Raw genomic sequence first — 57671 nt, 5'->3', positions numbered from 1 at the left:
GTGTTTATTCGTAAGAATGTAGCCTTTATCACTCATGATGACGCCAGAACCAAGGGTATGGTTTTCCCGGCCTTGATGAGAAAAACTCCCCATGTTGCTGCTGTAGACATTAACCACGGCAGGCGCTGCTCTACGGACACCTTTATTAAAGCTGAATGGAACTTCGTCATTACTGTTGCTGGTAATTGCAGATATCAGCCCGCTAGGGCGCAGTGATGGAATGGTAATCAGTAAAATTACAGCTACAAGTAATCCTAAAAAAGCGGAACGCAGCAACTTGGCAATCATGGGTATTATTCAATGTGAGTTAATGAGTCATTGCAGGATAACATAGAAATTAACAGACACTGCATTATGCTGTATCTCGGATTGCTGACTTTTAGCGCTTCGATTATCACTATTGAGTTTTCATTAATAATAAAACGAAAAAATTTGTACTGGTGGTTTGCATGGGTATTAAACTCTTTTTTATCGCATTTTGCTACAATCAGAGGGATTTTAACGCTATTTTTACTGTCTTTAACTTTTCGTTTTAATGCTTTTTATTTACTTCGTAACGTTGATATTCACTCAGATTAAATCATGTGGGTTGCCGTTTTTTATGTGGTCTGAAAGCAAGGAATGACAGAAACTTTCATTCATTCAGGTAAGATGAGATACACTTTATCTGCATATGATAAAACAGTAGTTAAAAAACCGTTTATGGTCTGTCAGTGTGGTTTTAAAGTCTGGAAAAAATAGTCAGCATATTATGAAAAAGCAGGTAAAACCTTTAATCATTAAAGGTAAAAATAAGTGATTAAGGCTTTTTAAAAACGGGTGAAAATTCGATGCTATACTGACATTGGAAGAGAAAACATCAGGAAAAACCGGTCTTGAATTGATTAACAAAGTGATAGCGTTAACCCGATAATAAGAATAAAAATATTTAATAGGATTAACCGTACTAAGCTAGTTTTCTTAAATAAGAGATTTTACATGGTCTGTAAGAAGTTTACGAAAAGCCAGAGACAATCATTAAATAGAAACGGTAAACCTTTAGGTTGGCTAGATTAGCAGTATTAAAAATGATTAAATAAGTAGGAATTGATCCTAATATTACTAGCATATCTGTTGTCAGCTCTGGTTTTAAAGTTAAAAAATTAAATACAGTGAAAAGGGAAAACCTAAACATCAGTTTAATGAAAATGGAAAAGTTAAATACGGATCATGAAACGAAAAAACATTAAGTTTATAAAAACTGCTCAGAGAAAACCATCTATTGGATGCATTTTTGCTTTAAAAGATAGGAAAACCATAGGAATGATAATTGTTTTACAGATTCCATCTTTTTAACATGGTTAACTTTCTCTTTTTACTTGTATTTTCTGTTTTTAGCCGTCGCAAACGCTTTTTTATCGGTAATTAACTCAGCTGAGGGTTAAAAAGTAGGTATTCTATTAATGCCAGCTTTTTAAAAAGTAAAGAATGAATAAAGATGGTCTATTCCTTTAATGATCATTTAAAAGTGAGTATATAGAGAAATTAGAGATTTTATATAATAAGGAGAAGGCAGGTTTAACTTAATAGATGCCTTTTTTATAAGTACAGTTAATTATATTTAATAAAATGCTATTAACCATTAACAGAGAGTTGAAAAGAAATCAGCAGGTAAAAGAATATTATTCATCGTGTTGATATTAAAGTGTTTTCTAACCGTTATTTTACTGAGAAAATTATAAATATAACGCAATAAAAAGAGGGGTAAAACGGTTAATGTGGTAGGATTTAACTGCTAAACAGAAAGTTAATTATCGGAAAAAATATAAAGGGATATCTTTAACATTATCAGGTTATTTACTGTCATAATTTATGCGGAAAATAAAGGGTGGCGGCCTATAAAAAGCTCTCAGGATTGAGAGTAAACAGCATCAGCAAAGATAAAAAGCGAGTATGATTAACGTTGGTTAAATGTAAAATACGATATGCCATGATGATTAAACTTAATAAAAAGCAGGTGTTAAGAGTGGTAAAAACAACGGTTAAAACCTTATACCGATTAAAATCAGAGGTTAAAACAATGGTTTATATTTTTTCATAACTTAACGCGTTCTTTTTCCACAATGTCCAGTCGTTCGGTTAAAAAGTCAGAGTCAGCTTTTTCTTGCTGTAAAAAGGAATTCCAACTGGGTTTAATCGGTCGCAGGATAACGATATCGCCTTCACGAATAATCTCCAATTCATTCACTCCCTCCAAATCGAGGTCGTGAGGTAAACGTACAGCTCGGTTATTGCCGTTTTTAAATACTACTACGGTTCTCATATTGAGTCCTCCAGAAAAACTGATTTACAAGACCACCCATAGTGGGGGATATCAGCGAATTTGAGACACAGCATTACGCTGTGTCTCAAATTTAGATCGATTTTTACTAAAAGTATTAATTTCTCAGTAACAGATAGATACTCTCTTCTCCGCGAAGAATGTTCAGCGCTATGACTGGAGGTTTAGAATCAATAACTTTGCGCAGTTCATTAATATTCTGTACCCGTTCATTATTGATCCCGACAATCAGGTCATTTTTCTGTAAGCCAGACATCGCCGCCGGTGAATTTTGGGTGACACTATCGATTTTCACACCGTAAGTCCCTTTCACTTCACCATTGCTCAGGGTTGCACCTTGCAGGGCAAGGGTCAGATTTCCGGCTTTGGTTGTTTGGCCTTCACTGTTTTCTAGCGTAACAGAAACTTCCATTGGCTTACCTTTGCGCAATAAGCCAATTTTAATTTCTTTACCGGGTATCGTTGTGCCGATTTTGGCTTTCAGTTCAGCAAAGCTACTAATTTTTTTACCATCAACGGAAATAAGAATATCGCCGGATTTAATACCTGCTTTCGCTGCTGCGGATTTTGGTAATACTTCACTGACAAATGCTCCGCGTTGGGCATCAATATTGAATGCCTTGGCAATATCGGCGTTCATTTCAGTACCTTTGATACCGAGAATACCGCGTTTGACTTCACCGTGAGCGATAAGCTGCTCACTCAGGGTTTTTGCCATATTACTTGGGATGGCAAAGCCGATACCGATGTTACCGCCGCCTGGAGCCAGAATTGCTGTGTTGATACCAATCAACTCGCCATTCAAATTAACCAGTGCACCACCGGAGTTACCTCGGTTTATAGAGGCATCGGTTTGGATGAAATTTTCCAACCCTTCCAGATTCAGACCGCTGCGTCCTAACGCCGAGATAATTCCCGAGGTTGCAGTTTGACCAAGACCGAATGGATTACCCACCGCGACAGCAAAATCACCAACCCGGAGCTTATCGGAATCGGCTATTGTAATTGCCGTTAAATTCTTGGCATCTTTCAGTTGCAGCAAGGCGATGTCAGTTTGAGCGTCGCGACCTAGCAGTTTAGCTTCATATTCACGTCCATCATTCAATTGGACACGGATTTTATCCGCATTCTCAATAACGTGATTGTTGGTCAATATATAACCTTTGGCGGCGTCAATGATGACACCTGAGCCAAGCCCTTGAAATGGGCGGGTACTTTCACGGCCCATGGGTAGATTTGGACCAAAGAAGAACCTGAACTCTTCCGGTATACTCTGCTCCTGTTGTACCTGAGTACCGGAAACATGCACGCTGACAACCGCTGGCAGGACTTTTTCAAGCATCGGTGCAAGGCTTGGCAACGCCTGACCGGCAATAGCAGCAGGCAGAGCAGCATTGCTAATCATAGGGACAGAAATTGCAGACAACCCGATACTGATTGCTAATGCACTAAGGAATAAGTGTTTTCTTTTCATCTAATTTTGTTCTCTTGTATACCTAAGCCAGAAGGCTAATTAAGTTAATTCCGGCAAGCTGCCATGATTACTCTATGACTGTTAATTATTAAATAAAGTTCATCGGGCAAACAGATTTAGCGTGATTCTTTACAGGTATTTACATGATTGAAAAACAAAAAAACAAAACTTGTAGGTAGATAATGGATTTTACATTTGAATTAATGCTATGGCACAAGATGTGCCATAGCAGGGTATTTACTGGTTTTTTTCGTTCATCGGACGAAACAGGCCGGAAGCACTATCGGAATAATCTCTTGGTGGCATTTTAACCGGAGATTGATCATTATCCGCTTCTGATTCAGTCAATCGATAATTAAATGGATTTTCTTGTGCTGGCATATTCGGCATCAGTTCATGAGAGCTTTTAGCCATATGCTGATATAACTGACGATAATCGCGAGCCATATTGTCGAGTAATTCTGCACTACGGGCAAAATGACCAACTAATTCTTTACGGTACTCTTCCAGTTCTGATTTATTATTCTCCAGTTCAGTTTGTAAGGCTTTCTGTTGGCGCAGCTTAGTGTTACCAAAACGCATAACTAGCGCTCCGATAGCAAAACCAACCACCAATCCAATCAGTGTATACTCCCAAGTCATAGCTACTCCTTCATCGACATCGTTGTTCCGCAGAATGTTTCACTTAATTATCGTCACTATAACCGTTAATCTAGTTAGAGTGGAATATTGATCATGATTTACATTTGCTTGTAGATCTTATTGTGGGCCTTATTGTAGACAATTGATCCGGTAATAAGGTCAATCTGAATCATAAAAACGATAAAAAACGGGCGATTATTTTAAGGATTGTTATTGTCATGCCATCATTGATTACCCCTTCATCATGCTATCAACAAGCCCTTTCTAAGGGTAAATACCAACCAGATGATGTTCAGCGTCAAGTTGTAGCTCAATTGGATACCATTCACAATGCTCTGATTAATGTTTCTCCCGGCAATCCCGCGAGGCGACAAAGCTTGAAAGGGCGTCTGAGTAAACTGTTAGGAAAGCAGGCTTCAATGAGCTGTGCACCTGTGCAAGGGCTTTATATGTGGGGAGGCGTTGGTCGAGGGAAAACGTGGTTAATGGATATGTTTTACCAGAGTTTACCCGGTGAAAGAAAATTACGTTTGCATTTCCATCGTTTTATGCTGCGGGTACATGAAGAATTAAAGGCATTGCAAGGGCATGAAAATCCGCTGGATATTGTGGCGGATGGTTTTAAAGCGGAAACAGATGTGCTTTGCTTTGATGAATTTTTCGTCTCCGATATTACTGATGCCATGATTCTTGGTACATTGTTGGAAGCGCTGTTTGTCAGGAGGATTACCTTGATTGCAACGTCAAATATTCCTCCTGATGAACTCTATCGCAATGGTTTACAGCGAGCTCGCTTTTTGTCTGCTATTGAGCAGATCAAAAAATATTGTGACGTTATGAATGTGGATTCGGGTATTGACTATCGGTTGCGCACGTTGACACAAGCTCATCTCTATTTCACACCGCTGAATGAAGATAATGAACGAGCGATGGATCAAATGTTTATTCTTTTGGCCGGTAACAGTAGTGAACAAGCCTCTGTATTGGAAATTAATCATCGGCGGATGCCGGCAATTCGTCATGCTGATGGTGTATTGGCAATTGGATTTAAAGTCTTGTGTGAAGATGCGCGTAGTCAGATGGATTATATTGTTTTATCAAAACTTTATCACACTGTTTTGTTATATCAGGTTCCAGCGATAATGCCGGGTAATGAAAATGCTGCTCGTCGTTTCCTGGCATTGGTTGATGAATTTTATGAACGCCGGGTAAAATTGATAATTAATGCGGCGGTGCCGATGGAGCAGATTTACCAAGGGGGGTTGTTGGTTTTCGAATACCAGCGTTGCTTATCCCGTTTGCAAGAGATGCAAAGTGAAGAGTACCTGAAATTACCTCATTTACCTTAAGTTTGAGTTCGCTTATATATTTCAGACTGAAAACTGATTTTAAATATTCAAATGGGGGTCGATTTTTATTTTTGACTTCTCTATAATCTTGCGACCCCACGTTACAGCAATGTTTTTTTCCCAAAAACTTGCATATAGTGCCGGCATAGGCTATTCGAAGGGGTAGGTTTGCTGGACAAGAGTCGTGTGAACCTCGGCAAGTTTCTGAACCTTGAGTGTTCACCAACGTGTAACTTATTTATTGGGTAAGCTTTAATGAAAACTTTTACAGCTAAACCAGAAACCGTAAAACGCGACTGGTATGTTGTTGATGCAGATAGTAAAACTTTAGGCCGTCTTGCAACTGAAGTGGCTCGTCGTCTGCGTGGCAAGCATAAAGCGGAATACACTCCGCATGTTGATACCGGTGATTACATCATCATCGTTAATGCAGAAAAAGTTGCAGTCACCGGCAACAAGCGTTCTGATAAAATCTACTATCACCACACCGGTCATATCGGTGGTATTAAGCAAGCGACCTTTGAAGAGATGATTGCCCGCCGTCCTGAGCGTGTAATTGAAATCGCGGTTAAAGGCATGCTGCCAAAAGGGCCACTGGGCCGTGCAATGTACCGTAAACTGAAAGTTTATGCAGGTAACGAGCACAACCATGCGGCACAGCAACCGCAAGTTCTGGACATTTAATCGGGATTATAGGCAATGGCTGAAAATCAATACTACGGCACTGGTCGCCGCAAAAGCTCTTCCGCACGTGTCTTTATTAAGCCAGGTAGCGGTAATATCGTCATCAACAAACGCAGCCTTGAAGTTTACTTCGGCCGTGAAACAGCGCGCATGGTTGTTCGTCAGCCGCTGGAGTTGGTTGATATGTTAGGTAAACTGGACCTGTACATCACCGTTAAAGGTGGTGGTATTTCTGGTCAAGCGGGTGCAATCCGTCACGGTATCACCCGCGCACTGATGGCGTATGACGAAACTCTGCGTTCTGATCTTCGTAAAGCTGGCTTCGTTACCCGCGATGCTCGTGAAGTTGAACGTAAGAAAGTTGGTCTGCGTAAAGCACGTCGTCGTCCACAGTTCTCTAAACGTTAATTTTTTGTCTTTATGGCAATTATTTAATGTACAAACCCGTCTTTGTGGCGGGTTTTTTACTTAATTATCCATACACTTCCCCCAAAATGTACAAAATCTGGTAAACTAGTGCCAATTTTTGCCTCATCCATTTGTCTGCTTACTATCTGAACGGTAATAATTGTGTTGAAACGATAGTAATTGTGTTGAGTAGCGCATTCCGTATTCACCGTTGTGGCGCAGAAACATAAGGGATGAGAATGAATGAGTAAGAATAGTCGTGGTCGTGTGGGGCTATTCATTCCCTTTTTAGATAAACTTGGAGGTTTTCATGGCTGTCGCTGCCAACAAACGTTCGGTAATGACTCTGTTTTCAGGCCCGGCCGACATTTTTAGCCATCAAGTGCGAATTGTATTGGCGGAAAAAGGTGTCAGTGTTGAAGTTGAACAGGTTGAGGCAGGTAACCTGCCACAGGACCTTATCGATCTGAACCCTTATCAGACAGTTCCGACTTTGGTTGATCGTGAGCTGACGCTGTATGATTCCCGCATCATTATGGAATATCTGGATGAGCGCTTTCCTCATCCACCATTAATGCCTGTGTATCCAGTTGCCCGTGGTTCCAGCCGTTTGATGATGCACCGCATCGAAAAAGACTGGTATTCCCTGATGCATACTATTGAGGAAGGCAATTCTCAAGAAGCCAATACGGCCCGTAAACGATTAGCAGAAGAGTTGCTAGCAGTGGCGCCAATATTTAAAGAGATGCCATTCTTTATGAGCGAAGAATTCAGTTTGGTTGATTGTTATCTTGCTCCTTTACTGTGGCGTTTACCGGTATTGGGTATAGAACTACCGAGTTCTGGTACTAAAGATTTACAAATTTACATGCAGCGTGTCTTTGAGCGTGATGCATTCTTGGCTTCATTAACCGAAGCTGAACGTGAAATGCGCTTGCAATCCAGGAGCTGATTTATGGAGCTGTCTCAAATGTCTCCCCGTCGTCCTTATTTGTTGCGTGCTCACTACGAGTGGTTACTCGATAATGATATGACTCCGCATCTGGTTATAGATGTGACTTTACGCGGAGTTAATGTACCAATGGAATATGCCCGTGATGGGCAAATTGTGTTGAATATAGCGCCGAGAGCTGTTGGTAATCTTGAGTTAACCAATGATGAAGTACGCTTCAATGCCCGCTTTGGCGGTGTTCCCCGTCGGGTTAATGTACCGATGGCGGCAGTTATGGCGATTTATGGCCGTGAAAATGGAGCGGGAATGATGTTTGAGCCTGAAGCAGTTTATAAAGATGAATATCTTTTTAAATCCGCTTCAGATCCGGATAAGGTTGATATCTCCGCATCCGCGGCAGATAATCTGGTATTAGTTACGGATACATTGCCCGATGCTGAAGATGATAGTGGAACTTCACCTGATGATGAGCCACCAAAACCGACAAGAGGGCGCCCTGCTTTACGGGTAGTAAAATAAGCGTTAAAAGAGGGGGCGATTTGCCTCCTTATTTTTTTCAAATTCATTGATTAGAATTCTGTATTGTAGGCTTTTTCTAATTCCCATAAACAGTCTTCAATTCTGTCTTTAACTTTGTAATCTGTGATAGCGCCTAAGCTCTTTTTAACTTTATCTACAAATTCTATTTTATTCTCCCTGGTCCCCAGTTCTGGTGGGATTGTGCAGATATCAGCCAATGATATATTGTTTTCTTTATCTGCGTTAGCAAGGACTTCAACGGGATTATTAATTAATGCAAGGGATAATGCATAACGCATCCCTTTGGCAAAATCCAGATGCATACTTTGCGTTAATTTAAAAGCCAGTTTTATCCAGTTACTGTCACCAGTAGAAATTTTGTGAGTGATTTCTTGCTTGGCGCCCATTTCACCTAATTCTGCCACCACGGAATTGGTACCTCTATTTACAATTTCTTTGGTAATATTTTCAGGTGTCAGTGGGCGTGATAAGGCAAGTGCCGTATGACTGATAAACAGCATTGGAGACAATAAAATTAGAGTTTTTATTAGTCGCATTAATATTTCCAGTATTTATAGTTGAATAAGCATAGTGATACTTGTGCTGGTTAGTTGGAATATTTTATTTAAAACTCATATTAACGAGAGGGAATATTCCAAAATATCATGTATGACAGTAATAAGTGTGGAATGTTCATTAAATCCACTTATTTTTTTGTGTAAGAGTAATCCAATTAATATAAGTTATCGAACTGATAATAGAAATAGGTGGGAGCTGAAAAGCTCCCTTGGTTGATTAGATGTTGAGATAATCAAGAATGCCTTGTGCGGCTTTACGCCCTTCGGCAATTGCGGTTACAACCAGATCTGAGCCACGAACGGCATCTCCACCAGCAAATATTTGCGGATTGCTGGTTTGAAAGGGAATATCTGAGCACTCTGGTGCAACAATGCGTCCCTGTTTATCTAAGGCTACTTGATGATCACTGAGCCAGTTCATTGTATGTGGTTTAAAGCCAAATGCCATGATCACTGCGTTAGCTTCGAACAGCCGTTCCGAGCCTGCGATAATTTCAGCTTGGCGACGTCCATTCTCATCAGGTTGACCTAGTTGAGTCTGTACCATTTTTATGCCACAAACTTGACCTGAATGATTGATTTCAATACTGACAGGTTGCAGATTAAACAGAAATTCTACGCCTTCTTCTTTAGCATTTTTTACTTCGCGCTGGGAGCCTGGCATGTTGATTTCGTCACGACGATAAGCACAGGTAACTGAGGCCGCTTTTTGGCGAATAGCCGTTCTGACACAATCCATTGCAGTATCTCCGCCACCGAGAACCACGACTCTTTTACCTTGCATATTGATGAAAGGTTGCGATTGTAGGGCGGGATAACCCATCAAATTCCGGGTATTGGCAGTCAGAAATGGCAGAGCGTCATAAACACCATCAGCATCTTCATTTGCTAGTCCCCCACGCATTGACTGATAGGTTCCTACACCCAGGAACACCGCATCAAACTGCTCAGTCAGTTCAGATAAGGCAACATCTTTGCCTATTTCAGTATTAAGCCGGAATTCAATACCCATCTCAGAGAACATTTCACGGCGACGTATCATGACCTCTTTTTCCAGTTTAAATGCCGGTATGCCAAAGGTGAGTAATCCACCGATTTCAGGATGGCGATCAAAAACAACGGCTTGTACGCCATTACGGGTCAATACATCAGCACAAGCTAGCCCAGCGGGGCCTGCACCAATAATCGCAACCTGTTTGCCCGTTGGCTGAACTTGTGACATATCGGGCTTCCAGCCCATGGCAATAGCTTTATCATTGATGTAGCGTTCAATATTACCAATAGTCACTGCCCCGAACTCATCATTCAGAGTGCAAGCGCCTTCACAAAGGCGATCCTGTGGACAAACACGACCACAAACTTCCGGCAGGCTGTTTGTTTGATGGGATAAATCAGCCGCTTCCATAATACGTCCTTCATTGGCAAGTTTAAGCCAATTGGGAATGTAGTTATGAACGGGACATTTCCATTCGCAATAAGGGTTACCGCAAGAAAGGCAGCGATCGGCCTGTGTCTGTGCCTGAATTGCTGAAAATGGCTCATAGATTTCCACAAATTCTATTTTGCGGATTTTCAGCGGCTTTTTAGGCGGATCGACGCGTTGTAAGTCGATAAACTGATATACATTCTGGCTCATCTTGGCTCCTTATTGCGCTTGAATTCGCAACTCTGCGGAAGAACGACTGCGATGTCCCAGTAGGGCTTTCACATCACTGGATTTTGGTTTCACAAGCACAAATTTGCTCAGCCACTGTTGCCAGTTAGCAAGAATATCTTCACCGCGTTGGGAGCCTGTCAAGAGGACGTGTTCAGTGATAAGCCCTCTCAAGTGCTCTTCGTGGATAGCTAAGGCATCTACTGCCAGTACTTCGACCAACTCTGGGTTAACCCGTTTGCGGAAATCATCATTTTCATCCAGGACATAAGCAAAGCCGCCGGTCATTCCTGCACCAAAATTTATGCCAGTGCGTCCGAGAATACAGACGATACCGCCTGTCATATATTCACAGCCATTATCTCCGATGCCTTCTACAACTGTAATCGCTCCTGAATTACGAACGGCGAAGCGTTCTCCTGCTCGCCCGGCAGCCAACAGTTTGCCTCCGGTTGCGCCGTAGAGACATGTGTTGCCAATGATGGTTGCTTGATGGCTTTTGAAGGCAGAACCTACAGGAGGGTGTATAACAATGCGGCCGCCAGCCATACCTTTACCGACATAATCATTGGCATCACCGATGAGGGTCAGCTCCAGACCGCCGGCATTCCAGACGCCAAAACTTTGACCGGCAGTACCATTGAAATGAATTTTTATTGGTGCCGCGGCGATCCCCTGATTACCATATCGAGCAGCGATAAAACCGGAAAGAGAAGCGCCCACTGAACGATCCGTATTACGGATATCGAAATAGAACGTTTTACTTTGTTGGCTCTCAATATAGCTAGAGGCTTGAGCCAGTAAGTTTTTATTCAGTGCCCCATTATCAAATGGTGGATTGTTTTCGGTGCAATATAATTTTTTGCCCTGATGGGGCTCTGCGGTTGCTAATAGCGGATCGAGATTTAGTTTGCTCTGTTTTGCTGAGATACCTTCCAGTACTTCCAACAGGTCGGTTCGGCCTATTAAATCAGTTAGATTTTTGACACCCAATGTAGCCATGATTTCTCTGGTTTCACGGGCGATAAAGCGGAAATAATTCATTACCCGTTCAGGTAATCCGTGGTAGTGGTCGCGACGTAATTTCTCATCCTGAGTGGCAACCCCGGTTGCACAATTATTGAGATGGCAAATACGCAGATATTTGCATCCAAGGGCAACCATTGGCCCAGTACCGAAACCGAAACTTTCAGCGCCAAGAATGGCCGCTTTAATAATATCTACGCCCGTTTTCAACCCGCCGTCAACTTGTAAGCGGATCTTATGACGTAATCCGTTAGCAACTAGTGCTTGTTGGGTTTCCACCAGCCCCAATTCCCACGGGCATCCGGCATACTTCACCGATGACAGTGGACTGGCGCCGGTACCGCCGTCATAACCTGCGATAGTAATTAAATCGGCATAAGCTTTGGCAACGCCAGTGGCAACAGTACCAACGCCCGGTTCTGAAACCAGTTTTACTGAGATTAGCGCATTAGGGTTGATCTGTTTTAGATCGAAAATCAATTGAGCCAAATCTTCAATAGAGTAAATATCGTGATGTGGTGGTGGAGAAATAAGGGTTACGCCGGGTACGGAATAACGCAGTTTTGCAATATATGGTGTTACCTTATCACCCGGTAATTGCCCACCTTCTCCGGGTTTAGCACCTTGCGCGACTTTAATCTGAATCACATCAGCGTTGACCAGATAAGCAGGTGTCACACCAAACCGACCGGAAGCAACTTGTTTGATACGGGAAACCTTTTTTGTTCCATAACGTGCGGGATCTTCTCCACCTTCGCCGGAGTTGGAAAAACCACCTAGCGTATTCATCGCTTCAGCCAGAGCTTCGTGTGCTTCCGGGCTTAATGCGCCAATCGACATCGCTGCGGTATCAAAGCGCTTAAACAGCTCTTCGGCAGGTTCTACTTCTTTAATAGGTAGAGGTTCATCTTTTGTTTTTATCGCCAGTAAATCACGGATTGTGGTAATTGGACGCTGATTAACCAGACGAGAATATTTCAAGTAATCGTTATATTCGCCACTGTGAACCGCAGACTGTAAAGTGCTGACAACATCCGGGTTATAAGCGTGGTATTCGCCGTTATGAACATATTTCAGCAAGCCGCCCTGATCGAGTGGTTGACGAGCAAGCCATGCACGTTTAGATAAGTTTCGCAGATCCTGCTCAAAATCGTTGAAATTAGCACCGCCAATTCGGCTAACGACGCCATTGAAGCAGAATTCAGTTAATTCGGAATGTAAGCCGACAGCTTCAAATAGTTTAGAACAGCGATAGGAGGCGATAGTCGAGATGCCCATTTTCGACATGATTTTATATAACCCTTTATTGATACCATTGCGGTAGTTAAGCATGACATCAGCATAAGGTTTATTAATTGTGCCATTATCGACCATTTTGGCGAGGGATTCATAAGCCAGGTAGGGATAAATCGCTGTTGCACCAAATCCCAGTAGTACAGTGAAATGGTGTGGATCACGGGCACTTGCTGTTTCTACTATCAAGTTGGTATCACAGCGTAGGTTTTTTTCTACCAAACGGTGTTGAATAGCGCCAACAGCCATGGGAGCAGGTATAGGTAACTTTTCCGGCGTAATGTTGCGGTCAGATAATACCAACAATACCGCACCATCTCTGGCGAGTTGTTCAGCCTGGTCACACAATGCAAATAGGGCATTTTGCAGATTGGTTTCTTGTGGATTGAAAGTTAAGTCTAATTGTTCTGCGCGATAGTGTGGACTTTGCTGCGTTATTAATTGGTGAAAGTCAGAGTAGAGCAGAATAGGAGATTTAAAACTTAATCGGTGTGCTTGCCCCTCTGCTTCACAAAATACGTTCATCTCCCGCCCGATGCAGGTGGTGAGAGACATAACATGTGCTTCGCGTAGTGGATCGATTGGCGGATTAGTGACTTGAGCAAATTGCTGGCGGAAATAGTCATAAATAATCCGTGGGCGGCTGGAAAGGACGGCAAACGGCGTATCATCTCCCATTGAACCGGTTGCTTCCTGACCATTTTCTCCCAGGACACGGATGATTTGATCTAGCTCTTCGTTGCTGTAGGCAAATTGTTTGTGATAAACCGCTAAGGATTGATCGTTCAGATCTCGGTGACCGGCTTGATCTTCCAGTAATTCTTCAAATGGGGTCAGGCGCTTGACATTTTTATCCATCCATTCTTTATAGGGATGGCGGCTTTTCAAGTCATTGTCTGTTTCTTCTGCATGGAGGATACGGCCTTGGCGGGTATCAATCACGATAAGTTCACCGGGACCAACTCGCCCTTTTTCCACCACTTCATCCGGTTGATAATCCCAGATGCCGACTTCGGAAGCACAGGTGATCAACTTATCTTTGGTGATGACATAACGTGCCGGGCGCAAGCCATTACGATCCAGATTACAGGCAGCGTAGCGTCCATCTGACATGACGATACCCGCAGGGCCATCCCACGGCTCCATGTGCATAGAGTTGAAATCAAAAAAAGCCCGCAGATCTTCATCCATATCAGGATTGTTTTGCCATGCGGGAGGAACCAGCAATCGCATCGCACGGATTAAATCCATTCCGCCGTTGAGAAACAGTTCCAGCATATTATCCAGCGAGCTGGAATCTGATCCTGTTTCGTTTACAAAAGGGGCAGCAGTGTGCAGATCAGGAATAAGCGGGGTTTTGAATTTATAGGCTCTTGCTCGTGCCCACTGGCGGTTACCGGTGATGGTGTTTATTTCACCGTTATGGGCGAGATAGCGGAAAGGTTGTGCCAATGGCCAGCGTGGGACGGTATTGGTTGAGAAGCGCTGGTGGAATAGGCAAATTGCCGATTCCAAACGTAAATCAGCCAGATCGGGATAGAAACGGGGCAAATCTGCCGCCATGCACAGCCCTTTATAGATAGTCACCAGATTGGACAAACTACAAACATAAAAGTCGCTGTCGCTGATGCGTTTTTCTATCCGGCGGCGGGCAACGAATAAACGGCGTTCTAAATCACGGGCACGCCAGCCAGCAGGAGCATTAACAAAAATCTGTTCGATACGGGGGAGGCTGGAAAGGGCGATTTCTCCCAGAATATCACTGTTGGTCGGTACTTCACGCCAGCCAACGACTGACAGCGTTTCATTTTGCAGCTCCTGTTCGACTATTTCCCGGCAGTTTTGGGCAATCTGAGGATCCTGGCTGAGAAATAGCATACCGACTGCATAATTGCGGGCTAAACGCCATTCGTGCTCTTGTGCGACCATCCGAAAAAAACGGTCGGGTTTTTGCAGCAATAAACCGCACCCATCGCCGGTTTTACCATCTGCCAGAATTGCGCCACGATGTTGCATTCGTGCCAGTGCATGGATAGCGGTACGGACTACTTTGTGGCTTGGCTCCCCTTCAATATGGGCTATCAGTCCAAAGCCACAGTTATCTTTTTCTTGAGATTTGTTATATAGCATAGTGTGAACCTCCCAAGGTTCTGTCCGACTCTCACAGAAACTCACAGACATTTGTGAGATTAATATTTTTTACTGGCGTCTGAATTGCGCCCTCAATCAACCACCACTTGTTTATTTGTGATAAACAGGTGGTGACTTAAATGATATTGTGTCACTGCATAATTATGGTTCAGATGAGAATCTGACAGATGATTTCCAGTGACTTTCCAAGTTAACTAGAAATATAAATCAGGTCAAATATCACCGGGATAAGATAAGGACAGGTGATGATTAAAGTTAATATTATGATTTATAAGTGGAAAAATTAACATTAGTGTTGTGTGATATAGATCATGTTAGGATTTTAATGTGATTTATATCACTAATATTAGTGTAATATCTGTTTTGTATATGCTGTTAAACTTTTATTTATTAGATTTAAAATCTGACTAATATTAACTTTTAAGAATTAATATGTATTTTTGTTTCTTTATAAGAATAAAGTTTTATCTTTTTGGGGGATATTAAAAGAGTAAAAAGCATTTTATGCTTATTTTATCAATGTATTTGATTATTTATTCATGTTTGGATTGTGCGAAAAGACCGGCCGGAGTAGAAAGCCAGAATAATGTTTGGGAAGTCATAACTAAAACTATTAAATAATACTATTGTTTTACCAGGTCAACAATTTCTGTTATTCCTTCAACGAAGTGGCCGGTTTTTTACGGTATGATCCGGAGTGGTCATATTTAACGGGAGTCTTTATGAAATGAAGCTGCTCAGGGGCCTGGCCCAATATTATGTTGATTTAATGATGAAATTGGGGTTAGTGCGCTTCTCATTACTGCTTGCATCCGCACTGGTCGTTCTTGCCATGGGTGTACAGATGGTAGTCACTTTTCTGCTTCAGGGAGGAGTGCAAAGTATTGATTTAGTTCGCTCAATCTTTTTTGGTTTGTTGATTACGCCTTGGGCTGTCTATTTTCTTTCGGTTGTTGTTGAACAGCTCGAAGAGTCCCGCCAGAGATTATCCAAATTAGTTGAAAAGTTGGAAGTTATGCGTCAGCGTGATCGGGAACTTAATCAGCAATTAAAAGACAACATTATTAAGCTTAATCAGGAGATCTCTGAAAGAGAAAAAGCTGAGCAGGCTCATCTAATATTGTTGGATAAACTCAAAGAAGAGATGAAACACCGTGAGCAGACGCAGATTGAATTGGAACAGCAATCTGTATTGTTGAAATCTTTTCTCGATGCCTCTCCTGATTTGGTCTATTACCGTAATGAAAATAATGAGTTTTCTGGTTGTAACCGGGCGATGGAATTGCTGACGGGTAAAAGCCAGAAACAACTTGTCGGGCTGACACCAAACGACGTTTATGACAAAGAAGTTGCTCGCAAAGTAATGAAAACCGATGAAAAAGTGTTCCGTCATAATGTTGCACTCACTTATGAACAATGGCTGGTTTATCCCGATGGTCGAAAAGCCTGTTTTGAGCTTCGGAAAGTCCCTTTTTATGATCGGGTAGGCAAAAGGCATGGGCTTATGGGATTTGGGCGCGATATAACGGAACGTAAGCGTTATCAGGACGCTTTGGAGAATGCAAGTAGGGATAAGACGACTTTTATCTCAACGATTAGCCATGAGCTTCGTACGCCTTTAAATGGCATTGTTGGTTTGAGCCGTATTCTGCTCGATACTGAGTTGACGTCTGAGCAAAATAACTATCTGAAAACGATTCATGTCAGTGCTATCACGCTGGGTAATATTTTCAATGACATTATTGAAATGGATAAAATTGAACGGCGTAAAGTGCAAATTGATAATCAGCCGATTGATTTTACCGGTTTTATGTCCGATCTGGAAAACCTCTCTGGGCTGCTGGTCCAACCGAAAGATATTAAATTTGTAATGAACCCAGAACTGCCACTGCCTGCCAGAATCATCACGGATGGTACTCGCTTGCGCCAAATTCTGTGGAACTTGATTGGCAATGCGGTGAAATTTACGCAAAAAGGTGAGATTAATGTTCGAATCTGGTACGAAGAGGGAGAACGTTTGCTGTTTGAAGTCACAGATACGGGGATTGGTATCCCACATGATGAGCTAGAGAAGATCTTTGCGATGTATTATCAAGTAAAAGGCAGTCATGGTGGTTGTCCAGCAACGGGAACCGGTATTGGATTGGCGGTATCCAAACGTTTGGCTCAAAGTATGGGAGGGGATATTGTGGTGGAAAGTGAGCCGGGACAAGGTTCTCGATTTACACTGTCTATCATTGCACCTGCTATGGAAGAGAGTCTTTTATGCAGAGAAGATACAGAAGATTGCCCACTTCCGGCTTTGCATATCTTATTGGTAGAAGATATTGAGCTGAATGTGATTGTTGCTCGCTCTGTATTGGAGAAGTTGGGTAACAGTGTAGAAGTCGCTATGAATGGTAAAGATGCGCTAGAGGTGTTTAAGCCAGGAGAGTTCGATCTGGTACTGCTTGATATTCAGCTACCCGATATGACTGGGTTAGATATCTCCCGGGAATTAAGTCAGCGATATGCCAAAAAGGATCTGCCCCCACTGATTGCACTGACAGCAAATGTCTTAAAAGACAAAAAAGAGTATCTGGATGCAGGTATGAATGGTGTGTTGAGTAAGCCGCTTTCTGTGAATGCGTTAACCGCCATTATTGAACAATATTGGGGGGAACAGTCCGTGCATCATATGCAGCCGGAAGAAGAGGAGTCAGGATTGATGAAAAAAGATGAAGATTTACTTGATACAGAAATGCTTAACCAATACATCGAGCTCGTTGGGCCTCAATTGATTCGCAATAGTCTGAGTGTGTTTGAAAAGATGATGCCGGGTTACTTATCTGTTCTGGACTCAAATATGACAGCTAAAGACCAGAAAGGCATTACGGAGGAAGCGCATAAGATAAAAGGTGCTGCGGGATCGGTTGGATTGCGTCATTTACAGCAACTGGCCCAGCAGATTCAATCACCTGATTTACCTGCATGGTGGGATAATGTTCAGGAATGGGTTGATGAGTTAAAGCAAGAATGGAGAAACGATACGGAAATTTTAGGGGAATGGTTGGCAGGCGCTGAAAAAAAATAACCCCAACCGAGGTTGGGGTGCGCGAATACTGCGCCAACACCAGGGAAAACTTTTTACCCGCCTATCTAATGCATCTTTGTTGCGGCGAGTAAATGGGGAATTCTCCGTACATCATACAAGTACCAACATAGCAAAGATAAGATTTTTTGTTACAAGATTCATTAAAATCTGTGATGAAGATTGGTGTTTAACCCCCTAAAGGGTTAAGCAATAATCTACTACAAATGGAGTGAGGTATGAAATCAGTTGCAGTTGTCTTAAGTGGATGTGGTGTCTTCGATGGTAGCGAAATTCATGAGTCAGTATTAACTCTGCTTTCTTTAGACCGTTTAGATGTTAAAACGAGCTTTTTTGCTCCTGACGAACCACAACTTCATGTTATTAATCATATTAGCGGCGAAGAAACGGGCGAAGAACGTAACGTCCTACAGGAATCTGCCCGTATTTCAAGGGGAAAAATTAAGCCTTTATCACAAGCAAATGCCGATGAATTTGATGCCCTGATAATTCCTGGGGGATTTGGTGTTGCAAAGAATTTATGTGACTTTGCCGTTAAGACAGTTGATTGCGAAATAAATAAGGAATTATTAAGTTTGGTGAGGGCTATGCATAAGCAACATAAACCAATGGGATTTATGTGCATTGCGCCTGTTATGTTGCCAAAATTACTTAATAAACCGGTGAAACTAACTGTCGGCAATGATCCTGAAACGATTGCGCAAGTAGAGGCAATGGGAGGAGTCCATATAATTTGCAAGGTAAATGATGTTGTTGTTGATTTAGAAAACAAAATTGTGACGACACCAGCCTACATGCTTGCTGAATCTATTTCTCAGGCGGAAGAGGGAATTGATAAACTTGTCAGAAAAGTATTGGAAATGACTGAGTAACTGGATGCGAAATCCTTTTCAATTTTTATGGTACTGGCTTAAAAAAATCGTAATCTCAGTTATTATCTTATGGATAGTTTCTGTTGTTGCATTTTCATTTTTGCCAGTACCGTTTTCTATGGTTATGGTTGAGCGCCAGATTAGCGCTTGGTTATCAGTTAATTTTTCTTATGTGTCTCGTTCTGGCTGGGTAGGGCAAGGGCAAATATCGCCAAATATCGCATTGGCTGTTATTGCCGCGGAAGATCAGAAATTCCCACAGCATTGGGGATTTGACTTTGATGCTATCGAAAGTGTACTTGAGCGTAATCAAAATAACTCAGGAAGACTTCGAGGGGCTTCAACGATTTCTCAGCAAACGGCCAAAAATTTATTTTTGTGGAATGGGCGTAGCTGGTTAAGAAAAGGGTTGGAAGCCGGGATGACCTTTGCCATTGAACTGGGATGGTCAAAAAGTAGAATTTTGACTGTTTATCTTAACGTAGCAGAATTTGGTGATGGCATTTTTGGTGTTGAAGAGGCATCCAGACACTATTTTCATAAATCAGCCACTAAATTGACGGCATCAGAAGCGGCTTTACTTGCTGCTGTATTGCCTAATCCACACCGCTATAAAGTTAACTCACCTTCGGCTTATGTCTTACAGCGTCAGCAATGGATTTTGCGGCAAATGCGGTTGTTGGGTGGGGTGAGTTATCTTGAGAAAAATGGGTTAATGAAAAATGATTGAAGGAAGAATGAGAGGTTATTTAGTTTGACGTGGGATGATGAAACGGGTAAAACGCCAGCGCCAAAAAATGACGCGGGCTGATACCTGAATGTTTGACAGATTTATCTTGTCATCACCTTCAATCAATATGTTTAATTTAAATAAGTAAATGCGGTTGTTACCCGCTTAACACCGTTAGTTTCGCTGGCAATTTTCGCTGCGGCGTTACCCTCTTGTTTGGTCAGAATGCCCAGTAAAAAGACTTCGCCATTTTCCGTAACGACTTTTATGTTAGAAGACTTAACCGAGTCACTAGCCAGGATTTTTGAGCGTACTTTAGTTGTAACCCAGGTATCTTTAGACGCAGTACCTAATTCAACAGGTTTCCCCTGACGAATTTCATTGTAAACGGTGTGTGCTCCATCAACACGTGATGCTATCTGTTTAGCACGGTCTAAAAGGCTTGAGTCTGGGCTTTGACCTGTCAGTAAAACTTTTCCTTGATAGGCAGTAGTAATAATACGGCTTTGCCCTTTGAGCTGCTTATCTTTGTTAAGCGCATTACTGACACGGGCTTCGAGAGTACTATCGTCAACCTGTTGACCAATAGTGCGTGGATCGGTTGCGGTTTTAGTCGCTACGGCAGCAGAACTGACCACGACCGCACCAATACATCCTTGTAACATTACAGCAGCACAAATCGTAGCTAATAGGGAGAAAAATCGCATTATTGGCTCCTTAGTCATCCTGATGGGGAAAGAGTGTATTATCGATTAAGTCACACAGGCAGTTAACTGTTAGCATATGAACTTCCTGAATTCTGGTGCTGCGATGAGATGGAATTCGAATCTCCACATCTTGTGGCCCAAGTAAGCCGGCAAGCTCACCACCATCATAGCCAGTAAGGGCGACAATTGTCATATCGCGGGTTACGGCGGCTTCAACGGCTTTAACAATATCACGGCTATTACCATGCGTGGAAATTGCTAATAACACATCTCCTGGCTGACCTAATGCCCGTACCTGTTTAGCATAAATTTCATCATGCTGTTTATTGCTTGAAATCGCGGTAATGACCACATTGTCTGCGTTAAGTGACAATGCAGGCAGGCTTGGGCGCTCAGTTTCAAACCGGTTAATCATATTGGCGGCAAACCGTTGGGCAGTCGCTGCCGAGCCTCCATTACCACAGCAAAGGATTTTGTTACCATTCAGTAATGACTGAACCATCATCATTGCCGCTCGCGAGATAGCATCAGGTAATGCTTCCGCGGCTGCAATCTGAGTTTGAATACTTTCTGTAAAACAGACTTTAATTCTATCCAGCACGTTTATAACCTACTCAGTATCATTTTAACGAGTGAACTCATTTTGATTGAAGGCATTTTGCAACCATTCAAATTGTTGACCAGTAATAGCACAAATATCAAAGCGACAAGAAGAGGTTTCAAAACATTCACCTCGTTGAAACAGCCATACTGCGGCAGCGTGTAGTAATTTTTTACGCTTGCTACGGGTGATTGTCACCAATGCATCTCCATATTGTCCTGATTTGCGAAAACGGACTTCAATAAAGACCCAAGTTTGCTTGTCTTTCATAATCAGGTCAATTTCACCGCCGTGAACTTTCACATTTGCGGCGATAAAAGATAATCCTTGTTTTTGTAAAAACAACTTTGCTTGCGCTTCATAGTTGCGTCCTAGCAAATAACTTGTCGGCTTTTTTATTTTCTTTTCATCCTGAAATGTGTCATTTGAATTGAAAGGCCGCTTGGTGACAAGCGGCAAATGACTTAACTTAATTAAATAGCCGTGATTTGGCCTTGATGATATTGCATCCATGAGAGCTGTCGGAAAATGGTGCAGTTTTCCTGAACAGATAGCACCCCGGAAGCACCATTGAAATGGAAATCACGTTGAAGCTGAACCTGGCTGAACTGATTTGCTAATGACCAGGCATCAATACCCATAGCGTAAAGGCGCATCAAAGAGTAATCATTTGTAAATTTACTGGCTGCTTGCTGCATCAGTGGCAAGTTAGCACCGGCGATTAAGGGAATATCACTGAATTGCATTCCTTCCATTTCCAGGCGGAAATCGGGACCGACGCCAGCCTGATTACTGCGGGAACTTGCGTAAAGGGCGGGCTTATCGCGGGAACTGATTGCCATATCAATCATTGTCTTAATTAGCGTCAGTTCATCCAGGGTAGAAACAATATAAACCGCATCCACTGAGCCGCCAGTAGAAGTAGGAACAACATCGGTGTTTATCAGGGGGATTTCCAGATCACCAATAGCGATGGATGTAGATTGATTGCTTGTGACATTGACAGTTGTTCCGGTTAAGCGAATACCGGTACCTCTATTAATCAATTGTTTCAGTTCGGCGGAAGAGCCAAAAGTTTGTTGCAGAACAGTATGTCCCCCTTGTTTTTGCCATTCCTGTGCAAAGGCTTTGGCAATGCGGTAGCCAAAAGTCCCTCTGGGGACCAAAATCAGAGGATTCTGTTTCTGTTGCCGCCAAATATGTTCTGCGGCATTTTTCGCTTCATCTTCTGGTGACAAAGAAAAATAGCAGATATTAGAGTGTGGTTGAGCATTGTCTAACTCATTGAGTACTAGCATGTTTAATGCAGTATTTATCTGAACGAGTTTAACCACATCTGGCTTAAGTAACGGCCCGACAACTAAATTCACGCCGTCCTGCTTAGCCTGAATAAATAAGTTTTCCAATGGCTGGCTTGCTGTGTCATAGATTTTGACCTGTTGTGTGTTAATCGGCGCATTGGCTATGACAGGTGTTGTCTGAGTGGTGGGTGTCGCTGAGTCTATGGGCGCCACTTCACTGGGGGACATATCGGAAGAAACCACGCCATCTGACGCACTATCGCTGTCAGCTATAGATAAATTTTCCGGGTTTTCTGTTGGCAATGATGGATTTGGTAAACCGGCCTGAGCATCAAGAAAACCTTGGCGAATGGCTTCACCGAATACTTTTGCTTGACCACTTAATGGCAGGAACAGAGCAATACGGATATTCGTATCTTGCTGTTGGATGTCTGACTGTTGTAACTGAGTTGGGAGTGACTGTGCGGCAGGGTTTTGTGGATAACGAATTTTCCAGTCACGGATAGCTGCCTGTAGTTTGTCAGAGTCCTGTTTGTTATCCTGATAGGTACTGAGTAAGTCCAGCCAGCCTTGCAGAACATTTTCATCAGCGTTGATGACCAACCCACGGCGCTCTTGTGGTGAAAGACGGGTCAGCATTTGCCAGGTATCATCAATATTTTTTTGATGAGCCGCACTCTCTTCCAGAAGTGGTTCCTGAGCGATATAAGCACGGATGACATCAAGAGAAGGTTCTCCATGAGCGGCATCAATGATGGATTGATAACGGGCGATTTCTATACTGATTTTGTCCTGAATTTGCGAAGGTTGTTGCCCCTGTTGGTCAGGTATGGTGCATCCTGCGATGATCATGACTGCCAGCATGGCTGAACAGACTAAACCAGTTTTGATACGCACAAAAATTGAGGAAAGCATACTGTATCCAGCGATGTTTTTTTCAAAGATGCTCAATTTTAAATCGGCCATTCGGATGAAACAATGAATCAACCTAATCGAGCAGTGGTTACGACATCCACGCTATATGTTGTGCCAACCCCCATTGGAAACCTGGGTGATATCACTCAGCGTGCGCTTGAAGTTCTTGAGCATGTCGATCTGATTGCAGCCGAAGATACGCGACATACTGGCTTGTTGCTTCAACATTTTGCCATTAATGCACGCATGTTCGCACTTCATGATCATAATGAACAGCAGAAAGCAGATCAATTAATTACAAAACTCCAACAAGGGCAAAGTATTGCATTAGTTTCTGATGCAGGAACGCCCCTGATTAATGATCCTGGTTATCATGTGGTTCGCCGTTGCCGTGAAGCCGGTATTCGTGTTGTCCCACTTCCAGGGCCTTGTGCGGCGATAACCGCCTTGTCTGCGGCTGGTTTGCCATCAGATCGTTTCTGTTACGAAGGATTTCTGCCCGCAAAGCGTAAAAGTCGGACAGATACTTTACGGGATTTGCAACAGGAGCCACGCACATTAATTTTTTATGAATCCACTCATCGTCTGATCGAAAGTTTAGAAGATATGGTTGAGGTGTGGGGAACTGAACGTTATGTCGTTCTGGCGCGGGAATTAACAAAAACTTGGGAATCCATTCAAGGGATGCCAGTGGATGAACTTTTGGCGTGGGTTAAGGAAGATGAAACCCGTCGTCGTGGTGAAATGGTATTGATCGTTGAAGGCTATAAAAAACCGGATGCCGATGTTTTGCCTCCAGAGGCATTAAGAACGCTGGCGCTTCTTCAACAAGAACTGCCATTGAAAAAAGCGGCTGCATTGGCAGCAGAGATTCATGGTGTGAAGAAAAATGCACTTTATCGTCATGGGTTGGGACAGAACGAAGAATAATGGCAATTGTTGATAAACAGGGCAGATAATCAGTAAACGCCTATACATCGTTAGGTAAACCCCTTATAATCCGCCGCGAAGTTGACTAGACAGTCGCTGCTTTATCATTGTCCTTTTGGTCGATAGGTAGAGGAGAGGAAAGTCCGGGCTCCACAGGGCAGGGTGCCAGATAACGTCTGGGGGGTGAAAGCCCACGACCAGTGCAACAGAGAGCAAACCGCCGATGGCCTACTTACGTAGGATCAGGTAAGGGTGAAAGGGTGCGGTAAGAGCGCACCGCGCGGCTGGTAACAGTCCGTGGCACGGTAAACTCCACCCGGAGCAAGGCCAAATAGGGGTTCATTAGGTACGGCCCGTATCGAACCCGGGTAGGCTGCTTGAGCCAGTGCGTAAGTGCTGGCCTAGATGAATGATTGTCCACGACAGAACCCGGCTTATCGGTCAACTTCACAAATTTAGCCCCATCAGGTTAACCTTGATGGGGCTTTCACTTTTTTAAGCAGCCAGCTCAATTAACAGCCCCTGGAATTCAGTATCTGCTTTTAAAACCAGACGACTTTCTTCATGGATAAAAGCGCCATCTCCGCATTTAATCAAATTGTTATCCTTAGAATTGCCTCTTATTTTTATATTTCCATTTAGGGATTGCAGATAGGCATTTTTTCCCTTCAATTGCAGATGATGAGATTGATTTTTATTAAGGAAAATATGATTTACCCACACTTGCTGACGTAATTGCATACTGCCATCTTCCGCGGTTGGAGAAGCTAGCATAGCCAATGGTTGTTCTGGTAACTCCATTCGTTGCAATGGTAAGCTTTCCTGCTGAGGAAAGGCATTCAGCCAAAGTTGCAAGCGCGTCAGTGGCTTATTAGTACTGGCATTATGTTCACTGTAGCTGATGCCTTGACGAGTAGAAAATAGTAAACATTCTCCTCTGCGGGCTCTGATGTAGTTGCCTTCGCTGTCACGGTATTCTGCTTCACCTTGTAGAATAATATTCAATATATCCACATGTGGATAGGATTTAGGTTGGAAAGCGGCTTTGGGGGCGATGACTTCCTGATTGAGTACACGTAGCGCACCATAACCTAAGAACTTAGGGTCAAAATAGTGACCAAATGAAAATGTATAACGAGCCTGTAGCCAACCATAGTCAGCTTTCCCACATTGTTTTGCTGTTCTATTTATAATCATGATGGTGGTTACCTTAAAAAAACACACACTAAGAATAGTAATTATCTGGACGGCGAAATGTTAGCCAGTTAATCTGGTCAGCATATTCAAATTTCCTGATTGAGAAAAATATGAGCAAAGAACGAGCGCTTACACTGGAATCTCTCCGGGTCATGGATGCGATTGACCGGCGGGGAAGTTTTGCTGCGGCCGCTGATGAGCTTGGCCGTGTTCCTTCCGCACTTAGCTATACGATGCAAAAACTGGAAGAGGAGCTAGATGTGGTGCTGTTTGACCGTTCGGGTCACAGAACTAAATTCACCAATGTTGGTCGTATGTTGCTTGAGCGTGGACGTCAATTGCTTGAAGCTGCTGATAAATTAACGGCTGATGCAGAAGCATTAGCGCGAGGTTGGGAAACTCACCTGACAATTGTTTGTGAAGCATTAGTTCCGGCTTCTTCATTATTCCCGTTAGTAGGTAAGCTTGCTCAAAAATCGAATACTCAGTTCTCTTTATTGACTGAGGTTTTGGCGGGTGCATGGGAGAGGTTGGAAACTGGTCGAGCGGATATTGTTATTGCACCAGATATGCATTTTCGCGCATCGGCAGAAATTAATTCACGTCAGCTTTACAGCATTACCAATGTTTATGTCGCTAGCCCTGATCATCCTATACATCAAGAGCCGGAGCCTTTGTCTGATGTCACGAGGGTGAAGTATCGTGGTATTGCCGTGGCAGATACAGCGAGGGAGCGCCCGGTATTAACGGTTCAGTTGTTAGATAAGCAACAGCGTTTGACAGTAAGTTCTCTGGAAGATAAACGCCGTGCTCTCTTGGCCGGGTTGGGCGTCGCTACCATGCCTTATCCTATGGTGGAACAAGATATTACTGAGGGGCGTTTGCGGGTGATTGGCTCTGAATACAGCCATGATACAAATGTCATTATGGCATGGCGACGAGACAATATGGGGGAAGCTAAATCCTGGTGCTTGCGGGAAATTCCTAAATTGTTTGTTAGTCGGTAAGTAGAAGCATGTAAAGTAATCAAATTACGAAGCCTTCTTATAATAAAGTCAGGTGTACTGAAAAGCATGGTTCGTTGATTACTTAAAAAAATATGAAGTTATGGCATAAAGAGTGCGAAGTCGAATAAAACTTTTGTGATGAAAAAGCTAATAATTTGGTTTTGGCCTTATGGGTAGTTGGTCAATAAGACAATGCTGTATCAGGGCCAGTATTATTTATAATTAGGTATTGTTTAATAAAATTGCACAATTCTCCCCCTAAATTCTCGTTGCCTAAATTCTCATTGATAGTGTAGAGAAATTTTAGGATTAGGGGGAGATGGATAGCAAACAGTTCATGGAGCTGCTATTTCTCAGGTTGTTCTTGCTTTTGTATATACCTGTTATCTTTCAAGTTGCTTCTTTGTTGGCTGCATTCGTTCACCCCAGTCACATAGTTAGCTATGCTCCCGGGGATTCACTCCCTTGCCGTCGCGATGCATCTTGAAATCCATAGGGTATAGACTCTTTTCGTTACAGTCGGTTTGGTACGGTTTTGAGATTATTCACAAATCGACTGGGTATAATATTCGGGTGCATATTGAGTAAAAGAAGCTTTTTGAGCAGGACTTCGAGCATGTTCGTCATGTGTACAACTGGGTATTAGCCGAGAAGAAAAAACATGACAATGCTTTTTCCTTTGGCGAGAAAGATGCTTACTATAGCAACTGCTCGCCCTTCTGAAAAATTGTACTTATTAGTCGAATCCGTCTCTATTTATTATTTTTAGCTAGATGCATTTTTTACTTTATGATAGTCACTGATAAGAGTATCAGTATTATCATATGTGACAGACCAGCTCTTTAGGTCAATAATTGTATCATGTTTAACGTTTTGTTTCTTCTTCTTATAATCACTTATTCGTAGTCTCCAGTCTATTCCTAATACCCCAATTCCGTCACCCATATTTCTTTCTGGATCATAATTCTCTATTAATAAGAATAATTTTGTTCTATGCCCGGAGTCATAGTTTTTGACATTGTCATTGTTAACTGAGCTCAGGAGATTAGTTAGAGCAGACTCCATATCTTTTTTGTCCAGAGGGTTTACTAGGGTCTCAGAAGCTCCCTCTGCAACTTTGATAAAGGCTTTTTTCACTGCGTCTACGTCATCGTATCTTTCTTGTGTAGAGGGGGGATTATCTTCATCCCCCCCAAATTCTGCTTTACAATTTTCACGTAACCATTGGAAGTTTTCCCATGCGCCGATATAAATTAATTGCTCTTTGTATCCTAAGGCACCTTCTTCAGGTGACCAATTAGCGTTGGATGTGTGTACTAAATTGCCATTATTATATTCCCCAATTGTAAATGCTTGTGTACTTCCTGTAATCATCTGTTTTCTTACGTCCTCAATATATTGTTCGAGTAAGCGTTCATCCGTAAGTTCACATGTCAACCCAATAGCAGTTAATTGTGCCTTTAAGTCACTTACAGATAGTTGGTCTGGAGAGTTTTTTATTAACTGCACATTTATTTTTTTACCATGAATAGTCATAAATTTTCCGTTATTATTCTATGGGGATTAAATGTTGATTTAACAATGCACTATAAGTGCATTGATTAATGTGAGCTCTCTTTTTCTAGCTTGGCATTTTAGGGTTTATAAATTAATTCAATGCCTCTTAAATTGCCAAGTCTTACGCAAATGTTAACTTCTAATGCATTGAGATAAGCATTATGACTTATATCATAGAGCCCATAAGTACCGTTGCCCTCTATAATATCGGGGGTTAGATATGTATCATACCATTGCCCTTCTACTAATACATTCATGGCAGGTCCATTTCCATTTTGGTTGCTTGTAATATTTATACTGCTTATAGATGTATTAGTAATTAATTTACCGTCGCAAATATCTTTTAGTTTTCCTGCTCCGGTAGCATAAAATGGCATTAAACAAATAATGGTATAAGCAATTGAACTATATTTCATTTGTCTTCCTTATTCGTTTACTGTATGAAGAATTCTGTGAATTATCTAGTATACCCTTCATCTTTCAAGCTGCTGCTTTCACTCACCCCAGTCACATCGTTATCTATGCTCTTGGGGATTCGTTCACTTGCCGCCGCGCTGTAACTCGAAATCTATTAGGTATATAAGTATTTTTTGTGAAATGAAAACACAATTATTTAATCTTCAATACTAATTATTGGCCTACGTTACTACCAATATTTTTAATGAATTTCCTATTGCTTAAATGATTTTCTAATGTATATAGTTATGTGTCAAGTTGTTTCTTTTTGTTTTTTGTGTCGATTGATAATATTCCTGATTTATCCCTCTAAACACGTCTTGTTATTTTTTTATCCAATAATTATAGGCTTTTTTAATTCTATGCTGTGATTTAAAAAACAACCGTTTTTTTAAACCGATCATCTTAATATTATTTTGCAGGGGAAGTGTTTTTAATTTAAGGTGATAATGTTAATTTTTTATTATTTCATTGGCTGGAATATAAAGAAGGGTAATTATGTGAAGAAAATGTATTAATCATGGAATTAAATAATAAAAATGTGTGAGTTTTAATTTTAATCTTTATATAAATAAACATTCGACATTGTAATAGTGATGATTTTTTATGGAATAATAAATTAATTTAATTGTAATAAGATAATTAGAGTATAAAGGTTATTTTTTAAATGTGATAATATCTGATTCATGTTAAACTATATTAATGCCTATTTGCGCATGTGATTTCATTAATATATATTTATTTTCCAATTTTATGTAAGTAAATAAAGTTAATTTAAATGATTATATTGTGATGGAATTTAATAGAGTCAATGAACATAGTATTGCCGCTATTAATTTATGGTGTGATGATAATGCGTTTTTACATTTTTAACTATATTTTACATGATTTGATTATTGTGATTAAAAAATTGCATTGGATTAAATAACCTTTAAATATATTTTGGTTAATTGTTATTTATTTAAATTATTATTGTGGATATTAATTATATTTATATTGATGATCCTATACTCTTTATATTAATTTCTTAAGGGTATTTTTAATATATTAATTTATTATCGAGCATGGATTTAACTATTTCCCACTGAAAAGTGAGGTGGTTATTTATTTTGATAAAATAACTATCTTACAAAAGTGACTGTGATTCAATAAAGGTTGGGTCTATTGACTAAAGTAAGCCGAAAGATCTTCCAGATCCTCCGGATTACTATTTATCTTTAGGCTCAATATTGGATAGTTTGCTGATAAAATCCTTGAGCAAGAATGGAATTTTGATCGTTTCGCCTTTTACCTGAGAGCTGTTATTGCTTAGATTCAGAACAGCCACGGCAGGGTATTACCAGTTTCTCTTCATCAGGCGATCAATACTGAATTTACCTGGGCCTGTGATAGCCAGTAACAGATAACCTCCTCCGATAGTCAGGTTCTTAAGAAACATAGTCTGGTTCATCCCTTCAGCAAAATTGCTGTGGAAAAGTACGGCGGTCAGAATACAGAAACCAAAGGTAAATAACGCGGTGGTACGGGTTAACAAACCAAACAGAACTGCCAGACCACCACCTAATTCAAGTAAGATCGTCAGTGGTAATAGAAAGCCAGGGACGCCCATGGCATTCATATATTGTTGAGTACCCGCGTAGGAATCACCTAATTTTCCATAACCTGCAACGATAAACAGAATTGGCATCAAAATGCGAGCCAGTAGCAGGGCACTATCTTCAAATTTTTTCATTAACAACCCCTAAAACTCAGAGAAATAATAATAGTTTGTTTGATGATTAACTTGTATCAACTCGAAACAGCACAATTTGTTAATCATTAACGGATGGAATGTATATTAAAGGTAGGTGAGCTTAGTTGTAAGCAAGGATTATTAACAATTTTATACAAAGTTTTTGAATGTAGGTAGCTAAAGTTATCATCAATGAAATATATTATGAAGAATTATTTCTATTTCAATATTCGAATGATGTGGCGCGACAAACGATAAAATTTCATAGGATGACGCAGGCCATATAAAGAGATAGTACGGATTGCGAGCCGCAGATAAGGTTCTAATGACAAAAGCTTTTTCCAGCTTTTGTCATAAGGTTCAGTGAGGCTCTTCCAGAGCTGTGTATTGTTGGTGAGTTCGAGGCGTTGTAGTTGGATATTTCTCATTATTTGCTGTTTTTTTAGCTTTTTTTTCTGACGTTGTTTACTCATTACTGTGATCCTCCAACATTTCTCTGTCTATCTTTAATTGCTCACGAGTTGCACTAAGTAATGTTGAATTTCGCGCTTTCCTGATGGTCCATATCAGGCCGATAAGCGCCAGAATGAGTAGTGTGCCAGTGGTACTAGCCAATACAATAAAGCGCCAACTAGGATCGATAGCCCAAAAAATCATAACAAGCAGACACATAAGGCCGAAAGCGGTAAGCAGTAGTGTCAGACTGGCTATGACGATTATCTGTATCAAAGTGGCTTTTTCTTTTTCCAATTCAAGAACGATCAATTGCAAACGAGTTTCTATTATCTCGATAACTACAGCGGCAATGCGTTGGAGAATGTCAAGGACCCCTTTACCGGGGCCTTGAGATTTGGATGAGTTGATCATATTAGCGTTTAGCTAACACTACACCTAATATGGCACCGACAACAGTACCAATACCGATGCTTACCCAGGGTTTATCGTGAACGTAGACATCAGCACGGCCCGCCATATCTTTTGTTTTCTTGACAACCATATCACTGGCATTACTGAGTTTAAAACGAGTATCTTTGATGACTTCCTCTACTTTGCCGCGAAGTTCTTCCAGCTCGACTTTGGATTTATCACCAGAGCTTTGGATCACTTCTTCCAGTGTATCTGCGAGAGATTTTAGTTCAACGTGTAGATCTTCAGTAGTTTTGATCTTTGACATGTAGATTACTCCTTAATGTAAGGTGTGTGTATTTGACTTAGTCAGTTGCTTTTCCTGATGCCGGAAAAGACTATCATTAAATATAGCTTATATTTGGGAAGGTGAATAAAAAACATTAGCATTATTTCACTATTCTGCTGCAAACGATACTTTTATCTGCAGCAGGGAGGGATATTAGATTTTATCGGAATTAATTACTTTTTTTGAGGGGATTGGCAAGTTTTTTTACGCCATACAACTAACAAACTGCCGCTAAAACCAATAATGAGTAAAGCAAGTGGTAGTAATATCAGGAAATTCATTACCAAGTCTTCATATTGACGGAAAATGGGGGTCTTACCAAATGCGTAACCCAAAGAGGTAAGGATAATGACCCACAGGAAGCCACTGAGCCAGTTAAAAAACTGGAAACGACTGTTTTGTAGACCTGTCAGCCCTGCAAGTGTTGGCAGGAGGGTTCTGACAAATGCGAGGAAGCGGCCAAGAAGTAAAGCTGACAGGCCGTGGCGGTGAAAAAGATTGTAAGCTCTTTGGTGATAATAAGCTGGAAGGTGAGAGAGCCAGCCTTGTACTGTCTTGGTATTTCCTAACCATTTTCCTTGGAGATAACCAATCCAACAACCTAAGCTTGCTCCGGCAGTTAATACTACAATCGTTAGAGGGAAACTCATTGCATCTTTGGCAATCAATACGCCAACTAGTATAAGCAGGCTGTCTCCTGGTAAAAATGCAGCGGGAAGGAGGCCATTTTCAAGGAAGAGAATTAAGAATAGCATGATGTAAATGGCCCATAATAGGGATGGGTTGGCCAGAGTTTCATAATCCTGGTACCAAAGTGCATATATAAGTTCTTTTACTATTTCCATCAGGTGTTCCTAAAATGCCTTTGTTCGTTCATCCTGAAAGCATGAGGCTAAACCGATTAAATTACATCCTATTTTATGTTATTTGGTTGGTTTTAATGCCTTTTCACTATTGAAAAAGGCAAATGACGCAGCCTGTGCCACTGTAACAAAATCAGGGGTGACTAAACAGAAAATTTTGGTGATCAATTGAACGTTCATTAAAATAGGATAAGAAATGGGTCTATACCTAATAGATTTCGAGTTGCAGCGCGGCGGCAAGTGAACGAATCCCCAGGAGCATAGATAACGATGTGACTGGGGTGAGTGAAAGTAGCCAACAAAGCAGCAGCTTGAAAGATGAAGGGTATATGAGGCTGGCTTATTAGGTTTCTTGCATTTACTAACTACTGACTATGAGTCAATATTTTTTCGGTGATAGATTGATTCTTGTCTGAATTTGATTTATTTTTCACCGCAGCAAAGGGGAGTAACTTCCTTGTCGGTTTATCGTCATTACGATGCAACAGCATCCGGTAGCCGGGCAACCTTGAACTTATACCTGATGGTACATTTTCTGTGTTGTAAGTGAGACCTTGCCAGAAGGCGAGGGTTGCTTGCAATACATCCATATCCACGATGTGGGGAAGAAATATAGCAGCGGCTGGCGTCTTCTGAGACTTCAGCCGTTTTTGTTTATGAGAGAAAGAAAATGAACTCTGTGGGTAGTCCTATCTTATGGGGAAGTTTCGCTGTTTTAATGACGATTATGTTGCTGCTGGATCTATCCTTACAGGGGCGTAAGAAAGAGCAAGCAATGTCATTTTGTCAAGCTGCTGTCTGGAGTGTAATTTGGGTAAGTTTGTCGCTCTTATTTGCATTAGGATTATGGTGGTATTGCAGAGAAACTGTGGGGGGCGCTGTTGCTAATAGTCAGGTAATGGCTTTTCTTACCGGGTATTTACTTGAGAAAGCACTTGCTGTTGATAACGTGTTTGTTTGGCTGATGTTATTCAGCTATTTTGCCATTCCGGCAAATTTACAACGTCGGGTGCTTATTTACGGTGTCTTAGGTGCAATTGTGCTGCGTACCGTGATGATCTTTGCAGGGAGTTGGCTGGTTTCTCAATTCAGTTGGATACTCTATCTGTTTGGCATCTTTTTGTTGGTTACCGGCGTTAAGATGGCGTTGGCAAAAGAGGATGATTCCCCGATAGGCGATAAACCTTTTATCCGTTGGCTAAGAGCGCATATTCGTATCACTGATAATCTTCACGGAGAACGTTTCTTTGTGAAAGAAAAGGGTTTGTTATATGCGACTCCACTAATCTTGGTCCTGATTCTGGTTGAAATTAGTGACGTTATTTTTGCGGTAGACAGTATTCCTGCTATTTTTGCAGTAACTACAGATCCTTTTATTGTTTTGACCTCTAATCTTTTCGCTATCTTAGGATTACGTGCGATGTATTTTCTGCTGGCAGGGGTGGCAGAGAAATTTACAATGCTGAAATATGGTTTATCAGTCATTCTGGTATTTATCGGTATTAAAATGCTAATAATGGATTTTTATCATATTCCTATGGGGATTTCTCTGGGAACTGTGGCGAGTATTTTGACAATAACAATGATTATTAATGTTTGGGTAAATAAGTACAAAATTAAAGAGATCCAGTAATTAGGTAACTATTTTTTAACAGATAACCATATCTTTCTTGAATGGGAAGATATGGTTTCTTCTTGTCTTAAATTGCTGCGAAATGGTTAAACATAAAAACAAATAATTGTGCTTTGTAAATGTATAAATTGCCGTTTTGATCACACAAATGTGAATGTATTGTTAATAAGTGCTGGTGAGGTTGTATATTTTAACTATCACAGCTTTTCACTACTCTTGGTTTCCCTATACTGAGGAAGCAAACACAAAAAAATATATACCCGTTATCTTTCAAGTTGCCTCTTTGTTGGCTGCGCTCACTCACCCCGGTCACATAGTTCGCTATGCTCCCGGGGATTCTCTCCCTTGCCGTCGCGATGCACCTTGAAATCCATAGGGTATAGGTTTAATAAAACTGTTAATAAAATGGATCAGCTATGGAAAAACAAAAACGTGGCTTCGTACATTACATTGTGCAAGGGAGCCTGGTTAAACAAATTTTGGTAGGTTTAATTGCCGGGATACTGTTAGCGTGGTTGGCGCCTTCGGTTGCCAAATCAGTCAGTTTGCTTGGGACGTTGTTTGTTGGTGCCCTGAAAGCAGTCGCCCCGGTATTGGTATGGGTTCTGGTCATGTCTTCTATTGCTAACCATAAAAAGGGCCAAAAAACCAATATTCGTCCAATCCTTATCCTCTATATCTTGGGGACATTTTTTGCTGCGCTGGTTGCCGTGGCCGGTAGCTTTATGTTCCCGTTACAACTAGTGCTGACTGTCAATGATGCTCAGATGTCTCCGCCTGAAAACATTATGGAAGTGATTAAAGGGGTACTGGTTAATGTTGTTGCTAATCCAGTGAACGCGTTACTGAATGGTAACTATATCGGTATCCTTGCCTGGGCTATTGGTTTGGGTATCGCCCTGCGTCATGCGACGGATTCAACTAAGTCTCTCATTCATGATATGTCTGAGGCGGTTACTCAGGTTGTTCGGGTGGTCATTCGTTTTGCACCGGTTGGTATTTTCGGTCTGGTGTCTGCAACCATTGCAGAAACGGGGTTTAATGCCTTACTGGGATATGTCCAATTGCTGGTGGTATTACTGGGTTGTATGTTGGTTATGGCACTTGTTGTAAACCCGTTGATTGTTTACTGGAAAATTCGTCGTAATCCTTATCCACTGGTATTTGCTTGCCTGCGTGAAAGTGGCGTAACGGCATTTTTCACTCGCAGTTCGGCTGCAAATATTCCGGTGAATATGACGATGTGCCGCCGTATGAATCTGCATGAAGATACTTATTCAGTTTCTATTCCATTAGGAGCGACGATCAATATGGAAGGCGCTGCGGTGACCATCACGGTATTGACTCTGGCTGCGGTCAGTACACTTGGTATGCCGGTTGATCTGCCTACAGCATTGTTACTGAGTGTGGTTGCTGCAATTTGTGCTTGTGGTGCTTCTGGTATAGCTGGAGGCTCCTTACTGTTGATCCCTCTGGCCTGTAGCATGTTTGGGATTTCCAATGAGATTGCTATGCAAGTTGTAGCAGTTGGTTTGATTATTGGTGTATTACAGGATTCTGCGGAAACGAGTCTGAACTCTTCTACCGATGTATTGTTCACTGCCGCTGTTTGTCAGGCTGAGGATGACCGTCTGGCATCGGATCAGCTAACTCAGCGTAATTAATTGATTAAAATATTTCGGTTTAAAAAAAGGTTTAGGTAAGAAAGCGTAAAATATCCGCGCCAGGAATGGCGCGGTTTGAGGATTCGCTCTGTTTTTACGGTCTGTCTATGACCGTCATTATTTATCATCAAATTTTAAAGCCTAACCGAGTACCTTGATCGATAGCCCGTCGGGCATCCAATTCCGTTGCAACATCTGCCCCACCAATAAGATGCACTGTTTTTCCCGCTTGCTGTAGCGGTTGATATAATTCTCTCAGTGGTTCTTGTCCGGCACAAATAACGATATTATCTACGGCAAGACAGCGCTGTTCCCCATTGCTGCTAATATGTAATCCTTGATCATCTATTTTCAAATATTGCATATTGTTGAGCATTTTCACGCCGCGCATGTGCAGATTGGTTCTGTGTACCCAACCTGTTGTTTTACCTAATCCTTCACCAACTTTTGTCGGTTTACGTTGTAATAGATAAATTTTTCGGGGAGAAGGTTTTGGTTTAGGGCCTTCAGGAGATAAACCACCACGATGTGTCAGAGTATGGTCAATGCCCCATTTTTCGCTGAAAGTGGTGCTATCAAGGCTAGTACTTTTTCCTGGTTGACTCAGATATTCTGCGGTATCAAAACCGATACCACCTGCGCCAATGATAGCGACACGTTGACCGACATTTTTCTTATCCTTTAATACATCTAAGTAGCTCAGTACCTTTTCGTGATGGATACCATCGATCATGAGTTGGCGAGGTACGATGCCGCTGGCGATAATCACCTCATCAAAATCAGAAAGTGCTTCTATTGTGGCGGTCTGGTTCAACCTGACATCAACATGATGGATTGCTAACTGACGTTGAAAATAGCGTAATGTTTCATGGAATTCTTCTTTACCTGGGATCTGTTTGGCAATATTAAATTGTCCGCCAATCTGTCCGTCACGTTCAAACAGAGTGACATGATGACCACGACTGGCAGCGGTCACTGCAAATGACAATCCGGCAGGTCCGGCACCGACAACCGCCAATTTTTTAGGCATGGTAACCGGTTCAGCAGTCATTTCTGTTTCGTGGCAGGCGCGGGGATTAACTAAACAAGAGGCTATTTCACCGACAAAAATCTGATCCAGACATGCCTGATTACAGCCAATACAAGTGTTAATCTCATCAGTCCGCCCCTGCTGGGCTTTCATAACGAACTCAGCATCAGCCAGAAAAGGTCGTGCCATAGAAACCATATCGGCACAACCTTGAGCCAGCACTTGTTCTGCAATGTTGGGATCATTAATTCTGTTTGTTGTGATCAATGGGATAGAAACTTTTCCCATCAACTTTTGTGTTACCCAACTGAATCCGGCGCGGGGAACCATAGTGGCAATCGTTGGGATCCGGGCTTCATGCCAGCCGATACCGGTATTAATGATAGATGCTCCCGCTTTCTCAATAGCAACGGCGAGTTGCTCGATTTCCTGCCAATTAGAACCATCCTCGACTAAATCCAACATCGAAAGCCGGTAGATTAGAATAAATTCTCGCCCTGTTACCTGACGGACTGCTTTAACAACTTCCACCGCAAAACGCATTCGATTTTCGAAACTTCCGCCCCATTTATCCTGGCGGTGATTGGTTCGGGTAGTCAGAAACTGGTTAATCAGATAGCCCTCGGAACCCATGATTTCTACGCCATCATAACCTGCTTGCTGTGCCAGTTGAGCACAATGAGCGAAGTCAGCAATGGTTTGCTGAATGTCTTCTTCTGTCATTTCACGAGGCATGAATGGATTAATTGGTGCTTGAATGGCAGTAGGGGCGACAAGGTGTGGTTGATAGCTATAACGGCCAGTATGTAGGATTTGCATTGCAATTTTTCCACCAGCCTGATGAACTGAGTCTGTAATAACTTTATGGTGAATGAGATCTTTTTCATCTACCAGAAATGCAGTGCCTTTCCCTATAACACCTTGTTTATTTGGCGAAATTCCGCCTGTGACAATCAATGCCACGCCTCCGGCTGCCCGTTCAGCGTAAAAGAGGGCAAGTCTCTGGGGATCGGGATGTTCCTCTAGTCCAGTGTGCATTGATCCCATCAAAATGCGGTTTTTTAGTGTGGTGAACCCCAGGTCTAGAGGGGCGAACAGGTGAGGATAATGGCTCATTGCAATCTCCATCGGGTGTTTGTCAATCATAACCAGATTATTATTATGTCCTAAACCACGGGACAAAACGCCAAGTGGTCGGATGAGTAATGATTCAAATTTAGATGGAATAAGGTTAATTGGGAAAAAAATGTTAAATGAATGTGATGAAGGTCATGAAATCAGATTCTGCTATAGAGTTAGTGAAGAGAAATTGGAACACAAAAGTTGTTGGTGTACGCTTTGTTGATTGATTCTAGAAAGGTTAATCATTGATTTCAGTCGTTCACTTTTTCCGGATAGTTCGTGGCATAGCTTTGCATTCTTACATAGAGAGAATATGACTCATTCAGTCAGGCGATTTGTTTACCCAGTTTTAGTATTTTTTTCTGAATAATGTGAGAGCCACCTAAGATGTTAAAAGTGCGGGTTTTGCTTTAATGTGGGATTGATTTTCCATATATTAACTTGACTCCGGAATAGGGTAATCTCTTCTATTCTGACTTAATTTATAACTTCAGTGGTTATTATGAAAAAACAGATGACTGAATGGGTAACTTTGGCAGGAAAAGGGGTGACTTTAGAGCCTCTAACTCATCAACGGCATGATGAATTTTTACAGGTAATTGAAGAGGGTGAGTTGCATAAATTGTGGTACACCCGTGTTCCTTCGCCGGCTGAGTTGAGTAATGAGATTGAGCGTCGTTTATTCCTACATGAAAAGGGTACTATGTTGCCTTTTGCGATTATTGATCATCGAACAAGTAAAGCGGTTGGAATGACTACGTATATGAATATTGATTCTGATGCCCGCCGGGTGGAAATAGGTTATACTTGGTATGCTCGTTCTGTTCAGCGGACACATATTAATACGGAAGCAAAATATCTCTTATTGAAATACGCGTTTGAAGAATTAGGATGCATCGCCGTGGAGTTTCGCACTCATTTTTTTAATCATCAGAGTCGGAAAGCGATAGAGCGACTGGGTGCAAAACTTGATGGAATTCTGCGTAGTCATGGTGTATCTAAAGATGGCAGTATCAGGGATACTTGTGTTTACAGCATTATCAGTGGTGAATGGCCTGCGGTTAAAATACATCTTGAATGGCAGATGGTTAAACCGAGGTAAGAGTCATCTCAAAAATTAGGCCGTCCTGTGAGAGGTAGCGGCCTGATTCTGATTTAATTTGAAGGCAGAGAATGCTGCATTCCATTATCCAGTTCATCTAGTAATTGATAGCGGCGGCGATATTCTGCCCGTTTCTTACTGGCTATATCTTCAAGTGGTTTTCTTTCAATGGATAAGGGGAGATGGAAATCCTTATTTTTTCCTTTTGCTCCACCTAATGATTCCCAGAAAGAGTCGTAATCAGCGACTAATTTGTCTTTCTTTTTATGCCAATAGCGTAGGCTCTTATAGATGTGAGTATCATTGCTGGCTGCCAGAATTTGCTGGCATTCAAAGTGGGCAGCGAGACGGCAAATGGATTCAATCAGTAAGCGTTTTGGAAATAATCCATAACAATCTTTCGTTGCATCGCGGATAATTTCAAGAGTTGCGTCTCCTTTGGAACCTTGTAGTCCACCAATGAACAGTGTTTTTTTACCGGCAATAGTGAGTAGTGTGAAAGCGCATCTTGCTAAAGTTTTATTATCTTCTGTCATAATAAATAGAGTAAGCTCACCTTCTTTATTAAAACAGTCCATAGAATCTAAAGAGATAGTATAAGTTCCACTCTTACCATTGATAACTGCTAATGGATATGCATTGGAACGGAATATTTTATTAACAATAGACTGATTTAACCCAGTAAATAATAGCTGGTAGTGTTCATTTATTGCACGTAACGTCTGCCCTCTATTGAAGTTAATGCTCAGATAAGGGCGATGTAATTTAGAAGGTAAACAAGGTTGTTTCTTCAAAATATCCAGATAAAACGGCGTATTAACTATCTGGTTTAATAGTTTTAGTGTCGATATTGGCATCAGAGCGCTACGTAAGGCAAATTTAGTGCGATTCTGGGCAGAATACCAATGAGGGCTAGGGCTAATTTTTTTTCCGACTAAATCTGTGAACAGTCGAATTCCTGAACTGGCAGGTTGATACATATATTCCATTTCTTTATCTAGTTCTAAAAAATACTGGAGGGAAGAAGACTTGCAAACACTGAGTATACTCCTTTGGTATTAAACAAAACTTCAACGGATGTTTATTTGTGTTTTTTTAAGATGAAAAATCGACAGTTGTTTAATAAATGTTTAGTTATTAAGGAGATTTTCTCTTATTTGTTTATTATTCGTTTAATTTTCTGTGATGTTTTTTTGTTGTAAAAGTACATCCAAAAGGATGAGAGAAACGGCTATAACTTGGTGTGATACCCGAGGTCATGATCTGTAGGGCCTGTAATTTAACAGGTGAGTCTTGGTGATAAATGATTAATGTTGGATATATTCTTTTTTTGAATCTGTTTAATTAAAACATTAATGATTATTCTATTAATTTATTTTATTTTTATATTAATGTCAGAGTGGAATGGATGAAATACTTGTTCTTGTTGATAAACATGACAATCCCATTGGTTCAGCGGGAAAAGCTGATATTCATCAGAAAGGTACGTTACATCGGGCCTTTTCTATCTTTATTGAAGCCGCTGCGCATCGGCGTCTTGGCGAAGAGATGGGTTTTGACTGTCCATTGAAAAAGGTTTCGTCATTTATTTATCATGCGATACCTCCTAATGATTTGATTGAATACGAGTATAATCATGTTTTTATTGGACGCTTTGATAAAGAACCGATAATTAACCTTGACGAAGTGTCCGATTACAAATGGGTTAATCCTCTGAAATTGAGGGAGTTAATTAATAATGCTCCTGATGTGTATACGGTTTGGTTCAAAAAAATCATTAATGGCTTTTCGTATCAAGATATTGAGGAGTGGCAAGGGCTGATCTGATAACAATGCAATTTATCGGTAGCCATAGCATTGGATTAATTAGATATGAATATCTCATTGAAATTTACCAATACGCCGCAAATCCTGACAAATTAAGGGTGCGACGCGTTTAAAAACCGTTTAATAAGGAAAAGCTCATGAGTAGCTTTGATAATGTGTTTTGCACTGATGTTGAGCCTGACTCGCCCTATCACATCATCCAGGGGGAAACCACCAACGACTACGAAAGTAAAGTGGTACAAACTTATTGCGAAGATCCAGAACGCTGGCGTAAGGCGATTGGCGATACACTGTTATTCCAGTTTGGTGTTTTGGCCTTACACACCTGTAGTTTGGGGGGAATCCAGCAAATCAATGTCATGTAATTGATGTTAGATACGCTTGTGGTAAAGGAGTTGACTGAACTGACAGCCAGTCATACACACCATAATACGGGTAAACCGGAGAACGCCAGCGCAATAAGGAATACGGCCTATAAATCGGATGGGCTGAAACAGAAGTATTCGTCTGTAATTGGTTGAATATCGTCCATTTGTATGAGGTTCTTTACGCTGTACACTAGGTTGATATTTTATGCTATAGGTATTAGACTGGTTGTGTCAGTTAAGGAATATCGCGCTAGGACTGAGGCTACCAATCTCGGTAATAGCACAAAAGATACCCCTGTCCTGTATGGGGAAAAATAGAAAAGCCAACCTCACCAGTTGGCTTTTTTGTTTTTACCAACTCATCATTTTAATTGATTGAATCATCTGAAAATAAACCTATAATCAACGGCTGTTAGTTTGGGTTAGCGTTCTGGCCTGTGTATCTCTGACGCAAGTTTTCGTAAGTCCTGGCTGAAGAACAGGTGGTGCTGCTTCAGTGCCTCGGTCAGAGCGCGATATTCCTTAACTGACTTGATGGAAGCCAGCCGGACAGGCAGCGTAAAGGCAATGGCTGGTTAAGTCGTGCTCCTAACTGGAGCAAACGGGTGAAAGCATTTATTGATATTGCTATCATCGTTCTCAAAGCATTAGTTGCGCTTTTAGAGCTGATCCGTGCATTGCTGAAATAGATAACGGAAACGTAGCTAAGGCCATCGGGGTAACCTCCCGGTGGCCTTTAACATTTACCGCTTTTGATCAAGCCACTGTGTTTTATAATCTTTACCCTTCACCAAACGCAACCAGATGCACATAGAGTCATTCACTCATCAACCTATTAAGCCACTCTTGTTTAAGTGGCCTAATATACTGATCTAACAGCTTAAATTTGGCAATCCCTACTGGATTTGAACCAGTAATCAGGCGATTATTGTTCCGGTAGTATGGGGGGAGTCAACAGATTAGTGTAATGAAATTAATGAGTTAATCGCTTGATATGGTTAAGGAATTAGCTGAACTGACTGCCGCGCATACGCACCACAACACAGTCACGCCGGAGAACGCCAGCGCGATAAGGAACAACACGGCCTATAAATCGGATGGGTTGAAACAAAAATATTCTCCAGTGATTGGCTAGATTAATTGATCTCTCTTCGGTAGAGGTTATTTTTACTCTTTCTAGATGGTAAACAAAAGCGTTGACGTGGTAAGCATAAATGTTTACTGTATTGGTATGTTCAACAGAATGGAGGAGTGGTGAAGCAAAGCGAGTTTAGACGGTGGCTGGAAGCTCAAGGAGTCGAAGTTTCAAACGGGACAAACCATCTGAAACTGAGATATCGGGGGAAACGAAGCATTATGCCGAGACACCCTAGCCAAGAGATCAAAGAGCCACTGAGGAAAGCAATCATTAAGCAATTAGGATTGTGATAAAAACCAGCCTCGCAAGGGGCTGGTTCTCGCGCAACAGGTTCACCATTAAAAATATGCGATATCCAGTCACACTAAAGCCAGTAGAAGAGGGCGGTTATTTCATCTCGTTCCCGGATATTCCCGAAGCTTTAACCCAGGGGGATACACGGGAAGAGGCGCTAGAGATGGCACTTGATGCGCTAATAACCGCCTTTGAATTTTACTTCGAAGATAGTGAAAAAATCCCGCTTCCTAGCCCTGTAGGGCAGGATGATGATTATGTCGATGTGCCTTTAAGCGTGGCCTCTAAGGTGCTTATGCTCAATGCGTTTCTTGATTCCAAGTTAACGCAAATTGAGTTAGCTAGCCGTATGGGGGTGAAAAAGCAGGAAGTGACCCGTATCTTTGATTTACGGCACTCAACCAAAATTGATACGGTGGGTAAGGTCGCATTGGCTATCGGACATCAGTTAACGTTGTCCATTGAATGAAAATCACCATTAATTAACAGGCTGCGTTAATACGTGGCCTTCTTTCATATCCTCATAAAACGCAACCAGACGCACACAGCACGGTTATTAATCAAACTAATACGTACCCAGGTTAATAATGCGATATCAATCAGCGCTACGGGTTTGTGTTCTGATGGTCTGAAACACAATTATCTTGCCTGCAACATGCGGGCTTTCTTACACCTTCATAGAGCTTGAATACAATTCTGATATTAAAGAATGGTCAATGAGTGTAATAAAAAACTGATAATTCAGAGTGTTATATTAGTTTAGTGGTTTAAAAGTTGTCGTTACTTTTTCGGGTATAGAAATAACTGATGTGATATCAGAATTGTTTGGTAAATCATTTCGAACGGTTCGTTTGATGGGCTGCTTATTTTCGTCAAAATACCGACTGGGCCAGATCTCAGCAGGGGTTACACCAATTTCCTGAGCGATCAACAATTCCCCTTTGGGCCAGGGCCGCGTTAAAGCATTTGCTAATGTTGAAGAGCTTAAGCCGTGCTCTCTGGACAATGATGCCAGCATTTTATTCTTCTTACGTATCGCAGCGATAATATCGGCGGTATGCCAGTCTTTTTTCATATTCCTGCTTACCATCTTTGATGGTGGCGGTTCAAACAGGGTTCGCAGTACCAGAGAACATCCAATCCGGCGAGGCATAGCCTCCCCTGCCTGAACCGCCATAGAAAGAGCGATAACAGGCACACTGGTAAGAAAATAACCTTACCAGTGGGATGTTCATTCAAGGCTGCGACCCCCTGACCATCGGATTTTGCCGATGGCGACACTACCTTAACTGATTGTATTATCTGGCTCAAGAATCAGATGTCTTGCCCTATTACGCTTATGACACGAAATAAACGAACTTATGACGAAAACGGCACTACACCGCACCCGCCTGCATGTTTTGGATCAAAAGAGGATCACGGAAAAAACCCAATGCATTGATATTAAATAAAAAATTATATTTTACGTAAAAAATAAAATCACGAAGGAAAGCCGTGCTTTATCATAGAAATCAGATAGAGCGCGGCTTTACAGGATATACAGAACTGAAATTATTTTCTCCTTTTGCATTACGACAAGGAGAAAGTGAAAGTATTAAAGTGTGCTTAATTCATTAATAAGCGCAGGATTACGTTCAAGCATCTTAAGTAGTTTCAGTGATGAACCAGAAGGAATGCGGCGGTGCTGTTCCCAGCTTTGAATTAGAGATGCAGAAACGCCAACAGCTTCGGCAAATTCACTTTGTTTTAAGCCAAAGGTTTCACGTAAGTTTTTTACATCAGGCAGGCGATGGTAATGGATATTTTCATCAGAAACAGAAAGTTCGCCTTTTTCAATTGCTACCATCTGATTCATGCTTTCAACCAGATCGTTAAAAAGTTTTTTGTCCATAGTCTCTCCTGTTGTATGAACATTGCCGCGTATCTGCGCGGTGCTGATTACTGTAATTTGCTACTGATGGCTTTAAGTATCTCTTTTTCTTTTGGAGTTAAGTCATCTTTTTTATTTTTAGGGTAAATCAAAAGGAGATAGAGCCTTCCAGTTTTGGTTATGGCATAGTAGATAATTCTTACTCCGCCACGTTTTCCCATTCTTTCTCGCTGCCAACGAATCTTTTTACATCCTCCAGTAGCGCTGATGGTACTACCCTGTTCGTGATTCTTTAGTAAGTACTCCTGTAATAGCCTAAATTCATCATCGGTTAACAGTTCTGCTCGTTCCCTACTAAATACGGGAGTTTCGATAAAAACCAGATATTCCATAAAAAACATCCTTGCCTATATATGGAAACATAATACTCGTACATGGTACGACAGTCAAGATCAAATCGTACTGGAGACTAGATCTTAATGCATATGGAAAATTGTAGTTGACCTTCTGAAAACCGTTTTATGCATGAGGACTCAAAACCTCTTACAAGCGGATACAGCCAACCCCGTCAGTGTTGGGTTTTTTATGCCTAAATTTTAATGGTAGCTATTTGGCTATCATCTTGCCCCGATTCAATGTCGGGAGGGCGACTAATATAACACCCGTAAGGGGAATACGTCTGCGGTGCTTGTAGCCGTTTTGGGCCTCCCGACGCCATATACTTACATGGCGCGTCAAACTCTCAAAGAAAATACAAGGAGTCAGAAACCCGCCAATGTTCTAAGTACAGAAAAATTGAATAGACACAGAATTGAGGTCTTAGCAATTTGCAATTCTATTCGGTGTCTAGAATAAGCTTTTAAAATTGAGATATATTTCTCACATTATCTTCAAGAGGAAGCAGGGATAAGAGTAGGAAGAGTGATGATGTTAAGAGGTTGATAAATAGCCTAACTCCCGTTCAGAAATTGAAGCTGGCTAGTGTGTTTTCATCCAGGCAATAGCTTTATGAAAAAATCTCTGTCGCCACTGACTAAAAGACATAAAAAAACCACTCTTACTTGAGTGGCCTATCTATCTGTTTTTACAGCTAAAATCTGGTGGCCCCTACTGGACTTGAACCAGTGACCAAGCGATTATGAGAACCATGATAGGGGTTTTAAAATCAATAAGTTACAATAAAATCAAAAAGTTATGTAGCGATAGTTGCTATTGGTTATTGATGGTTTGAGTTCTCAGGGGACACAAAAGGGGCAAGACACCCCTTATATCATGCAGCTAAGGGATTAAGTCTAACTGCATCATCAAGATGGTCTGGGGCAAAGTGAGCATAGCGCATAGTCATCTTAATATCTGTATGGCCTAGTATTCGTTGTAATACCAAAATGTTTCCCCCTTTCATCATGAAATGGCTAGCAAATGTATGCCTTAACACATGGGATAACTGACCGTCAGGAAGCTCTATACCTGTCCTTCTTATAGCTGTTCTAAACGCTGAATAGCATGATGAAAATAAACTACCGCGTTTTTTAGGAAAAGTATTATACAACTCTTCACTGATTGGTACTGTTCGGTTTCGATTACCTTTGGTTTTGGTAAAGGTGATGCGATATTGGCTAACCTGAGAAGCCCTTAATTTTTCAGCTTCCGACCAACGCGCACCAGTAGAAAGGCAAATTTTAACTACGGTTAGTAAATGCTTGGATCTACTTTTTTCACATTCTTCTAATAGTTTTTTAGTCTCCTCGTTAGTCAGAAAAGCCATTTCGCTTTCTTCGGTTTTAAACGGGCGGATATTTTTTAAGGGATTATCATATGTCCAGATACCAAGCCTATTAAGTTCATTGAACATAGCACGGAAATAAGAAAGTTCAAGGTTTACCGTTCTTGGTGCGACCTTAGAAACACGAGATGTTCTGGCTAGTTTTCCAGAAAGACGTTTTTCTCGATAGGATGAAAATAACTGTGCAGTGAATTCAACAGCTTTAGGATCGCCCATACATTCACAAGCATATAGCATTGCGTTCTGGCGCTTCTCTCCATCATCCAAAGTGATGCCGTGTGACTCATACCAAGTCACAACTAATTCAGAAACTTTACGGCGGTCTTCTTTACTGTCTAGCCAAGGTTGATTATCAACCGACTCTAAAATATAACGCTCATAGGCTAATGCTTCACCTTTAGTCGTAAAGCTTTTTCTAATCCGTTTCCCAATACCGTTTTTTTTACCCTCTGGGTAAAAATCTAAGCGCCATTTTCCATCAGCTTGTTTGGTCAGTGCCATTTTTCGAGATTCCGACTATTTAGTTAACCGATCATGAAAATAATATTTTTTATGATCCTTTGATGAAATCATTGTTTGTATTTTTCCAACAGAAAAGGTTTTATATTCATTTCTTAAATGGCAGTAACCAGAGATTGTGAATATTCCAAATAGCTTGTTAGTTTTTCCCAAAATCCTTAGTGGTTAGGGCTCATTAATATCTTCCCAGATGAGCGCTTTACCTTCTGACATTTCGCTGTGGTTCTACCGGCTACAGGGTTATTACTTTCTCCTTCTGATTTTTTACGGGATAGCAAAATCCAGTGATAAGATAAGGGGGAGAAAGCAATTTTTAGTAAAGGTAGATAAATAACAACTGCAAGAGTTGACACACCATGATCAACGTTTGTAGAAATAATAACAAAGATCACTAGCAAAAAAGCAAGAGTGGCTATTTTTAAAGAAGTTAGCATTGTATTTGATATCTTCATGGTGCTACTGATGGCAAGCCATTACAACACGACCTAGTACTTTGATATCGTCTAGGTCACAATCAAACGCCATACTTACACCAGAAACGCGAACGCGCTTAACAGGAATTCGAATTAATTCACGAATGCTGATTTTTTCCTCAATTTCAACTAGCCACTTGCCGTCATAAACATCGGCAAATTTATGGTCAATGATGTAGTGAGTTTTGTTATCCAAAACGCAAAAAGAGTCAGAAGAGAGAGAAACGCCTGTAGTGAACATTATCTTGTCGAACATAACATAACCAGACTGATACAGTTTCCCGTCTACCAGCTTATGGTTCTGTAATTTTATGATGTTCAGCTCGTCACCAGCAAATTTTTTTCCTTGACCAGTTGCTAACCACTCAAGAGTTGCTCCTGTCTCTGCCATACAGCGGACGACCATATCAGAAGGAAAAATGTTCCGCTTGTACCTTCCAGCTAAACTACTTGATGCCATATCAAAGTGATGGGCGAGCATAAGCTTAGAAGTAAATCCATAAGCTTCGATTATGCGATCTAGTACTGGAGTGCTTTCTCCAGCCATATCAATGTTTAGTACTGTCATAGTAAATTAACGATTTGACGTAAAAAGCGATAGCGTCTGTTGACGTGTAGCTAAATACGATACAATCTTAGCCTTAATTTGTAGTTTTTTACGATAGCTGACGAATGTAAACTGATAAAAACGAGATAAAAATATAGAGGATTTTGCCTTATGCGCCCTAACATTACAATCACCATAACTACTCCATACCTCCCATTAAAGGAATACTGCCGCATTCACAACATGCCAATGAGTACGGCTCGTGACATGATCCGTGATGGTCGCTTACCTATCCGTAAGAAAAATCGTGCAAATGAAAAAGTTGAAATTAATATGGCCGCATTGACTGTTGAGGCATTAACGGTTTGCAATGTTTCATTTTCTCTTAACGCGTAATACGAGCAAAGCATTTCGCTTTTGGAGAAAAACAGCAATGTTTGATTATCAAGTTTCCAAACATACACACTTTGATCATGCTTGCCGGGCATTTGCCAACACTCATAGGGGCAATTTAGCCCAGATTGCGGAAGCTATCGGAATGAATCCGCAAATGCTGCGCAACAAGCTGAACCCTGAACAGCCCCATATGCTGACTTGTGTTGACTTGATGAAGTTAACCGATGCAACGCAAGACGCATCTATTTTGGATGGATTACTGGAGCAATTGCAATGCCAACCATCAGTACCGGTGAATGAGATTTGTGATTCCAGCATGTCGAGTTATTTGTTAGGTGTAACGGCTGAAGTGGGAAAACTGGTAAGTGCCGTTGTTTCGGGAGATCATTTCAACCATACCCGTGTAGCTGAGTTTAAGAGGACGGTTAATAATGCGATCAGATTATTAACTTTAGCGGGTATCACCATTTCATCAAGATGGCATTCTAATCCTGCATCTAGTTCGGCTGTTGATGTTGTTGCAGGTATTGGTAGCATTGTTAGTATGAGGTCAGCATGAATGCATTAGAGCAGCAAGAACACCAATATAAATTGACTGGTGAGTCATTTAAACCCAAAAAAGATAGATTTATCTATCCAATCGTTTTATTTGCTTTTGCTTATTTTATTCTGTTCCTGATTCGATGAGGTTTACGTGAACACGGAATATCAATTTGAATCAAGCGAACAACGCGCGTTTTTAGTATCCTTTGAAGCGCGGGTTAATGGATTAAATAAAGTCGCTCAAGTCAGGGCACAATATTTCAAATCTGATAATAAAGAGTTAAGTGTCTTTATTAATGAGATGAGAGATAAACGTAGCGAAAATTATGTGGATAATAAACGCGTGTTAGCAGCCATTTTTTATATAGCACGGATACCAACTGATAGGCATGAACTGGCATTGAATGAATTAACCAGTGAAGAAATGACTAATTTGATACGAGCAATAAATCTTATCAAGGTAACGAGTGCATTATTACCGAATAATCTATCACTGCCTAATTAAATGATGAAATACTAGAACGTAGAATATTAAGGCATATAAATCGCCCTGTTAGTGTTTCTGCGTTTGAATGTGAAGATTATGGGGAATTAATCCCAGCAGAGCGACGGATGAAAGTTATGGGTGTTACCCGTTGTGTTTCCTGTCAGGAGGTTTTCGAGATGGAACAGAAACATTATCGGAGTGTATGGGATGACTAGATATCATGATCTAACAACTAGAAATTTTGATTGCATTGTGTCAAATCATCAACTTTGTATTGATATATCGGTATTTATGCCCGTGATTGAGGAAAACGATATTGTTATTTTGCGTGAATATAAAGGCGTTAGGGTTAGAACCTTTATCGTTAATTCTGTCATAAGAGATGATGTTAGCTGTGATTATTCATATGGAAATATCAGATATGAACTTACATCGCTATCACCGAATTTTTTCTTTCGTGAGGGTGAATAATCATGAAAGTGAAAAACAAAACTCATCATTTAAAAAAGAGTTTATTTTATAGCTATCGATAACGGAGAGAAAAAAGCAGAATTTAGAGTAAATGATCGAGAATATAAAACAGGTGATTTTCTTGCATTGAATAAAATTGATGATAATGGAAATTTCATAGGAAGATTGATTTCAGGAAAAATAACCCATGTAACGGTAATTAATAAAGATTTGTATCCGCAGATAGCGGAAGAATTTGTTTTGTTTTTATTTTAATTAATTCCCGTTAATTGTTTGTAACATGAATATTGAAAGAAAAGAAGAAAATAACGGCGATGCACTGCGTTCAATGTATCGCCAGAGTATAGAATTTCAGCCAGGGTTGCCGAATGACGCAACTCTGGCTGAACGTATTATGTGGGAGGCAAATCCCAACGATTATGCATGGCGGCATCAATATCTTGAGAATGTGCCGCATTCACTGGCGATCTACCTTGCAACACGTTATGCCAACATTTTCAATCAATCTGGTCGCCGCCGGGCTAATACGTTTTTACGTCAGTTCTGCGAGAACGTATTACCACGGTTAAAATTGGTCAATGAACAATACGAGTTCCAGCATATCGTATCTGGTGTTATGCCGTTCCCGTTTATCGAATCACTGGAACAATTGCCAACATTAGGACGTAAAGAGATAAAACAGCTTGCGCATGAGATTGCGCGGTTTATGGCTGAGAGTTACGACCAATATGTTGAACAGGCCCTACAGAATGAGCAGGACGCTTACCGTAGATTAATTCACGTCTATACCCGTTTGGCTAAATTGACACAGCAAGCGGGAACGATAGCCCCATATTGGCAGCAGTTTGTAAAAGGTCGAATTAAACCGACAGAAGACCAATTATGTGCCGGATTGCTGCGCATGATGTCAGATCAATGGTGGTACATCCGTTTAAAGCGGATACGTGATATTCGTGCCGAGCATATTGCAATTGCTGTCGGACAAGTGCAAAAAGCTGTTTCATCCTATGTTTCACGTCAGACTTTACATGAATGGACAGAGCAGAAGCGGCTAAATTGGGAGTTTCTGCAATCGTTCGATTTAGAGAATGAAGATGGAGAACGAGTTTCGTTAAGCGATAAGGTCTTGGGCAGCATTGCAAACCCTGCTGTCCGCCGTTGTGAACTCATGATCCGTATGCGCGGATTTGAGGACTTGGCTAACGAAATGGGCTGTGTAGGAGATTTTTATACTATTACAGCACCTTCTAAATATCACTCTGTACATAGTGGTGGCGGTTTTGTGAAAAACTGGAACGGTGCGACCCCAAGGGATACACAGCGGTATTTGTGTAAGGTTTGGGCGAAAATTCGCGCTGCTTATTCTCGTGCGGGGATTAGTGTTTTTGGTTTCCGTGTTGTTGAGCCACATCATGACGGTACACCGCATTGGCATCTGTTGTTATTTATGCTGCCTGAGCACGTCGAAGGAATGCGGGAAATTGTGCAGAAGTACGCAACCCAAGAAGATGCGCACGAGTTGAAAAGCGAAGAAGCACAGAACGCTCGATTTTTTGTTAAGCGGATAGATCCAGAAAAGGGCAGTGCAACGGGCTATATCGCCAAATATATTTCAAAGAACATCGACGGGTACGCACTCGACGGTGAAATTGACCGTGAGACAGGACACAACCTCAAGGATATGTCCCGCTCTGTTTCTGCCTGGGCGAGCCGTTGGCGCATCCGTCAGTTTCAGCAGATTGGCGGTGCTCCGGTTTCTGTCTGGCGCGAACTGCGTCGTCTGCGTGGTGATGAGCAAATTTTGCCTGATCAGGATATGGATAACGTGCGATTTGCCGCAGATGTTGGCAACTGGTCAGCCTATACCGAGTTTCAGGGCGGTGCACTGGTTGCACGGAAGGATTTAACCGTGCGTCTCTCGTATGAGATCACAGAACAAGGTAATGCCTACGGTGAGGATGTCCAGCGTATTTTAGGGGTTTACTCGCCCAGCTTGGGCGAGTCCTCTTCTTTTGTTACCCGTACTGTGAAATGGAAGATTGTCCCTAAATCCAGCCCGGTATCTGCGGGAGAGGGTTTGGTTTTTTCTTCCTCTTGGAGTTCTGTCAATAACTGTACGGAGGCACGAAGTATGGTCAGAAAAGGGAATGATCCGTGTTTAGAAAAGGTTCATCATAGTTGGTATCAGATGAGTGATGACGAAAAAATACGGCGGGTCTATGAATCAGCTAACTTGCACGGTTTAGAGATGAGCCATGCTCTGGCCCGTTCATTACTGAGGGGGAGTAGCATAGTCGTAGATGGCCAACGTTATTGTTTATCTATGTTCGGTCATCTACATAAAGTTAAAAAACGCATACTGAAATAACAAAAATGATAATGAGTAGGTTAAGTGAAAATTTGGGTATCAAGATTGATACTAATGAAATAGTTCGTGACCCCAAAGGCCATTATCTGAACATGTTGAAGAAAATGGAATCAGAAACGATAGAAATCACATAACACACTATTTCATAACAGAATTGCTTCACTTGTTAATTATATTTATATATGCTGTATAAAAAAACAGTATTATAGGGTTAAGAGGATAGTATGGTAGATTTTTTTGCTGAGTCAATTTCACTGGAACGCGTTGATTTGCTGTTACGCTTGGCTATTAATGGAGGTTGCAGTAATGATGAGCGTTATCAAGCTCTTATTTGGTGTTCAGAATTGACTACTCAATTAATTAAGCAATTTGATGAAAATGAAAAAAGCCACTAAATAGTGGCTTGGCTCAAAGTTTGAATTAGGCAGCTCTGGTTTGCAACAAATCCAATGCCATTTGACGCTGTTGCGGGTTGAGGTTGTTAATCACAGTCTGCAACAGTTTATCACCCGTTTTTGCGCTGGGACTCAGCGTGTGTGAAAACGTCAAATTCATCACAAATGTATAACCACATTCAACATTGGAACACGCGCAATACAGATCAGCAATTTCACGGTGTTTTCGATTCGTTTTGCGAATAACCGCCTTAGCGCCACATTCAGGGCAGATTATTTTTAATACGCGCATGTTCCTTATTCCCAAAGTATCCATTTTCGGTAATTTTACCTGTTTTTTGCACATTTTGCACCCGAACTTACGCGATCTTGTTTAAAACGGATATGTAATATTTCAGGTATATCATGCGTGTTTATCGCATTCATGAACATATTTTGGACGGGGATAACTTCATCCTGGCGATAGACCTCACGGGCTTTTTCAGGATCACCCAACCCGCCGACATTGGTCGGGATAATGCCAGCCAGTCCCGCCGGGAATCGGTGAGCGGTCAGCACATCTTGCGAGCTGATATTTTTGACGTTGGCAAATTCATCGTTGGCTGAAATATCACCCACCGGAATAAATTTAATGCCGTCAGGGTCGCCGTTGGGAATATTTACGAACAGAGTTTCAAAGTTGCCAATGCCTTTGCTTTGGTGAAGCTTGCGTATGATCTCCTCTTCGGTCTCATCAGAGATATTCGGGTCATTGGTGTAAATGATACCGCCAGTGTGGGCGCCATTGTGGTAATAACGACGACGGAAAATGGTGGCTTCAGCGTTGAGCAGGGCAGCATGAATACCGCCAATATAATCCGGCAATCCGTAAACTTGCTGTTGTGGGTCATATTGCTTGATGAAAATCGCTTCTTCCGGTGAGTAAACCAAGGGTTCATCCTCCTGTAATACCACAAAATCACCGTCCTTGCGGCGGCGCAGGTATAGCGAGGGCAAGACCTCCAGTGCGACCACATCACCCCAGAAGTTACGGACTTTCAGAATGGCTACATCACCGAAAATTAGGAAATTAATCACAGCGGACTTGAATTGTTCATGACTCACTCCGCCGCGAACGCCGAGATAGTCCGAGGCAATCATATTGTGGCGGGCATAGAGTACACCGCCATGTTGACCGTTCATGTTAGCCAGTTGTGCCAGGGCTAAACGATCAATCGGTAGTGTGTAGTGGTCATAATCATTGTTATACCAGATTTCTTGGTAATCCGTCCTGGTGGTGAGTATAGGCTCTGGTTTGCCCAGTGTGATTAAACTCATTTTCCGTTGACAGTCGTTTGTACGTGGGGAATGTGCGTGGATTTTCCTTAACGTTTTCTTCATTATGCAGCCTTGGCAAATGTGTATTTAGAGGTGCGTTTCTTGTCGTAATTTAACGGCTCATTCATTAGGGCATGAGCGATTGCCCAGAACACGTCAGCGTGTCCGGTTTCCCGCGAGCGGTCAGCGACAAAGGTCATGCTGCCGCCTTTTTTCGTCGTGGTGTGTCGAATAGCCAGAAATGAGGCCAGAATTTCTTTTTGTTCCACATCCCATTCGATACGTTCCTCACTGACCACATCAATCATTTTCATGACCAGTTGGTTTTTGCTTTGCGGATTGTAGTGGATAGCGTAGGTTTGTCGGGGGGCGAAGTCTTGCACCATTTCATAGACACCATGACCAATCCCCGTGGTATCAATGCCGATATGGGTGAATCTGTAGCGCTTGAAGAGATCTTCAATCAGTTTCGCCTGATGTTTCCAGTTCATGCCTTGCCAATAGAACGTTGCCAATACCCGAAAAACTTCGGGTGCCATCATGGGCGGGGCAATAATGACAAAGGTTGAAGTATCGCCAGAACGGGCCGGGTCGAAGCCGCCCCAGACTTCGCGATCCCCGAAGGGACGCAGTGCGTTGGGATCATGGTCTTCCCAGAGATGGATATCAGCACCGCATTTTTCCAGTTGGTGATATTTGAAAACAGCGGCGCCACTATCAACAAACACACACATATACAGCATGTTAAAGGTGTCTGGGTTATAGCGGTTGCGCAGTTTTTCAATGGATGCCAGGTTGAATCCGCCCTTAATGGCATCTTCTAGCGTGATGACGTAGCGCCATTGACCATCCGGGCAATCACGACCCCCGTCACGCAGTTCATTAAAAGAGGGAAATTCAATGTTCTTACGTTTGGGATCATTGCCGCGCCATTCGTCACCCATCCAAAATGGATAGGCGGGATGGGTTTTGGCGCTGGGGGTTGAAAAATAGGTGGTACGCCATTTGTCATGGGTTGCCATTGCTGACGCCACTTCATTGAGGCGTTTAAAATCAGGCACCCAAAAATATTCGTCACAATACAAATGACCGGAATAGGATTGTGCCGTGTTTTTATTGGTTGATAAAAAACGCAGTTCGGCGCCGTTGCTGAGTCGAATAGGGTTGCCTGTCAGCGTTACACCGAAGAAGTGTTCAGCGATATTGACGATATACGAGCGAAAAACTTCTGCTTGTGGTTTTGAGGCGGATAAGAATATTTGAGGATCGCCGGTTAACACGGCATTTTCGAATGCCTCAAAGGCGAAATACCAGGTCGCGCCAATTTGCCGACTCTTGAGGATATTTCTAATCTGTTTTGCCAGATTATTGCGCAAATGTTTTTGATAGCCGAAAAGCGTCTCATCGACAAATTTCTGGAAATCTTCTTTAGTCAGTGTCGAAATATCATTTTTACGATAGCGTTTCTTTTTCTTGGGTTCACCGTCACCGGATAGTATATATTCACCACTTGATTGTGTTTGCGCCTTAATTTCGGCCAGCTTTTCTTTATGCTTATTTTCCTGCGCCATCAATTTCACATGATGGGCTATTAGTCGATCAAGTTCGTCCAATTCCAACGTGGTTTTATTATTGCGTTCACTGAGCACGGCAATCCGACGGTTAATGGCTTCGACAACACTTTCATGGCTGAGCATATCCGCCCAATGCCATTTTTCCGCCCAATAATAAATGATCCGCCGATTCGGCAGATTTAATTCATGGGCAATTTCTGCCGGAGTATATCGCCGCAGGTATAAAGAACGGGCGACACTTATGAGTTCATCAGAGTATTTAGCCATAGTAATCATATTATGCAGGGCTAGATTTATCCTGACGCTAATTCAATTTCGACCTGAATCGGTTATGGCGTTATATCCGAATTCATCAGAATTAAACCATTCGCAGCATTTTATTGAATCCGCAATACTGTATTTGATTCAAATGGAAGGAATTAAATATGTCTCAGTTAATGACTAACTGGATATGTATTGCCACGGAGGGCGACACGGTCGATGGCCGAGTGATGGAACCTCAATGGATTTTAGATGCTGCCGAACTCTATAACCCGGCGTTGTACACCGCCCGCATTTGGCCGGAACATGAGCGTGGGTTCGGGGCAATGGGCGAAGTGTTAGCCGTTAAAGCCGAACGAGATGATGCTGGGGTTTTACGCTTATATGCGCAACTGCGACCCAATCATCATTTGTTACAGGCCAATCGAGAGGGACAATTACTGTTTACCTCTGTTGAACTTACGCCTGATGGTGATTTTCGCGGAACCGGCAAAACCTATCTGGAAGGACTGGCAGTGACTGACTCACCCGCCAGCGTGGGCACAACGCGTCTGCAATTTAAAAAAAGGAACAAACATCGTCGATTCAGTGCGTATAAGCCACGGGTTATTGATGAGGTTAAACACATTAAGGATAACGACATGACAAGGTCCAAAAAAGGATGGAAAAGCTTTTTTAACATTGAAGAACCAGAAGAAACTGAGCCAGCACCATCAAGCGATGATGCGTTGCAGGCGCTGGCCCAGGCTGTAGCAGATTTGGAAGCGCGAATTACCGCGCTTGAAGATAAACAGGAGTCCACTGAGCGAGAAGTCGCTGACGTTCAGGAAGATGTCGAGACAATGAAAGCGGTTGTCGATACCGAAGAATTTGCGCGTTTATGTGACAGTTTGCCCGATATTCTAAAAAAATTTAACAAATTGGAAGGTATTGCTACCCGCTTGCCCTCGCGTAACCCAAAAGGCGACAAAAACGAGCCTTTTAAATTTCTGTAATTCCATGATGGAAAAAGGCAAAGGGAAGAGCTATGCAACTGAATCATCGGGCACGGGCATTTTTGCAGAAATATGCGGCGGGATTAGCCCAAGCCTATGGAATAGAAGATATATCGCGTTACTTTGCGCTGACTGACCCAAAAGAAACCCTCTTGCGCAGTGCGTTGTTGGAATCCGTGGAATTTCTCAGCATGATCACCTGTGCGGATGTGGATCACCTTTCCGGCCAGGTAGTGCCAGTTGGCAATCCTGGGTTATTCACCGGGCGTAAAAAAGATGGCCGTTTTATGCGTAAAACCGGTGTTGACGGCAATAAATACCACTTGGTTGAAACTGATTCCGGCGCAGCCTTGCCTTGGGATTTGTTATCTGTCTGGGCGAACTCTGGTTCAGAAAATGAATTTTTCCAACGTATGCAGGAATTCACCCATGAATCCTTTGTACTGGACATGATCCGTGTTGGTTTTAACGGCCAGCGAGTGGCGGAGACCACTGACCCGGAAGCCAATCCTAATGGTGAAGATGTGAACATGGGTTGGCATCAAATCGCTAAAGAATGGAGTAACGGTAAGCAGGTGATTACGACACCGGTGAAACTGGATGAGCACGGTGATTTTACCTCACTGGATGCGATGGCGTCAGACCTGATTAACGCCTGTATTCCGCAACAATTCAGGAATGATCCGCGCTTAGTGGTGCTGGTCGGTGCTGACTTAGTGGCAGCGGAACAATATCGACTGTATCAGGCGGCAGATAAACCGACTGAAAAAATTGCGGCGCAAATGTTGGGGAGTTCCATCGCTGGCCGTCTGGCGATGATCCCGCCATTTATGCCGAGTAAACGTATGACAGTCACCATGTTGCCGAATCTGCAAATTCTGACACAGCGTAATACTCGCCAACGTAAGGCGGAATTTGTGGATGACCGTAAACAGTTTGAAAATAAATACCTGCGTAATGAAGGTTATGCGCTTGAAACACCGGAATTGTACGCAGCCTATGATGAAGACGCCGTCACTATCGGTACTGTGGCTGAACCTGCGGAAAAACTGGATACAGAATAATGCTGTCGCCTGCTCAACGACACCGGGCTGCGGTTGAACTTCGCCAGAAACTGGCGCGGCAACAAGCGGTTGCCATTGCAGAGGGGGCGAGTATGTACCTGCAAGCCCGCGCCATTGAGCAGGATATTAAGCGGTTACGCCAGTTGGCGTTAACGGCGGAGCGGGTAGAGATGAAAAAGCGGGAACTGTTGCCTAATTATCTGCCCACGGCGGAACGCTACATAGC

The 57671-nt window shown here is 41.9% G+C and carries 59 protein-coding genes, 1 other RNA gene and 3 pseudogenes (1 of these 63 running past the window's edge); 33 read left to right on the top strand and 30 right to left on the bottom strand.

Annotated elements, in window-relative coordinates; genetic code table 11:
• The 4 genes from degS to zapG all read right to left on the bottom strand — a co-directional run.
• Window positions 1-288: the start of an outer membrane-stress sensor serine endopeptidase DegS gene (degS, locus tag D3222_RS07355; RefSeq protein ID WP_118985578.1), read on the bottom strand. Its footprint begins 774 nt before the window's first position; the window shows 288 of its 1062 coding nt (coding positions 1-288); its start codon is at window positions 286-288; its stop codon lies off the left edge, out of view.
• A gap of 1786 nt (window positions 289-2074) precedes the next feature.
• Window positions 2075-2302, bottom strand: a complete 228-nt coding sequence (gene vapB, locus D3222_RS07350; protein WP_118985577.1) for a type II toxin-antitoxin system VapB family antitoxin — start codon at window positions 2300-2302, stop codon at window positions 2075-2077.
• Between the two features lie 115 nt (window positions 2303-2417).
• Window positions 2418-3794, bottom strand: coding sequence for a serine endoprotease DegQ (gene degQ, locus D3222_RS07345; RefSeq protein ID WP_118985576.1), 1377 nt, complete (start codon window positions 3792-3794; stop codon window positions 2418-2420).
• A 237-nt stretch (window positions 3795-4031) separates the two neighbouring features.
• Window positions 4032-4436 (bottom strand): Z-ring associated protein ZapG, encoded by a 405-nt coding sequence (zapG, locus tag D3222_RS07340; protein WP_118985575.1) that lies wholly within the window; start codon window positions 4434-4436, stop codon window positions 4032-4034.
• 218 nt (window positions 4437-4654) lie between these two features.
• On the opposite strand from zapG, the gene zapE reads away from it, so the two are divergent.
• The 5 genes from zapE to sspB all read left to right on the top strand — a co-directional run bounded on the left by zapE (window position 4655) and on the right by sspB (window position 8348).
• Window positions 4655-5785 carry a cell division protein ZapE gene (gene zapE / locus D3222_RS07335; protein ID WP_118985574.1) on the top strand — a complete coding sequence of 377 codons (1131 nt, stop codon included), beginning with the start codon at window positions 4655-4657 and terminating at the stop codon, window positions 5783-5785.
• Between the two features lie 255 nt (window positions 5786-6040).
• Window positions 6041-6469 (top strand): 50S ribosomal protein L13, encoded by a 429-nt coding sequence (gene rplM, locus D3222_RS07330; RefSeq protein WP_118985573.1) that lies wholly within the window; start codon window positions 6041-6043, stop codon window positions 6467-6469.
• 15 nt (window positions 6470-6484) lie between these two features.
• Window positions 6485-6877, top strand: a complete 393-nt coding sequence (gene rpsI / locus D3222_RS07325) for a 30S ribosomal protein S9 (RefSeq protein WP_011148146.1) — start codon at window positions 6485-6487, stop codon at window positions 6875-6877.
• 310 nt (window positions 6878-7187) lie between these two features.
• Window positions 7188-7829, top strand: coding sequence for a stringent starvation protein SspA (gene sspA / locus D3222_RS07320; protein ID WP_058589205.1), 642 nt, complete (start codon window positions 7188-7190; stop codon window positions 7827-7829).
• 3 nt (window positions 7830-7832) lie between these two features.
• Window positions 7833-8348, top strand: coding sequence for a ClpXP protease specificity-enhancing factor (gene sspB / locus D3222_RS07315; protein WP_118985572.1), 516 nt, complete (start codon window positions 7833-7835; stop codon window positions 8346-8348).
• A gap of 50 nt (window positions 8349-8398) precedes the next feature.
• Here the strand turns inward: sspB and D3222_RS07310 are convergent, their stop codons facing one another.
• The 3 genes from D3222_RS07310 to gltB all read right to left on the bottom strand — a co-directional run bounded on the left by D3222_RS07310 (window position 8399) and on the right by gltB (window position 15029).
• A complete protein-coding gene (locus D3222_RS07310) occupies window positions 8399-8905 on the bottom strand; it encodes a hypothetical protein (protein ID WP_118985571.1) in 507 nt (168 codons plus the stop codon).
• 238 nt (window positions 8906-9143) lie between these two features.
• Entirely contained in the window at window positions 9144-10562 is a 1419-nt protein-coding gene (locus D3222_RS07305; protein WP_118985570.1) for a glutamate synthase small subunit, read from the bottom strand.
• Window positions 10563-10571: 9 nt separating this feature from the next.
• The gene (gene gltB / locus D3222_RS07300; protein WP_118985569.1) at window positions 10572-15029 is read right to left on the bottom strand and encodes a glutamate synthase large subunit; all 4458 of its coding nucleotides are present in this window, start codon (window positions 15027-15029) and stop codon (window positions 10572-10574) included.
• A gap of 748 nt (window positions 15030-15777) precedes the next feature.
• On the opposite strand from gltB, the gene arcB reads away from it, so the two are divergent.
• The 3 genes from arcB to mtgA all read left to right on the top strand — a co-directional run bounded on the left by arcB (window position 15778) and on the right by mtgA (window position 19743).
• The gene (arcB, locus tag D3222_RS07295) at window positions 15778-18123 is read left to right on the top strand and encodes an aerobic respiration two-component sensor histidine kinase ArcB (RefSeq protein ID WP_118985568.1); all 2346 of its coding nucleotides are present in this window, start codon (window positions 15778-15780) and stop codon (window positions 18121-18123) included.
• A gap of 236 nt (window positions 18124-18359) precedes the next feature.
• Entirely contained in the window at window positions 18360-19013 is a 654-nt protein-coding gene (elbB, locus tag D3222_RS07290) for an isoprenoid biosynthesis glyoxalase ElbB (protein ID WP_118985567.1), read from the top strand.
• Window positions 19014-19017: 4 nt separating this feature from the next.
• On the top strand, window positions 19018-19743 hold the full coding sequence (gene mtgA / locus D3222_RS07285) for a monofunctional biosynthetic peptidoglycan transglycosylase (RefSeq protein WP_118985566.1): 726 nt from the start codon (window positions 19018-19020) through the stop codon (window positions 19741-19743).
• A 131-nt stretch (window positions 19744-19874) separates the two neighbouring features.
• On the opposite strand, the gene dolP is transcribed toward mtgA, so the two are convergent.
• The 4 genes from dolP to D3222_RS07265 form a co-directional block, all read right to left on the bottom strand.
• Window positions 19875-20450, bottom strand: coding sequence for a division/outer membrane stress-associated lipid-binding lipoprotein (dolP, locus tag D3222_RS07280; protein WP_118985565.1), 576 nt, complete (start codon window positions 20448-20450; stop codon window positions 19875-19877).
• A gap of 10 nt (window positions 20451-20460) precedes the next feature.
• Entirely contained in the window at window positions 20461-21051 is a 591-nt protein-coding gene (diaA, locus tag D3222_RS07275) for a DnaA initiator-associating protein DiaA (protein ID WP_112878876.1), read from the bottom strand.
• Window positions 21052-21075: 24 nt separating this feature from the next.
• On the bottom strand, window positions 21076-21450 hold the full coding sequence (locus D3222_RS07270) for a YraN family protein (RefSeq protein WP_118985664.1): 375 nt from the start codon (window positions 21448-21450) through the stop codon (window positions 21076-21078).
• 74 nt (window positions 21451-21524) lie between these two features.
• Window positions 21525-23267 carry a penicillin-binding protein activator gene (locus tag D3222_RS07265; RefSeq protein ID WP_118985663.1) on the bottom strand — a complete coding sequence of 581 codons (1743 nt, stop codon included), beginning with the start codon at window positions 23265-23267 and terminating at the stop codon, window positions 21525-21527.
• Between the two features lie 63 nt (window positions 23268-23330).
• Here D3222_RS07265 and rsmI point away from each other — a divergent pair, with 63 nt between their 5' ends.
• Window positions 23331-24197, top strand: coding sequence for a 16S rRNA (cytidine(1402)-2'-O)-methyltransferase (rsmI, locus tag D3222_RS07260; protein ID WP_118985564.1), 867 nt, complete (start codon window positions 23331-23333; stop codon window positions 24195-24197).
• Window positions 24198-24274: 77 nt separating this feature from the next.
• Window positions 24275-24650, top strand: an RNA gene (gene rnpB / locus D3222_RS07255) — RNase P RNA component class A.
• 42 nt (window positions 24651-24692) lie between these two features.
• Here rnpB and D3222_RS07250 read toward each other — a convergent pair.
• Window positions 24693-25394, bottom strand: coding sequence for a pirin family protein (locus D3222_RS07250; protein WP_118985563.1), 702 nt, complete (start codon window positions 25392-25394; stop codon window positions 24693-24695).
• 110 nt (window positions 25395-25504) lie between these two features.
• On the opposite strand from D3222_RS07250, the gene D3222_RS07245 reads away from it, so the two are divergent.
• Window positions 25505-26401 (top strand): LysR family transcriptional regulator, encoded by an 897-nt coding sequence (locus tag D3222_RS07245; RefSeq protein ID WP_118985562.1) that lies wholly within the window; start codon window positions 25505-25507, stop codon window positions 26399-26401.
• Between the two features lie 597 nt (window positions 26402-26998).
• Window positions 26999-27124 (top strand): annotated as a pseudogene (locus D3222_RS26635) (helix-turn-helix domain-containing protein); the annotation flags it as partial.
• 42 nt (window positions 27125-27166) lie between these two features.
• Here D3222_RS26635 and D3222_RS07235 read toward each other — a convergent pair.
• The 8 genes from D3222_RS07235 to D3222_RS24990 all read right to left on the bottom strand — a co-directional run bounded on the left by D3222_RS07235 (window position 27167) and on the right by D3222_RS24990 (window position 32785).
• On the bottom strand, window positions 27167-27937 hold the full coding sequence (locus D3222_RS07235) for a hypothetical protein (RefSeq protein ID WP_118985560.1): 771 nt from the start codon (window positions 27935-27937) through the stop codon (window positions 27167-27169).
• A gap of 98 nt (window positions 27938-28035) precedes the next feature.
• Entirely contained in the window at window positions 28036-28374 is a 339-nt protein-coding gene (locus D3222_RS07230; protein WP_118985559.1) for a hypothetical protein, read from the bottom strand.
• Window positions 28375-29750: 1376 nt separating this feature from the next.
• Entirely contained in the window at window positions 29751-30146 is a 396-nt protein-coding gene (locus D3222_RS07220; protein ID WP_118985557.1) for a DoxX family protein, read from the bottom strand.
• A gap of 218 nt (window positions 30147-30364) precedes the next feature.
• Window positions 30365-30619: a YqjK-like family protein gene (locus D3222_RS07215; RefSeq protein ID WP_118985556.1), complete on the bottom strand. Its 255-nt coding sequence runs from the start codon at window positions 30617-30619 to the stop codon at window positions 30365-30367.
• A complete protein-coding gene (locus D3222_RS07210) occupies window positions 30612-31013 on the bottom strand; it encodes a phage holin family protein (RefSeq protein ID WP_118985555.1) in 402 nt (133 codons plus the stop codon). The genes D3222_RS07215 and D3222_RS07210 overlap by 8 nt, the downstream gene beginning before the upstream one ends.
• A gap of 1 nt (window position 31014) precedes the next feature.
• Window positions 31015-31320 (bottom strand): DUF883 family protein, encoded by a 306-nt coding sequence (locus D3222_RS07205; RefSeq protein ID WP_118985554.1) that lies wholly within the window; start codon window positions 31318-31320, stop codon window positions 31015-31017.
• Between the two features lie 194 nt (window positions 31321-31514).
• Window positions 31515-32186, bottom strand: coding sequence for a DedA family protein (locus tag D3222_RS07200; protein ID WP_118985553.1), 672 nt, complete (start codon window positions 32184-32186; stop codon window positions 31515-31517).
• Between the two features lie 383 nt (window positions 32187-32569).
• The gene (locus D3222_RS24990) at window positions 32570-32785 is read right to left on the bottom strand and encodes a hypothetical protein (protein ID WP_157975303.1); all 216 of its coding nucleotides are present in this window, start codon (window positions 32783-32785) and stop codon (window positions 32570-32572) included.
• An 89-nt stretch (window positions 32786-32874) separates the two neighbouring features.
• On the opposite strand from D3222_RS24990, the gene D3222_RS07195 reads away from it, so the two are divergent.
• Both D3222_RS07195 and sstT read left to right on the top strand, forming a co-directional pair.
• Entirely contained in the window at window positions 32875-33837 is a 963-nt protein-coding gene (locus tag D3222_RS07195) for a TerC family protein (RefSeq protein WP_118985552.1), read from the top strand.
• A 416-nt stretch (window positions 33838-34253) separates the two neighbouring features.
• On the top strand, window positions 34254-35501 hold the full coding sequence (gene sstT / locus D3222_RS07185; protein WP_118985550.1) for a serine/threonine transporter SstT: 1248 nt from the start codon (window positions 34254-34256) through the stop codon (window positions 35499-35501).
• A 127-nt stretch (window positions 35502-35628) separates the two neighbouring features.
• Here the strand turns inward: sstT and D3222_RS07180 are convergent, their stop codons facing one another.
• Entirely contained in the window at window positions 35629-37647 is a 2019-nt protein-coding gene (locus D3222_RS07180; RefSeq protein ID WP_118985549.1) for an oxidoreductase, read from the bottom strand.
• Between the two features lie 508 nt (window positions 37648-38155).
• Here D3222_RS07180 and D3222_RS07175 point away from each other — a divergent pair.
• Window positions 38156-38755, top strand: a complete 600-nt coding sequence (locus D3222_RS07175) for a GNAT family N-acetyltransferase (RefSeq protein ID WP_118985548.1) — start codon at window positions 38156-38158, stop codon at window positions 38753-38755.
• A 53-nt stretch (window positions 38756-38808) separates the two neighbouring features.
• On the opposite strand, the gene D3222_RS07170 is transcribed toward D3222_RS07175, so the two are convergent.
• Window positions 38809-39744, bottom strand: a complete 936-nt coding sequence (locus D3222_RS07170) for a VirK/YbjX family protein (protein WP_118985547.1) — start codon at window positions 39742-39744, stop codon at window positions 38809-38811.
• Window positions 39745-40159: 415 nt separating this feature from the next.
• On the opposite strand from D3222_RS07170, the gene D3222_RS07165 reads away from it, so the two are divergent.
• From D3222_RS07165 to D3222_RS07150, 7 genes and pseudogenes are all read left to right on the top strand, one after another.
• Window positions 40160-40582 (top strand): isopentenyl-diphosphate Delta-isomerase, encoded by a 423-nt coding sequence (locus tag D3222_RS07165; protein WP_118985546.1) that lies wholly within the window; start codon window positions 40160-40162, stop codon window positions 40580-40582.
• Between the two features lie 137 nt (window positions 40583-40719).
• Window positions 40720-40893 (top strand): annotated as a pseudogene (locus D3222_RS07160) (class I SAM-dependent methyltransferase); the annotation flags it as partial.
• A 57-nt stretch (window positions 40894-40950) separates the two neighbouring features.
• Window positions 40951-41103 (top strand): hypothetical protein, encoded by a 153-nt coding sequence (locus D3222_RS25440; RefSeq protein ID WP_198672765.1) that lies wholly within the window; start codon window positions 40951-40953, stop codon window positions 41101-41103.
• Window positions 41104-41567: 464 nt separating this feature from the next.
• Window positions 41568-41639 carry a damage-inducible type I toxin DinQ gene (dinQ, locus tag D3222_RS26630; protein ID WP_369973501.1) on the top strand — a complete coding sequence of 24 codons (72 nt, stop codon included), beginning with the start codon at window positions 41568-41570 and terminating at the stop codon, window positions 41637-41639.
• Window positions 41640-41944: 305 nt separating this feature from the next.
• Window positions 41945-42085, top strand: a complete 141-nt coding sequence (locus D3222_RS25435; protein ID WP_198672768.1) for a hypothetical protein — start codon at window positions 41945-41947, stop codon at window positions 42083-42085.
• Between the two features lie 119 nt (window positions 42086-42204).
• Entirely contained in the window at window positions 42205-42378 is a 174-nt protein-coding gene (locus D3222_RS07155; RefSeq protein ID WP_112876676.1) for a type II toxin-antitoxin system HicA family toxin, read from the top strand.
• A 56-nt stretch (window positions 42379-42434) separates the two neighbouring features.
• Complete coding sequence (locus D3222_RS07150; protein ID WP_118985545.1) at window positions 42435-42851, top strand: type II toxin-antitoxin system HicB family antitoxin; 417 nt, start codon at window positions 42435-42437, stop codon at window positions 42849-42851.
• A gap of 285 nt (window positions 42852-43136) precedes the next feature.
• On the opposite strand, the gene D3222_RS07145 is transcribed toward D3222_RS07150, so the two are convergent.
• From D3222_RS07145 to D3222_RS07125, 5 genes are all read right to left on the bottom strand, one after another.
• On the bottom strand, window positions 43137-43457 hold the full coding sequence (locus tag D3222_RS07145) for a helix-turn-helix domain-containing protein (protein ID WP_118985662.1): 321 nt from the start codon (window positions 43455-43457) through the stop codon (window positions 43137-43139).
• A 519-nt stretch (window positions 43458-43976) separates the two neighbouring features.
• On the bottom strand, window positions 43977-44273 hold the full coding sequence (nadS, locus tag D3222_RS07140; RefSeq protein ID WP_113044380.1) for a NadS family protein: 297 nt from the start codon (window positions 44271-44273) through the stop codon (window positions 43977-43979).
• 47 nt (window positions 44274-44320) lie between these two features.
• Window positions 44321-44644 carry a type II toxin-antitoxin system RelE/ParE family toxin gene (locus D3222_RS07135; protein ID WP_118985544.1) on the bottom strand — a complete coding sequence of 108 codons (324 nt, stop codon included), beginning with the start codon at window positions 44642-44644 and terminating at the stop codon, window positions 44321-44323.
• An 878-nt stretch (window positions 44645-45522) separates the two neighbouring features.
• Window positions 45523-46536, bottom strand: a complete 1014-nt coding sequence (locus tag D3222_RS07130; protein ID WP_118985543.1) for a phage integrase — start codon at window positions 46534-46536, stop codon at window positions 45523-45525.
• A gap of 474 nt (window positions 46537-47010) precedes the next feature.
• Window positions 47011-47595, bottom strand: coding sequence for a phage repressor protein CI (locus tag D3222_RS07125; protein ID WP_118985542.1), 585 nt, complete (start codon window positions 47593-47595; stop codon window positions 47011-47013).
• A gap of 150 nt (window positions 47596-47745) precedes the next feature.
• Between D3222_RS07125 and D3222_RS07120 the strand changes: the two genes are divergently transcribed.
• The 8 genes from D3222_RS07120 to D3222_RS24985 all read left to right on the top strand — a co-directional run bounded on the left by D3222_RS07120 (window position 47746) and on the right by D3222_RS24985 (window position 52234).
• Complete coding sequence (locus tag D3222_RS07120) at window positions 47746-47970, top strand: regulator (protein WP_118985541.1); 225 nt, start codon at window positions 47746-47748, stop codon at window positions 47968-47970.
• 37 nt (window positions 47971-48007) lie between these two features.
• Window positions 48008-48529: a phage regulatory CII family protein gene (locus D3222_RS07115; RefSeq protein WP_118985540.1), complete on the top strand. Its 522-nt coding sequence runs from the start codon at window positions 48008-48010 to the stop codon at window positions 48527-48529.
• Complete coding sequence (locus D3222_RS26435) at window positions 48526-48657, top strand: hypothetical protein (RefSeq protein ID WP_255417019.1); 132 nt, start codon at window positions 48526-48528, stop codon at window positions 48655-48657. The genes D3222_RS07115 and D3222_RS26435 overlap by 4 nt, the downstream gene beginning before the upstream one ends.
• A 7-nt stretch (window positions 48658-48664) precedes the next feature.
• Window positions 48665-49018 carry a DUF5347 family protein gene (locus D3222_RS07110; protein WP_118985539.1) on the top strand — a complete coding sequence of 118 codons (354 nt, stop codon included), beginning with the start codon at window positions 48665-48667 and terminating at the stop codon, window positions 49016-49018.
• A gap of 8 nt (window positions 49019-49026) precedes the next feature.
• Complete coding sequence (locus D3222_RS07105) at window positions 49027-49215, top strand: TraR/DksA C4-type zinc finger protein (RefSeq protein ID WP_118985538.1); 189 nt, start codon at window positions 49027-49029, stop codon at window positions 49213-49215.
• Between the two features lie 304 nt (window positions 49216-49519).
• Window positions 49520-49726 (top strand): DUF3850 domain-containing protein, encoded by a 207-nt coding sequence (locus tag D3222_RS26625; RefSeq protein ID WP_118985537.1) that lies wholly within the window; start codon window positions 49520-49522, stop codon window positions 49724-49726.
• 25 nt (window positions 49727-49751) lie between these two features.
• A complete protein-coding gene (locus D3222_RS07095) occupies window positions 49752-51839 on the top strand; it encodes a replication endonuclease (protein ID WP_118985536.1) in 2088 nt (695 codons plus the stop codon).
• Between the two features lie 224 nt (window positions 51840-52063).
• On the top strand, window positions 52064-52234 hold the full coding sequence (locus D3222_RS24985; RefSeq protein WP_157975302.1) for a hypothetical protein: 171 nt from the start codon (window positions 52064-52066) through the stop codon (window positions 52232-52234).
• Window positions 52235-52259: 25 nt separating this feature from the next.
• On the opposite strand, the gene D3222_RS07090 is transcribed toward D3222_RS24985, so the two are convergent.
• From D3222_RS07090 to D3222_RS07080, 3 genes are read right to left on the bottom strand one after another with little or no spacing between them, the layout of a single operon-like run.
• Window positions 52260-52526 carry an ogr/Delta-like zinc finger family protein gene (locus D3222_RS07090; protein ID WP_176692807.1) on the bottom strand — a complete coding sequence of 89 codons (267 nt, stop codon included), beginning with the start codon at window positions 52524-52526 and terminating at the stop codon, window positions 52260-52262.
• Between the two features lie 35 nt (window positions 52527-52561).
• On the bottom strand, window positions 52562-53614 hold the full coding sequence (locus D3222_RS07085; protein ID WP_232832439.1) for a phage portal protein: 1053 nt from the start codon (window positions 53612-53614) through the stop codon (window positions 52562-52564).
• Window positions 53614-55392 (bottom strand): terminase large subunit domain-containing protein, encoded by a 1779-nt coding sequence (locus D3222_RS07080; protein ID WP_118985661.1) that lies wholly within the window; start codon window positions 55390-55392, stop codon window positions 53614-53616. Before D3222_RS07080 ends, D3222_RS07085 begins: the two co-directional genes overlap by 1 nt.
• 158 nt (window positions 55393-55550) lie before the next feature.
• On the opposite strand from D3222_RS07080, the gene D3222_RS07075 reads away from it, so the two are divergent.
• The 3 genes and pseudogenes from D3222_RS07075 to D3222_RS07065 form a co-directional block, all read left to right on the top strand.
• The gene (locus tag D3222_RS07075) at window positions 55551-56381 is read left to right on the top strand and encodes a GPO family capsid scaffolding protein (protein ID WP_118985533.1); all 831 of its coding nucleotides are present in this window, start codon (window positions 55551-55553) and stop codon (window positions 56379-56381) included.
• A gap of 32 nt (window positions 56382-56413) precedes the next feature.
• A complete protein-coding gene (locus D3222_RS07070) occupies window positions 56414-57445 on the top strand; it encodes a phage major capsid protein, P2 family (protein WP_118985532.1) in 1032 nt (343 codons plus the stop codon).
• Window positions 57445-57671, top strand: a pseudogene (locus D3222_RS07065) (terminase); the annotation flags it as partial. The gene D3222_RS07070 and the pseudogene D3222_RS07065, both read left to right, overlap by 1 nt.

This window comes from Photorhabdus sp. CRCIA-P01, from assembly GCF_003545805.1.
GTDB classification, from domain to species: domain Bacteria; phylum Pseudomonadota; class Gammaproteobacteria; order Enterobacterales; family Enterobacteriaceae; genus Photorhabdus; species Photorhabdus antumapuensis.
This window is presented reverse-complemented; position numbering and strand designations above follow the sequence as displayed.

Bases quoted from the DNA above. Each gene is read 5' to 3' on its own strand.
- vapB (WP_118985577.1), bottom strand. From the start codon at position 2,302: ATGAGAACCGTAGTAGTATTTAAAAACGGCAATAACCGAGCTGTACGT.
- degQ (WP_118985576.1), bottom strand. From the start codon at position 3,794: ATGAAAAGAAAACACTTATTCCTTAGTGCATTAGCAATCAGTATCGGG.
- zapG (WP_118985575.1), bottom strand. From the start codon at position 4,436: ATGACTTGGGAGTATACACTGATTGGATTGGTGGTTGGTTTTGCTATC.
- zapE (WP_118985574.1), top strand. From the start codon at position 4,655: ATGCCATCATTGATTACCCCTTCATCATGCTATCAACAAGCCCTTTCT.
- rplM (WP_118985573.1), top strand. From the start codon at position 6,041: ATGAAAACTTTTACAGCTAAACCAGAAACCGTAAAACGCGACTGGTAT.
- rpsI (WP_011148146.1), top strand. From the start codon at position 6,485: ATGGCTGAAAATCAATACTACGGCACTGGTCGCCGCAAAAGCTCTTCC.
- sspA (WP_058589205.1), top strand. From the start codon at position 7,188: ATGGCTGTCGCTGCCAACAAACGTTCGGTAATGACTCTGTTTTCAGGC.
- sspB (WP_118985572.1), top strand. From the start codon at position 7,833: ATGGAGCTGTCTCAAATGTCTCCCCGTCGTCCTTATTTGTTGCGTGCT.
- D3222_RS07310 (WP_118985571.1), bottom strand. From the start codon at position 8,905: ATGCGACTAATAAAAACTCTAATTTTATTGTCTCCAATGCTGTTTATC.
- D3222_RS07305 (WP_118985570.1), bottom strand. From the start codon at position 10,562: ATGAGCCAGAATGTATATCAGTTTATCGACTTACAACGCGTCGATCCG.
- gltB (WP_118985569.1), bottom strand. From the start codon at position 15,029: ATGCTATATAACAAATCTCAAGAAAAAGATAACTGTGGCTTTGGACTG.
- arcB (WP_118985568.1), top strand. From the start codon at position 15,778: ATGAAGCTGCTCAGGGGCCTGGCCCAATATTATGTTGATTTAATGATG.
- elbB (WP_118985567.1), top strand. From the start codon at position 18,360: ATGAAATCAGTTGCAGTTGTCTTAAGTGGATGTGGTGTCTTCGATGGT.
- mtgA (WP_118985566.1), top strand. From the start codon at position 19,018: ATGCGAAATCCTTTTCAATTTTTATGGTACTGGCTTAAAAAAATCGTA.
- dolP (WP_118985565.1), bottom strand. From the start codon at position 20,450: ATGCGATTTTTCTCCCTATTAGCTACGATTTGTGCTGCTGTAATGTTA.
- D3222_RS07265 (WP_118985663.1), bottom strand. From the start codon at position 23,267: ATGCTTTCCTCAATTTTTGTGCGTATCAAAACTGGTTTAGTCTGTTCA.
- rsmI (WP_118985564.1), top strand. From the start codon at position 23,331: ATGAATCAACCTAATCGAGCAGTGGTTACGACATCCACGCTATATGTT.
- D3222_RS07250 (WP_118985563.1), bottom strand. From the start codon at position 25,394: ATGATTATAAATAGAACAGCAAAACAATGTGGGAAAGCTGACTATGGT.
- D3222_RS07245 (WP_118985562.1), top strand. From the start codon at position 25,505: ATGAGCAAAGAACGAGCGCTTACACTGGAATCTCTCCGGGTCATGGAT.
- D3222_RS07235 (WP_118985560.1), bottom strand. From the start codon at position 27,937: ATGACTATTCATGGTAAAAAAATAAATGTGCAGTTAATAAAAAACTCT.
- D3222_RS07230 (WP_118985559.1), bottom strand. From the start codon at position 28,374: ATGAAATATAGTTCAATTGCTTATACCATTATTTGTTTAATGCCATTT.
- D3222_RS07220 (WP_118985557.1), bottom strand. From the start codon at position 30,146: ATGAAAAAATTTGAAGATAGTGCCCTGCTACTGGCTCGCATTTTGATG.
- D3222_RS07215 (WP_118985556.1), bottom strand. From the start codon at position 30,619: ATGAGTAAACAACGTCAGAAAAAAAAGCTAAAAAAACAGCAAATAATG.
- D3222_RS07210 (WP_118985555.1), bottom strand. From the start codon at position 31,013: ATGATCAACTCATCCAAATCTCAAGGCCCCGGTAAAGGGGTCCTTGAC.
- D3222_RS07205 (WP_118985554.1), bottom strand. From the start codon at position 31,320: ATGTCAAAGATCAAAACTACTGAAGATCTACACGTTGAACTAAAATCT.
- D3222_RS07200 (WP_118985553.1), bottom strand. From the start codon at position 32,186: ATGGAAATAGTAAAAGAACTTATATATGCACTTTGGTACCAGGATTAT.
- D3222_RS07195 (WP_118985552.1), top strand. From the start codon at position 32,875: ATGAACTCTGTGGGTAGTCCTATCTTATGGGGAAGTTTCGCTGTTTTA.
- sstT (WP_118985550.1), top strand. From the start codon at position 34,254: ATGGAAAAACAAAAACGTGGCTTCGTACATTACATTGTGCAAGGGAGC.
- D3222_RS07180 (WP_118985549.1), bottom strand. From the start codon at position 37,647: ATGAGCCATTATCCTCACCTGTTCGCCCCTCTAGACCTGGGGTTCACC.
- D3222_RS07175 (WP_118985548.1), top strand. From the start codon at position 38,156: ATGAAAAAACAGATGACTGAATGGGTAACTTTGGCAGGAAAAGGGGTG.
- D3222_RS07170 (WP_118985547.1), bottom strand. From the start codon at position 39,744: ATGGAATATATGTATCAACCTGCCAGTTCAGGAATTCGACTGTTCACA.
- D3222_RS07165 (WP_118985546.1), top strand. From the start codon at position 40,160: ATGGATGAAATACTTGTTCTTGTTGATAAACATGACAATCCCATTGGT.
- D3222_RS25440 (WP_198672765.1), top strand. From the start codon at position 40,951: ATGTTAGATACGCTTGTGGTAAAGGAGTTGACTGAACTGACAGCCAGT.
- D3222_RS25435 (WP_198672768.1), top strand. From the start codon at position 41,945: ATGGTTAAGGAATTAGCTGAACTGACTGCCGCGCATACGCACCACAAC.
- D3222_RS07150 (WP_118985545.1), top strand. From the start codon at position 42,435: ATGCGATATCCAGTCACACTAAAGCCAGTAGAAGAGGGCGGTTATTTC.
- D3222_RS07145 (WP_118985662.1), bottom strand. From the start codon at position 43,457: ATGAAAAAAGACTGGCATACCGCCGATATTATCGCTGCGATACGTAAG.
- nadS (WP_113044380.1), bottom strand. From the start codon at position 44,273: ATGGACAAAAAACTTTTTAACGATCTGGTTGAAAGCATGAATCAGATG.
- D3222_RS07135 (WP_118985544.1), bottom strand. From the start codon at position 44,644: ATGGAATATCTGGTTTTTATCGAAACTCCCGTATTTAGTAGGGAACGA.
- D3222_RS07130 (WP_118985543.1), bottom strand. From the start codon at position 46,536: ATGGCACTGACCAAACAAGCTGATGGAAAATGGCGCTTAGATTTTTAC.
- D3222_RS07125 (WP_118985542.1), bottom strand. From the start codon at position 47,595: ATGACAGTACTAAACATTGATATGGCTGGAGAAAGCACTCCAGTACTA.
- D3222_RS07120 (WP_118985541.1), top strand. From the start codon at position 47,746: ATGCGCCCTAACATTACAATCACCATAACTACTCCATACCTCCCATTA.
- D3222_RS07115 (WP_118985540.1), top strand. From the start codon at position 48,008: ATGTTTGATTATCAAGTTTCCAAACATACACACTTTGATCATGCTTGC.
- D3222_RS26435 (WP_255417019.1), top strand. From the start codon at position 48,526: ATGAATGCATTAGAGCAGCAAGAACACCAATATAAATTGACTGGTGAG.
- D3222_RS07095 (WP_118985536.1), top strand. From the start codon at position 49,752: ATGAATATTGAAAGAAAAGAAGAAAATAACGGCGATGCACTGCGTTCA.
- D3222_RS24985 (WP_157975302.1), top strand. From the start codon at position 52,064: ATGGTAGATTTTTTTGCTGAGTCAATTTCACTGGAACGCGTTGATTTG.
- D3222_RS07090 (WP_176692807.1), bottom strand. From the start codon at position 52,526: ATGCGCGTATTAAAAATAATCTGCCCTGAATGTGGCGCTAAGGCGGTT.
- D3222_RS07085 (WP_232832439.1), bottom strand. From the start codon at position 53,614: ATGAAGAAAACGTTAAGGAAAATCCACGCACATTCCCCACGTACAAAC.
- D3222_RS07080 (WP_118985661.1), bottom strand. From the start codon at position 55,392: ATGGCTAAATACTCTGATGAACTCATAAGTGTCGCCCGTTCTTTATAC.
- D3222_RS07075 (WP_118985533.1), top strand. From the start codon at position 55,551: ATGTCTCAGTTAATGACTAACTGGATATGTATTGCCACGGAGGGCGAC.
- D3222_RS07070 (WP_118985532.1), top strand. From the start codon at position 56,414: ATGCAACTGAATCATCGGGCACGGGCATTTTTGCAGAAATATGCGGCG.